This is a genomic window from Christiangramia sediminicola (assembly GCF_031344135.1).
Lineage (GTDB): Bacteria > Bacteroidota > Bacteroidia > Flavobacteriales > Flavobacteriaceae > Christiangramia > Christiangramia sediminicola.
The window spans coordinates 346029-403699 of the sequence record NZ_JAVJIU010000004.1 but is presented as its reverse complement, the minus strand read 5'-3'; the positions used below and the strand labels follow the sequence as shown (position 1 = coordinate 403699).

58 protein-coding genes (2 of these 58 cut by a window edge) are annotated in these 57671 nt (G+C 38.0%); 14 read left to right on the top strand and 44 right to left on the bottom strand.

Annotated features, from left to right (window positions below; translation table 11 throughout):
- The 3 genes from RE431_RS12345 to RE431_RS12335 all read left to right on the top strand — a co-directional run.
- On the top strand, positions 1-1146 hold the 3' portion of the coding sequence (locus tag RE431_RS12345; RefSeq protein ID WP_309562549.1) for a serine hydrolase domain-containing protein. Its footprint begins 3 nt before the window's first position; only the last 1146 of its 1149 coding nucleotides appear in the window; its start codon lies off the left edge, out of view; the stop codon is at positions 1144-1146.
- Complete coding sequence (locus tag RE431_RS12340) at positions 1136-1849, top strand: 3'-5' exonuclease (protein WP_309562291.1); 714 nt, start codon at positions 1136-1138, stop codon at positions 1847-1849. The genes RE431_RS12345 and RE431_RS12340 overlap by 11 nt, the downstream gene beginning before the upstream one ends.
- 97 nt (positions 1850-1946) lie before the next feature.
- Positions 1947-2306 carry a DUF6616 family protein gene (locus RE431_RS12335; protein WP_309562290.1) on the top strand — a complete coding sequence of 120 codons (360 nt, stop codon included), beginning with the start codon at positions 1947-1949 and terminating at the stop codon, positions 2304-2306.
- Between the two features lie 52 nt (positions 2307-2358).
- Here RE431_RS12335 and RE431_RS12330 read toward each other — a convergent pair whose 3' ends face one another.
- The 7 genes from RE431_RS12330 to trhO form a co-directional block, all read right to left on the bottom strand.
- On the bottom strand, positions 2359-5568 hold the full coding sequence (locus RE431_RS12330) for a M4 family metallopeptidase (RefSeq protein ID WP_309562289.1): 3210 nt from the start codon (positions 5566-5568) through the stop codon (positions 2359-2361).
- Positions 5569-5831: 263 nt separating this feature from the next.
- A complete protein-coding gene (locus RE431_RS12325; protein ID WP_309562288.1) occupies positions 5832-6491 on the bottom strand; it encodes a CoA transferase subunit B in 660 nt (219 codons plus the stop codon).
- A 2-nt stretch (positions 6492-6493) separates the two neighbouring features.
- Complete coding sequence (locus RE431_RS12320; RefSeq protein ID WP_309562287.1) at positions 6494-7195, bottom strand: CoA transferase subunit A; 702 nt, start codon at positions 7193-7195, stop codon at positions 6494-6496.
- A 107-nt stretch (positions 7196-7302) separates the two neighbouring features.
- The gene (locus RE431_RS12315; protein ID WP_309562286.1) at positions 7303-9615 is read right to left on the bottom strand and encodes a penicillin-binding protein 1A; all 2313 of its coding nucleotides are present in this window, start codon (positions 9613-9615) and stop codon (positions 7303-7305) included.
- A 14-nt stretch (positions 9616-9629) separates the two neighbouring features.
- Positions 9630-10118 carry a gliding motility lipoprotein GldH gene (locus RE431_RS12310; RefSeq protein WP_309562285.1) on the bottom strand — a complete coding sequence of 163 codons (489 nt, stop codon included), beginning with the start codon at positions 10116-10118 and terminating at the stop codon, positions 9630-9632.
- The gene (locus tag RE431_RS12305) at positions 10111-11292 is read right to left on the bottom strand and encodes a PSP1 domain-containing protein (RefSeq protein ID WP_309562284.1); all 1182 of its coding nucleotides are present in this window, start codon (positions 11290-11292) and stop codon (positions 10111-10113) included. Before RE431_RS12305 ends, RE431_RS12310 begins: the two co-directional genes overlap by 8 nt.
- A gap of 209 nt (positions 11293-11501) precedes the next feature.
- Complete coding sequence (gene trhO / locus RE431_RS12300) at positions 11502-12533, bottom strand: oxygen-dependent tRNA uridine(34) hydroxylase TrhO (RefSeq protein WP_309562283.1); 1032 nt, start codon at positions 12531-12533, stop codon at positions 11502-11504.
- Between the two features lie 198 nt (positions 12534-12731).
- Between trhO and recA the strand changes: the two genes are divergently transcribed.
- The 4 genes from recA (at position 12732) to RE431_RS12280 (ending at position 16345) form a co-directional block, all read left to right on the top strand.
- Positions 12732-13745: a recombinase RecA gene (gene recA / locus RE431_RS12295; protein ID WP_309562282.1), complete on the top strand. Its 1014-nt coding sequence runs from the start codon at positions 12732-12734 to the stop codon at positions 13743-13745.
- Positions 13746-13830: 85 nt separating this feature from the next.
- Positions 13831-14277, top strand: coding sequence for a hypothetical protein (locus tag RE431_RS12290; protein WP_309562281.1), 447 nt, complete (start codon positions 13831-13833; stop codon positions 14275-14277).
- Positions 14278-14300: 23 nt separating this feature from the next.
- A complete protein-coding gene (locus RE431_RS12285) occupies positions 14301-14846 on the top strand; it encodes an RNA polymerase sigma factor (protein ID WP_309562280.1) in 546 nt (181 codons plus the stop codon).
- Positions 14843-16345, top strand: coding sequence for a hypothetical protein (locus tag RE431_RS12280; protein WP_309562279.1), 1503 nt, complete (start codon positions 14843-14845; stop codon positions 16343-16345). Before RE431_RS12285 ends, RE431_RS12280 begins: the two co-directional genes overlap by 4 nt.
- Here the strand turns inward: RE431_RS12280 and RE431_RS12275 are convergent.
- Positions 16342-17085 carry a lysophospholipid acyltransferase family protein gene (locus tag RE431_RS12275; protein ID WP_309562278.1) on the bottom strand — a complete coding sequence of 248 codons (744 nt, stop codon included), beginning with the start codon at positions 17083-17085 and terminating at the stop codon, positions 16342-16344. The genes RE431_RS12280 and RE431_RS12275 overlap by 4 nt on opposite strands.
- 75 nt (positions 17086-17160) lie before the next feature.
- On the opposite strand from RE431_RS12275, the gene trpS reads away from it, so the two are divergent.
- Positions 17161-18129: a tryptophan--tRNA ligase gene (gene trpS / locus RE431_RS12270; protein WP_309562277.1), complete on the top strand. Its 969-nt coding sequence runs from the start codon at positions 17161-17163 to the stop codon at positions 18127-18129.
- Here the strand turns inward: trpS and dprA are convergent.
- Positions 18126-19226 carry a DNA-processing protein DprA gene (gene dprA, locus RE431_RS12265; RefSeq protein WP_309562276.1) on the bottom strand — a complete coding sequence of 367 codons (1101 nt, stop codon included), beginning with the start codon at positions 19224-19226 and terminating at the stop codon, positions 18126-18128. The two genes, trpS and dprA, sit on opposite strands and share 4 nt — an antisense overlap.
- A 99-nt stretch (positions 19227-19325) precedes the next feature.
- Here dprA and RE431_RS12260 point away from each other — a divergent pair, with 99 nt between their 5' ends.
- The gene (locus RE431_RS12260; protein ID WP_309562275.1) at positions 19326-20255 is read left to right on the top strand and encodes an HU domain-containing protein; all 930 of its coding nucleotides are present in this window, start codon (positions 19326-19328) and stop codon (positions 20253-20255) included.
- A 61-nt stretch (positions 20256-20316) separates the two neighbouring features.
- Positions 20317-20826: an acyl-CoA thioesterase gene (locus tag RE431_RS12255; RefSeq protein ID WP_309562274.1), complete on the top strand. Its 510-nt coding sequence runs from the start codon at positions 20317-20319 to the stop codon at positions 20824-20826.
- Here RE431_RS12255 and RE431_RS12250 read toward each other — a convergent pair whose 3' ends face one another.
- The 21 genes from RE431_RS12250 to RE431_RS12150 all read right to left on the bottom strand — a co-directional run bounded on the left by RE431_RS12250 (position 20827) and on the right by RE431_RS12150 (position 40055).
- A complete protein-coding gene (locus tag RE431_RS12250; RefSeq protein WP_309562273.1) occupies positions 20827-21447 on the bottom strand; it encodes an outer membrane beta-barrel protein in 621 nt (206 codons plus the stop codon).
- A complete protein-coding gene (locus tag RE431_RS12245) occupies positions 21431-22075 on the bottom strand; it encodes a hypothetical protein (protein ID WP_309562272.1) in 645 nt (214 codons plus the stop codon). Before RE431_RS12245 ends, RE431_RS12250 begins: the two co-directional genes overlap by 17 nt.
- 101 nt (positions 22076-22176) lie before the next feature.
- On the bottom strand, positions 22177-23400 hold the full coding sequence (locus RE431_RS12240) for a murein hydrolase activator EnvC family protein (protein ID WP_309562271.1): 1224 nt from the start codon (positions 23398-23400) through the stop codon (positions 22177-22179).
- The gene (gene lolB1, locus RE431_RS12235; protein WP_309562270.1) at positions 23397-24167 is read right to left on the bottom strand and encodes a lipoprotein insertase outer membrane protein LolB1; all 771 of its coding nucleotides are present in this window, start codon (positions 24165-24167) and stop codon (positions 23397-23399) included. The genes RE431_RS12240 and lolB1 overlap by 4 nt, the downstream gene beginning before the upstream one ends.
- Positions 24167-25531, bottom strand: coding sequence for a tetratricopeptide repeat protein (locus RE431_RS12230; RefSeq protein WP_309562269.1), 1365 nt, complete (start codon positions 25529-25531; stop codon positions 24167-24169). Before RE431_RS12230 ends, lolB1 begins: the two co-directional genes overlap by 1 nt.
- Before the next feature lie 9 nt (positions 25532-25540).
- A complete protein-coding gene (locus RE431_RS12225; protein WP_309562268.1) occupies positions 25541-26551 on the bottom strand; it encodes a sugar nucleotidyltransferase in 1011 nt (336 codons plus the stop codon).
- A gap of 21 nt (positions 26552-26572) precedes the next feature.
- Positions 26573-27007, bottom strand: a complete 435-nt coding sequence (gene dut, locus RE431_RS12220; RefSeq protein ID WP_309562267.1) for a dUTP diphosphatase — start codon at positions 27005-27007, stop codon at positions 26573-26575.
- 3 nt (positions 27008-27010) lie between these two features.
- Entirely contained in the window at positions 27011-28453 is a 1443-nt protein-coding gene (locus RE431_RS12215) for an oligosaccharide flippase family protein (protein ID WP_309562266.1), read from the bottom strand.
- Between the two features lie 60 nt (positions 28454-28513).
- Positions 28514-28957, bottom strand: a complete 444-nt coding sequence (locus tag RE431_RS12210) for a hypothetical protein (protein WP_309562265.1) — start codon at positions 28955-28957, stop codon at positions 28514-28516.
- 113 nt (positions 28958-29070) lie between these two features.
- Positions 29071-29931, bottom strand: coding sequence for an ATP synthase F1 subunit gamma (gene atpG / locus RE431_RS12205; protein ID WP_309562264.1), 861 nt, complete (start codon positions 29929-29931; stop codon positions 29071-29073).
- A 46-nt stretch (positions 29932-29977) separates the two neighbouring features.
- On the bottom strand, positions 29978-31558 hold the full coding sequence (gene atpA / locus RE431_RS12200) for a F0F1 ATP synthase subunit alpha (RefSeq protein WP_309562263.1): 1581 nt from the start codon (positions 31556-31558) through the stop codon (positions 29978-29980).
- Between the two features lie 44 nt (positions 31559-31602).
- Complete coding sequence (gene atpH / locus RE431_RS12195) at positions 31603-32157, bottom strand: ATP synthase F1 subunit delta (RefSeq protein ID WP_309562262.1); 555 nt, start codon at positions 32155-32157, stop codon at positions 31603-31605.
- A gap of 3 nt (positions 32158-32160) precedes the next feature.
- Positions 32161-32655 (bottom strand): F0F1 ATP synthase subunit B, encoded by a 495-nt coding sequence (locus RE431_RS12190; RefSeq protein ID WP_309562261.1) that lies wholly within the window; start codon positions 32653-32655, stop codon positions 32161-32163.
- Between the two features lie 84 nt (positions 32656-32739).
- Complete coding sequence (atpE, locus tag RE431_RS12185; protein WP_011711113.1) at positions 32740-32961, bottom strand: ATP synthase F0 subunit C; 222 nt, start codon at positions 32959-32961, stop codon at positions 32740-32742.
- Positions 32962-32985: 24 nt separating this feature from the next.
- On the bottom strand, positions 32986-34089 hold the full coding sequence (gene atpB / locus RE431_RS12180) for a F0F1 ATP synthase subunit A (protein WP_309562260.1): 1104 nt from the start codon (positions 34087-34089) through the stop codon (positions 32986-32988).
- Positions 34090-34223: 134 nt separating this feature from the next.
- Entirely contained in the window at positions 34224-34607 is a 384-nt protein-coding gene (locus tag RE431_RS12175; protein WP_309562259.1) for a hypothetical protein, read from the bottom strand.
- Entirely contained in the window at positions 34608-34823 is a 216-nt protein-coding gene (locus RE431_RS12170) for an AtpZ/AtpI family protein (RefSeq protein ID WP_309562258.1), read from the bottom strand. It lies immediately after the preceding gene.
- Positions 34804-35202: a bactofilin family protein gene (locus tag RE431_RS12165; protein ID WP_309562257.1), complete on the bottom strand. Its 399-nt coding sequence runs from the start codon at positions 35200-35202 to the stop codon at positions 34804-34806. Before RE431_RS12165 ends, RE431_RS12170 begins: the two co-directional genes overlap by 20 nt.
- 12 nt (positions 35203-35214) lie before the next feature.
- Positions 35215-37755 (bottom strand): type IX secretion system periplasmic lipoprotein PorW/SprE, encoded by a 2541-nt coding sequence (porW, locus tag RE431_RS12160; protein WP_309562256.1) that lies wholly within the window; start codon positions 37753-37755, stop codon positions 35215-35217.
- Between the two features lie 94 nt (positions 37756-37849).
- Positions 37850-38560: an ABC transporter ATP-binding protein gene (locus RE431_RS12155; protein WP_309562255.1), complete on the bottom strand. Its 711-nt coding sequence runs from the start codon at positions 38558-38560 to the stop codon at positions 37850-37852.
- A 10-nt stretch (positions 38561-38570) separates the two neighbouring features.
- Entirely contained in the window at positions 38571-40055 is a 1485-nt protein-coding gene (locus RE431_RS12150) for a DUF5687 family protein (RefSeq protein WP_309562254.1), read from the bottom strand.
- A 96-nt stretch (positions 40056-40151) separates the two neighbouring features.
- Here RE431_RS12150 and RE431_RS12145 point away from each other — a divergent pair, with 96 nt between their 5' ends.
- Positions 40152-41201 carry a 2Fe-2S iron-sulfur cluster-binding protein gene (locus tag RE431_RS12145; protein WP_309562253.1) on the top strand — a complete coding sequence of 350 codons (1050 nt, stop codon included), beginning with the start codon at positions 40152-40154 and terminating at the stop codon, positions 41199-41201.
- Positions 41202-41204: 3 nt separating this feature from the next.
- On the opposite strand, the gene RE431_RS12140 is transcribed toward RE431_RS12145, so the two are convergent.
- From RE431_RS12140 to RE431_RS12130, 3 genes are all read right to left on the bottom strand, one after another.
- Entirely contained in the window at positions 41205-42272 is a 1068-nt protein-coding gene (locus tag RE431_RS12140; RefSeq protein ID WP_309562252.1) for a glycosyltransferase family 9 protein, read from the bottom strand.
- 5 nt (positions 42273-42277) lie between these two features.
- On the bottom strand, positions 42278-42886 hold the full coding sequence (locus RE431_RS12135; RefSeq protein WP_309562251.1) for a DUF4254 domain-containing protein: 609 nt from the start codon (positions 42884-42886) through the stop codon (positions 42278-42280).
- Between the two features lie 119 nt (positions 42887-43005).
- A complete protein-coding gene (locus RE431_RS12130) occupies positions 43006-43929 on the bottom strand; it encodes a DUF6427 family protein (RefSeq protein WP_309562250.1) in 924 nt (307 codons plus the stop codon).
- A 43-nt stretch (positions 43930-43972) separates the two neighbouring features.
- Here RE431_RS12130 and RE431_RS12125 point away from each other — a divergent pair, with 43 nt between their 5' ends.
- The gene (locus RE431_RS12125) at positions 43973-44203 is read left to right on the top strand and encodes a DUF6341 family protein (protein ID WP_309562249.1); all 231 of its coding nucleotides are present in this window, start codon (positions 43973-43975) and stop codon (positions 44201-44203) included.
- Here RE431_RS12125 and purD read toward each other — a convergent pair.
- A complete protein-coding gene (gene purD / locus RE431_RS12120; RefSeq protein WP_309562248.1) occupies positions 44195-45466 on the bottom strand; it encodes a phosphoribosylamine--glycine ligase in 1272 nt (423 codons plus the stop codon). The genes RE431_RS12125 and purD overlap by 9 nt on opposite strands.
- Before the next feature lie 84 nt (positions 45467-45550).
- Between purD and RE431_RS12115 the strand changes: the two genes are divergently transcribed.
- Entirely contained in the window at positions 45551-46861 is a 1311-nt protein-coding gene (locus RE431_RS12115) for a phenylacetate--CoA ligase family protein (protein WP_309562247.1), read from the top strand.
- Here the strand turns inward: RE431_RS12115 and RE431_RS12110 are convergent.
- The 7 genes from RE431_RS12110 to RE431_RS12080 are packed head-to-tail and all read right to left on the bottom strand — an operon-like array spanning position 46842 to position 54101.
- A complete protein-coding gene (locus tag RE431_RS12110; protein ID WP_309562246.1) occupies positions 46842-47627 on the bottom strand; it encodes a glycosyltransferase family 2 protein in 786 nt (261 codons plus the stop codon). The two genes, RE431_RS12115 and RE431_RS12110, sit on opposite strands and share 20 nt — an antisense overlap.
- 1 nt (position 47628) lies before the next feature.
- On the bottom strand, positions 47629-48618 hold the full coding sequence (locus RE431_RS12105) for a UDP-glucuronic acid decarboxylase family protein (protein WP_309562245.1): 990 nt from the start codon (positions 48616-48618) through the stop codon (positions 47629-47631).
- Positions 48619-48630: 12 nt separating this feature from the next.
- Entirely contained in the window at positions 48631-49485 is an 855-nt protein-coding gene (gene rfbD, locus RE431_RS12100; RefSeq protein WP_309562244.1) for a dTDP-4-dehydrorhamnose reductase, read from the bottom strand.
- The gene (gene rfbC / locus RE431_RS12095; protein ID WP_309562243.1) at positions 49482-50027 is read right to left on the bottom strand and encodes a dTDP-4-dehydrorhamnose 3,5-epimerase; all 546 of its coding nucleotides are present in this window, start codon (positions 50025-50027) and stop codon (positions 49482-49484) included. Before rfbC ends, rfbD begins: the two co-directional genes overlap by 4 nt.
- Positions 50028-50036: 9 nt before the next feature.
- Entirely contained in the window at positions 50037-51725 is a 1689-nt protein-coding gene (locus tag RE431_RS12090; protein ID WP_309562242.1) for a DUF6909 family protein, read from the bottom strand.
- A 9-nt stretch (positions 51726-51734) separates the two neighbouring features.
- Entirely contained in the window at positions 51735-53228 is a 1494-nt protein-coding gene (locus RE431_RS12085) for a GH3 auxin-responsive promoter family protein (RefSeq protein WP_309562241.1), read from the bottom strand.
- 3 nt (positions 53229-53231) lie between these two features.
- Positions 53232-54101: a murein hydrolase activator EnvC family protein gene (locus RE431_RS12080; protein WP_309562240.1), complete on the bottom strand. Its 870-nt coding sequence runs from the start codon at positions 54099-54101 to the stop codon at positions 53232-53234.
- Between the two features lie 157 nt (positions 54102-54258).
- On the opposite strand from RE431_RS12080, the gene RE431_RS12075 reads away from it, so the two are divergent.
- On the top strand, positions 54259-54468 hold the full coding sequence (locus tag RE431_RS12075; protein WP_309562239.1) for a twin-arginine translocase TatA/TatE family subunit: 210 nt from the start codon (positions 54259-54261) through the stop codon (positions 54466-54468).
- 55 nt (positions 54469-54523) lie between these two features.
- Here RE431_RS12075 and RE431_RS12070 read toward each other — a convergent pair whose 3' ends face one another.
- The 3 genes in view from RE431_RS12070 to RE431_RS12060 are tightly spaced (at most 50 nt apart) and all read right to left on the bottom strand, a layout consistent with a single transcriptional unit that may run on beyond the window.
- Positions 54524-55510, bottom strand: coding sequence for a DUF4837 family protein (locus RE431_RS12070; protein WP_309562238.1), 987 nt, complete (start codon positions 55508-55510; stop codon positions 54524-54526).
- Positions 55511-55534: 24 nt separating this feature from the next.
- Positions 55535-57121 (bottom strand): lytic transglycosylase domain-containing protein, encoded by a 1587-nt coding sequence (locus tag RE431_RS12065; RefSeq protein ID WP_309562237.1) that lies wholly within the window; start codon positions 57119-57121, stop codon positions 55535-55537.
- Positions 57122-57171: 50 nt separating this feature from the next.
- Positions 57172-57671: the 3' portion of a phosphoglycerate kinase gene (locus tag RE431_RS12060; RefSeq protein ID WP_309562236.1), read on the bottom strand. The gene runs 685 nt beyond the window's last position; only the last 500 of its 1185 coding nucleotides appear in the window; its start codon lies beyond the right edge, outside the window — the gene reads right to left on this strand; its stop codon occupies positions 57172-57174.

Below are 57671 nucleotides of genomic sequence, written 5' to 3'. Positions count from 1 at the left end.
AAAAAGTTATTCAAAGTCATAGCCTTCATAATAAGTTTCCTCCTATTATTTTCCCTGATATTGTATGCTGCCGGATATGGTTATATTTTTAAAGGAATAAGTACCACCTATCTTACCGGACACAAAACTGCCTTCATTGATGATCATCCCTACTTTGATAATCATATTATCGAGAATTCAGATACAGTCCAGGAGTGGGCGTTAGCTCAGGATTACAATTCAACGAATCCAACGAAAAAACTGGACAGCCTGAATAAGGAACTGGAAACCGCAGCATTCCTGATCATTAAAAATGATTCTATCTGGTTCGAGAAATATTATAATGGCTATTCAAATAGTTCCAGAACGAACAGCTTTTCAATGGCAAAGAGCATAGTCACAGCTTTAATGTTTAAAGCGATCCAGGATGGTTTTTTGGAAAATACAGAACAACCGGTTTCAGACTTTTTCCCACAGTTTGACGATAGATTGAGTATTGGAGATCTTTCTTCTATGTCTTCAGGACTTAATTGGGATGAGAATTACTACAATCCGTTTGCTTCTACCGCACGTGCCTATTTTGATGATGATATAAGAGAACAGATCCTGGAACTTAAAGTTGTAGAAGAACCAGGCAGCGAATTCAAGTACCTCAGCGGAAATTCACAATTACTGGGAATGGTCATAGAAAAGGCTACCAGTAAGACATTGAGCAATTATCTAAGTGAAAGTTTCTGGAAACCTCTAGGAATGAATGCTGATGCCTTATGGCAAATAGATAGTAAAGAGTCGGCGATGGAAAAGGCTTATTGTTGTATTTCAAGCAACGCCAGGAATTTCGGAAAGCTTGGTAAACTTTTCATCAATTATGGAAAATGGAACGGGAAGCAGCTATTGGATTCTGCCTTTATAGAGCGAGCTTCAAAAGCAAGATTTGAAGAAACGCCTTATTACGGATACGGTTTCTGGTTAAGCGATCACCTTGATAAAGAGATCTTTTATATGCGTGGGATTTTAGGCCAATACGTTATAATGATCCCGGAAGATGATCTTGTGATCGTTAGGCTGGGTAGAAAATTAATAAGAAGCCAGGATGGTGATAAACATTACAAAGACTTTTATATGTATATTGATGAAGCTTATAAAATGTTAGACAATGCTTCATAAACTGAACCTGGAAAATGTGCTTTTTCTGGATATAGAAACGGTGCCTGAATTCAGAGATTTTTCTGAATTGGATGATGAAAAAAAGATCCTATGGGAAGAGAAATCAAAATATCAGCGAAAAGACGAATATACCGCCGAAGAATTTTATGAACGCGCCGGTATCTGGAGTGAATTTGGAAAGATCGTATGCATCTCAGTAGGATTTTTCAGTTATAGAAATGGAAGTAGAAATTTCAGATTGACCAGTTTTAAAGGAGAAGAAGAAAAATTACTTCGCGATTTCACAGCCTTGCTGGAAGAATATTTCTTTCAGCCTTATCATTTGCTTTGCGCACATAACGGAAAGGAGTTTGATTTCCCGTATATCGCCAGGAGAATGCTTATTCACAACATGAGATTACCTTCCAAGCTCAATCTCTTCGGAAAAAAACCATGGGAAGTACCACATCTGGACACTTTAGAATTATGGAAATTTGGAGATTTTAAGCATTATACTTCGCTTAAATTACTTACTCACGTACTGGGAATTCCTTCCCCAAAAGAAGATATAGATGGATCTATGGTTAGAGAAGTATTTTATGAAAAAGGCGAAATAGACCGCATAGTTCAATATTGCGAAAGAGATGTGTTGGCAATCGCACAAGTGATCTTAAGATTAAGACAGGAAAACCTCTTAAGCGAATCTGAAATCGTTTCGATATAAATTATTCTTAAAATACTGTTATTCAGAAGTGAAGACCTCTTGTTTGGCTACCTAATTCCGTAACTTTAATAGATACAAAACCAATAAATTCTTAGTTATGTATTTATATATTGAAATGTGGAACGTAACCACCAAATGGATGAAACTGGGTCATGAAGAACGTAGAAAACTAATGGATGACATGCATTCTCGTATCAAGAACATGAAGGCCAGTGGCGTTGAAAATCTTGGCTGGGCGAGGAATGATGAACACACTCCTTACAGAAGTGATTACAGGTATATGACCGTCTGGAAAATGCCATCGGTTGAAGAAGTGAAAGTTTTGGAAAGCAATCTGGCCAAAGTTGGCTGGTACGAGTATTTCTCTCAGGCAAATTCAAGGGGAGAAATGATTACGCAAACAGACGCGATAGACTTCCTGGTAAATATAGAAGAGACGTCTACTTCGATGTCATGATAAATAAAAAAGCCGGATCTAAAATCCGGCTTTTTCTTGGGGCAATTCAATCTTAAAGTTTGATAAACTTCTTAACGAATTCCTTCTGGCTGTCACTAAACCTTACGATGTAAGTACCGCTAGTTAATTTCGCAACGTTGAGCACCTGGTTATTAAGTTTTCCGCTGGATACTTCATATCCAACTGAATTGAAAATCTTATAATCAAGTTTTCTTCCATCAGGAACATTTACATTCAAACGATTACCGCTTACCACAGGGTTTGGATATAAGCTAGCATCAAAGATGTTTGGCTCGTTACCCATTGGGCTGGCATCTGGTTTGAAGGTTTGGGCAATAGCCGCACTGGACTGCCCAACATTTACTGTATAATCTTCAACTTCTCCATAAGAGAAAGTCTCACACGCAGTTTGCGCTGAATTGTACTTCATGGAAACTCTCATACGAGTAGGTCCCGCACTCGCCGTTGTTGGCACTGTGAAAGAAGCAGATAGAGTCCCACTGCTGGAAGACGAACCGCTTACCACTAATTCAGAAGTTTCAAAACTTCCATCCTTGTCGTAATCTATCCATACTTTCCAGTATTCAGTATAAGACGAACTGGCAAATCCTGTACTAATATAGATCGTATTAGATCCATAAGGAAGACTGGCGCTTAAAGCTGTGAAATCCTGATATCCACCATTATTTCCAGTTACATTGTTCAATTCATTTAGTTGTACAAGATCTATCCACTCATAACTTGAGTCGTTACCTTTAGAACTGCAATAAGAAATTGAAGTACTTTGAGTAGTAACAGATATTGTGTTCGATTTAGCGGAAACATTATCTGCATCATCCCTTGCTTCTACATAGAAGTCATAAGATGTAGCTGAAGAAAGTCCGTTTACGGTATAACTTGTTGAACTTGTTGAAGTATAGAAGTTTCCGTCTTTATAAATATCATAAGCTGCAACTCCAACATTATCTGAAGAAGCATTCCATGAAAGTGATGTTGAGGTTTGTGTAGTTCCGCTAGCAGCCAGATTTGATGGCGCTGTTGGCGCTTCAGTATCTGGAGATCCATCACCAATATTTACCGTATAATCTTCAACTTCTCCATAAGAGAAAGCTTCACATTGCGTTGGAATCCCATTGTATTTCATAGAGACTCTCATACGAGTAGCTCCACTTGCTGCTGAAGCAGGAACTGTAAAAGTACCTGAAACTGGAGTAGTTTTAGAAGCAGCTTTGCTCCATACCAATTCTCCTGAATCTCCAAAATCACCATTCTGGTTATAATCTATCCAAACTGCATAACCTTCACTATAAGTAGTTCCAGTCCAGGTTGGAGTAACGGTAATGGTTACTGAATTACCTTTTGAAAGGTCTGTTGAAACAGAAGTGAAATTTGTATAACCGCTAGATGCTGAAGATGCATTGTCTATATCTTCTAACTGAACTCTTCCAATATATTCATCTGCAACGCTGTTTCCTTGAGAAGAACAGTAACTAATATCTCCATAGGCTGCTCCTACTCCAACTGCATAGAATGCATTCGTTGTAGCGATCACTTCAGGAGAATCTGCTCCGTAAAGATCTGTGGCTGCCTGGATCCCAAAAGTTCTTGCATTGGCAAATGTAGAATTTGCAGAAAGATAAACACTTTCCAGTCTGTAAGCGATCTTAGCCGCTTTATCTATACTTATCTCGTTTACGTCATAAGAATCTCCAATATCATTGGTTCCAGATTTTCCCACTGCAAGAATATAGAACCAGTGATTTAAAACTCCACTGTTGGTATGAACACCACAGTAGTCATTTTGGTCTGTAGGTGTACAGTTCACATTCTTCCAGTAAGTACCTCCATACGTATCTGGCTGACCTTCGGCCTTAGGATTACTCATAGATCTTAAAGACTGGCTTCCTGATCTTCTCTCAATATCTTCTCCTATTAACCAGGTAGATTTTGATGGTGCTGCATAGTATTCTATACATGCTCCCCAGATATCTGAAAATCCTTCGTTCATAGCTCCGGACTCCTTTTGGTAGGCAAGATTTGCAGTATTCGTACAAACAGCGTGTCCTATTTCGTGAGCGGCAACATCTAGAGAGGTTAAAATATCGAAATAAGTACCACTACCGTCACCATAGGTCATGACACTACCATTCCAATATGCATTGTCATAGGCATTATCATAATGTACATAACTTTGAATGGCTGCTCCCTGGTTGTCATAACTGTTTCGATTATGAACGTTTAGGAAATAATCATAGGTTTGTTCTGCACCCCAATGAGCATCTAATGCACCATTATCTTTGGCCGCATTATCATGTTCGGCTGCAGTCCAGTTATTATCATTATCAGTGAAATTCACTGCATTACTATAATTGGTCCCGGTGTTCATATCATAAGTTCTGATCCCGTTTCCACGAGTAACATCGTTCAGGATATAAGAAGAACCGCTTAATGAAGTCTGAATACTTTTAGAGCCGCTGTATCTTGTGGCAGCAGTTCCCGTAGCGAACATTGCATCTTCAAGATTCGCCTTTTTTGATGCAGTGGATGCTTCAGTTTCAGCATGACTGAATTTCCCGATATGCTTAATGGTTGCATCATATAACAATGCTTTACCATTTTTCGCATCTATATAGATATTTCCTCTACTTACAGGATCTGTTGCATAAATATCAAATTTGTAAGCCAGACGAACTTCTTCTTTAAAGCTTTTTTCATTTACAGCTTCAAATTTCATAGTTGGTAGTAAAACCAACTCGCCTTTTGGTTTTTCATATCCAATTTTAGAAGCACTTTGTGGATCCTGCCATAAATAGGATTTCGCACCTATATGCTTTACAGCTTTTTGAAAGGCAACACTTTCAGAAATTGTAGATTTAATATCTACATCTTCGATCTTATAATATTCACCGCTCATAGACGAAAGATCTCCTCCTTCAGAGTGAATAGTGTAAGTCGCAAATTCAACTTTTATTCCGTCATAGAATAATTGGTACTTGTCATGGGTAAAGCCCTGAGCATCTCTTTCAGTTTTGATCTTTCTGAATTTTGAGCGATCGTTAAGTTGTAGTTGCTCTTTGAAGAGTTTCCTGTACTCACTAGCTTTAGAATTCGACTGTTCTTTAAATACGATCAGGGTTGGCTTCCCTTTTTCGTCATTAAATTTTTGTTTTACATCCTTGTCCGAATCCTGAGCCTGGACCTGGAAGGCGCCAAGGGAAAGGCCTGCGAACAATAATGAATTAAAGAGTAATTTTTTTCTCAATGTGGTAGGGTTTTATTTGGTTATTAATGCCCCCGAAAGTAAGAAAATATTACTAAAATGAAGTTAAAATATGTCTTTTAACGGTTAATTCAATTCTTTTGTCGATAATAATTCAAAGGATTAACTTGAACTTTACAACCTGAATAAGTAATAATTTTCAGGATTGAGTTATTGTGAAGGTGGTTTTATCTATTCTGAAATCAGTCCAAAACTAGCCAATAATTGGAAATAAAAAAGCCGGACTTAATATCCGGCTTGTACTCTTAATTCAATTGCATCTCGGGTATCTCCCCTTCTACAATCAGTTTTCCTTCTGTGGCATTTTGAATCTCTTCAACACTTACACCAGGTGCTCTTTCCAGTAATTTGAAACCATCGTCAGTTACTTGAAGAACTGCAAGATTGGTTACAATCTTCGTAACACAGCCAACACCGGTTAGAGGAAGAGAACATCTTTTCAGAAGTTTTGAATCTCCTGCCTTATTCGTGTGCATCATTGCCACGATAATATTTTCGGCTGAGGCAACAAGGTCCATAGCGCCTCCCATACCTTTTACCATTTTACCTGGAATCTTCCAGTTGGCGATATCACCGTTTTCAGCAACCTCCATGGCCCCAAGAATGGTAAGATCTACATGCTGACCTCTAATCATTCCAAAACTTATTGCTGAATCGAAGAAACTAGCTCCTGGCAGGGCAGTAATAGTTTGTTTTCCTGCATTGATAAGATCTGCATCTTCTTCTCCTTCAAAAGGAAATGGTCCCATTCCCAGAATTCCGTTTTCACTTTGAAATTCAACCTGAATATCATCACGAACAAAATTGGCAACTAGTGTTGGAATTCCAATTCCAAGATTTACATAATATCCGTCCTTTACTTCCTTAGCGATTCTTTGCGCTATTCCGTTTTTATCTAATGCCATAATTATGCTTTTTGTCTTACGGTACGTTGTTCAATTCTTTTCTCATAATCTTTCCCCTGGAATATTCTTTGTACAAAAATTCCCGGAATATGAATTTGATTAGGATCAAGTTCACCTGGTTCCACCAATTCTTCAACCTCAGCCACTGTGATCTTTGCAGATCCACACATGGTAGGATTAAAATTTCTGGCCGTTCCTTTGAAAATAAGATTCCCGGCTTTATCACCTTTCCATGCCTTAACAAAAGCAAAGTCCGCTTTAAATGCTTCTTCGAGCACGTACATTTTACCGTCAAATTCCCTGGTTTCCTTTCCCTGAGCAACCTCAGTTCCATAACCCGCAGGCGTATAAATTGCTGGAAACCCTTGTTGAGCAGCCTGACATCTGGCGGCTAATGTCCCTTGTGGAATCAATTCAACCTCAAGTTCACCGCTAAGCATTTGCTTTTCGAAAATGGCATTTTCTCCAACGTATGAAGAAACCATTTTATCTATCTGTTTTTTATGAAGTAATTGCCCGAGTCCGAAATCGTCTACTCCGGCATTATTTGAGATACAGGTAAGATTTTTCACGTTAAGTCGAACAAGTTCAGAAATCGCATTTTCCGGGATTCCGCATAATCCGAAACCGCCAAGCATAAATGTCATTCCGTCCTTAACACCTTTTACCGCGTCCTGTACATTATCAACCGTTTTTATGATCATTTTTTGAGAATTTTACCCGAAAATACGAAAATAAAAAGGTGGTCACAACGAAAGGTGGTCGTGAATTGAATTATGTGAAAATTTTACGGGCTTTTTTTGCTGAAAATCTAAAAATCGAGTTCATCTGGAACAGAATCATTATTATTCTGATCAGCTTTATAGGTTTTACAGTTCACTTCGATACTAAGATTTTCTGGCCTCTCAAATCCTTCTTTTGAAACCTTTAGATCTTCGTTCTTGTAAACATCTTTCATGTACATACCCCAAACCGGCAGCGCCATGGTAGCACCCTGACCGTAAGTAATACCAGGAAAATGAACTGCGCGATCCTCTGCTCCAACCCAAACTCCGGTAGCTAGATTAGGTACCATTCCTATGAACCAACCGTCACTCTGGTTTTGAGTAGTTCCGGTTTTTCCAGCAATCGGATTCTTAAAATCATAAGGATATCCAGTCACTGCTCTCTTATAATCAATTCTTTCTCCTGCCCAGGTTCCTCTAAGTCTAACTCCAGAACCAGATTGAGTAACACCCTCAAGAAGATTTGTAGTTACATAAGCCGCTTCTTTGCTTAACACATCTCTGGTTTCCGGTACATGTTGATAAAGAACCGTTCCGTTCTTATCTTCAATTCTATTCACCACCACAGGTTTTACATAAACTCCCTGATTTGCGAAAGTACTGAAAGCAGAAACCATTTCGAAAAGACTTAGATCTGCAACACCAAGCGCAATAGATGGGACTTTTGGAATATTAGAAACATCTACACCTAATTTTTCAGCTAAATCTATAACGGGACCTGGTCCGGTTTTGTCGATTAGCCTTGCCGTTACCGTATTTACAGATTGTGCAAGTGCATCCTTTAAAGTTAGCATACCTTCATAATCCCCATTTCCAGCATTCTTAGGTGACCAGTCATTCTGATTTCCATGCTTACCAGCTTCAATGGTGAATCTTGACTTAGGAAGAGTATCACAAGGTGAAAACTTCAACTGATCGATAGCAGTTGCGTAAACAAAAGGTTTAAAAGTTGATCCAACTTGTCTTTTACCCTGCTTTACGTGGTCATATTTAAAGTGTTTGAAATTTGTTCCTCCAACCCAGGCTTTAACCTCACCGGTTTGCGGAACCATAGACATCATACCTGCCTGTAAAAATGATTTGTAGTACAGTATGGAATCCCGCGGAGTCATTACAGTATCGATAGTTCCTTTCCAGCTAAAAACTCGCATTTCGGCATCTTCTGTAAATGACTTTCTAATTTCTTCTTCAGATTTATCCTGAGCTTTCATCTTTCTCCAGCGTTCTGAACGTTTCATCGCACTTTCAACGATGCCTTCAATTTCACTTTTATCAATATCTCTAAAAGGTGCGGTTGAATTGCTCTCATTTTGACGATCAAATTCTTTCTGAAGATGTGATATATGCTTGGTAACGGCATTTTCAGCATATTCCTGCATTTTTGAATCTATGCTAGTATATACCTTGAGACCATCTCTAAATAAATTATATTCGCTACCATCTGGTTTTGGATTTTCATCAATCCATTCACTCATAAATTTCTGAAGATAAGCCCTGAAATAGGTAGCCATTCCTTCATCGTGACCTTCCGGAGTGAATTCTATCTTCATTTCAGTTTTCTGAAGAGAATCCATTTCCTGTTCAGAAATAAATCCGTTTCTATTCATTTGCTGCAACACCTGATTTCTTCTGGAAAGTACCAGTTCCGGTCTTCTCATTGGATTGTACAAGGCCGAGTTTTTAAGCATTCCAACCAGAACCGCAGATTCTTCAATTTTCAAATCTCGAGGCTCCTTATCAAAATAGATCTTTGAAGCAGAACGTATTCCTACGGCCTGGTAAACAAAGTCGTATTTGTTAAAGTACATGGTAATAATCTCTTCCTTGGTGTACTGTCTTTCAAGACGCGTTGCAATCACCCATTCCTTAACTTTCTGAAATACCCTTTCAAAATCGTTCTGGGCAACATCTGCAGTAAATAATTGCTTCGCTAACTGCTGTGTGATTGTACTCGCTCCTCCTCTTTGACCCAAATAAACCGCTGCTCTAACCGTACCTTTTGCATCTATCCCCGCATGTTGATAGAATCGCTCGTCTTCAGTCGCAACCAATGCCTGAACCAGGTGATCTGGCAGGTCTTCATATTTAATCGGAGTTCTGTTTTCGCTGTAGTATTTTCCCAGGGTTTCACCATCTGAAGAGAAAATTTCTGTTGCCAGGTTGGTTTCAGGGTTTTCAAGTTCTTCAAAGGTTGGCATTTTTCCAAATGCTCCCCATCCTGCAAGAAGGAAAATGAAGATTCCTGCGAGGATACCTACTCCAAAAAGGGTCCAGAATCCAAGAATATACTTACGATTGCTTTGAGCAGGTTTTTCAGTTTTTTTTGGTGTGCGGGCCATTTATATCACAAAAATTAATTGTCTCTTTTTTCAATACGGAATCCAACATCGGTTATTCCTTCTAACTCCTGAATACCATCAACTTCTCCATTCTTTCGCATAGCCTGCTGAATACTAACTTCATATTGGCCAGGCTCATCGAATTTCACATTTTCCTTGTACCAGAGCTTACTCTCCTTTACATCTCCAAAACCAGTTCCCAGCCATTCGCCGTTTGGCTTCGTCATTTCATATTCGAGGGTATCACTAATCACTTTTCCCTGCGGAAATTTGATCTCGGTAATGAGAAACAGGTTGCTATATTGATATTCGTTGTTATTTCTAACATTTATAAACAAGTCGTAAACTTTGGTTGAATCTATATTATTCAGTTCAAAATTTACCAGCGAGTCTCTATGCCAGCCTCGCAAAGATTCATACTCATCATAAACCCTTTTTCGGTCACAAGATGAAAGAAATATGATTGTAAAAATCAGAAAAGAAACAGATAAAGCACTACGCATTTTTAGACTTTGAAGTATTCCCTTTATGTTTTTTTCGTTTTTTATTCTTGTTTCTTCGCTTACGATGCTGCTGTTTAGGTTTGTCGAATCTCGTAAGACTATCTTCCCCAATCCCATTGTTGAAGCTTTTCTTTTCATTAGATTCTAATTGAAGATCCAGAGCGTATTCCTCTAAACTTCCAACAGGTTCATCTTTTTTATTCTTAGCTATTATCTTATTGGCCTGTTCTGGCGTTAAAGTATGCCAGTTCATCCATTCACCTTCATAAGCGTACCAAAGAAGACCTTTGAAAATATCAATTTTCTGACATACCGCTGTACCTTTCTTGGTCTTTAACTTAACGTCAGTTTTTGGAAAAGATTTTAATGCTTCCAGATAAGTATCTAATTCGTAATTAAGGCAGCATTTTAATTTACCGCATTGTCCCGCTAATTTCTGAGGATTCAATGATAATTGCTGGTATCTCGCCGCTGATGTACTTACCGATCTAAAATCTGTTAACCAGGTTGAACAGCAAAGTTCACGACCGCAGGAACCAATTCCGCCTAAACGGGCAGCTTCCTGTCTTAGCCCGATTTGCTTCATCTCAATACGAGTATTGAATTCGCGCGCAAATTCTTTGATCAACTGTCTGAAATCTACACGATCTTCAGCAGTATAATAGAAAGTACATTTTGAGGCGTCTCCCTGGAATTCAATATCACTAATTTTCATGCTCAGTTTGAGCCTGATCGCAATCTGTCTTGAACGCTGCTTGATCTTTTCTTCTCTATCCCGAGCTTCCTGCCAGACATCAATATCTTTCTGGGATGCCTTTCTATAGACTTTTAAAACCTCACCTGAATTTGGATCTTCCTTCTTCTTTTTCATCTGAACTCTCACTAGTTCACCGGTAAGACTTACAATTCCAACATCGTGCCCCGGGCTGGCTTCTGTAGCCACCACATCACCGATACTTAAACTTAAGTTCTCTGAATTTTTAAAGAAGTGTTTACGGCCGTTCTTGAAACGCACCTCAACAAAATCGAAAGGTTCTGCACCTCCCGGAAGGGACATATTAGAAAGCCAGTCAAAAACTGTTAGTTTATTACAACCATCAGTTCCACAGGTTCCATTGTTCTTACATCCTTTCGGCTGACCGTCTTTCCCGGTCGAGCAACTGCTGCAAGCCATATATTATATATATTGAGGAAGTCGCTTTTGTGCATTTATAAACATCATTCTGTCCTGCCCTTAAGGCAATTATTGCAGAATCTCCTTCATCTTCACTGGCATTCTTTCAGCCCACTGCACATTTTTAAAGCACCTCCTTGAGGTTCATAAAAAATTTTCAACAGTAAATATACCAATATTAATTGGCACCACCATTTTAGAAAAGAAACCTATTGCTTAAATCGTAAAACCTCAGACCTTCCTTTTTTGAAGATCTTATTGCTTGCACCTTTTCCCTTTCGAAGCGCTTTTTGTTCTTCGTAGGGTAATGCCGCGATCTCTTTACAGTTATCTGAACAGCAATCATTCATTTTTACAGCGCATTCTTCACACTGAATGAATAGTAAATGACATGCTTCGTTAGCACAATTTACATGAGTATCACAAGGTTTTCCACATTGATGGCAATTTGCGATCACATCTTCTGAAATACGCTCTGAACGACGATGATCAAAAACGAAATTCTTTCCAATAAACTTATTGTCAAGTTTTTGATTATCAACCTGGCGGGTGTATTCAATAATTCCACCTTCCAGCTGATAAACGTTCTTGAATCCACGATGTTTATAATAGGCACTGGCTTTTTCACAACGAATTCCACCAGTACAATACATCACGAGATTCTTATCTTCCTTATGCTCCTTGAGATCTTCTTCAATAATAGGTAATGAATCACGAAAAGTATCCACATCTGGAGTGATCGCCCCCTGGAAATGACCAATTTCACTTTCGTAATGATTTCTCATATCAACTAGAACCGTATTAGGATCACTGATCAATTCGTTGAATCTGGCAGCATCAACGTGCATTCCTTTATTGGTTACATCAAAAGTGTCGTCATTTAAACCATCTGCCACGATTTTATTCCTAACCTTCACTTTCAATTTCAGGAAAGATTTGATATCATGTTCAATGGCAATATTCAAACGAACATTTTCAAGAAAATAGATCTCATCCAGAAATGCCTTAAATTCATTAAAACGAGTTGCAGGAACAGATAACTGTGCGTTAATACCTTCGTGGGCAACATAGATTCTACCAAGAACATCCATCTGGTCCCAGGCAATAAATAAGTGATTCCTGAATAATTCGGGATTTCCGATCTTTGCGTAAGCATAGAAAGAGAGCGTAAGCCTGTCTTCTCCGGCTTCTTCTAAAAGAGCTTCTCTTTCTTTAGCGCTCAATTTATTGTACAGTTGCATGCTATACTAATATTTTAAGTGTTAAAGAAAATTTTTGCAAAGATACATTTTTCAATTAATAGGCCATAAATAGAGAAGAGATAAATAGTTGTCCAAATTTTTGGAATTATTCCATAAAACAACCTTAAGTTTTATTGTATTGCAACAAAACTTATCTTATTTTAGCAGACCTTAATTTCACAATTATAAAATACATTCATGAGCAACGATAAAGAAAAAGACGCGAAACTAAAGGCATTAAAACTCACCCTTGACAAAATGGATAAAACCTATGGTAAGGGAACGGTTATGAAAATGAGCGACCAGGCTGTAGCAGACGTAGATGCAATTTCTACAGGTTCTTTAGGTCTTGATCTTGCCTTAGGAGTTGGAGGATATCCAAGAGGAAGAGTGATTGAAATTTATGGTCCGGAATCTTCGGGTAAAACAACTCTTACCTTGCATGCAATTGCCGAGGCTCAGAAAAAAGGAGGTATCGCTGCATTTATCGATGCTGAACACGCCTTCGATAGATTTTATGCAGAAAAACTGGATGTAGATATTGATAACCTCATCATTTCTCAACCAGACAACGGTGAGCAGGCTCTTGAAATTACAGATAACCTTATTCGCTCTGGTGCAATTGATATTATTGTAATTGACTCGGTTGCTGCACTTACTCCGAAGAGTGAGATCGAAGGAGAAATGGGAGATTCTAAAATGGGTCTTCACGCAAGGTTGATGTCTCAGGCGCTAAGAAAGCTTACTTCTTCCATTAGTAAAACTAACTGTACGGTGATTTTCATTAACCAGTTAAGAGAGAAGATCGGGGTAATGTTCGGAAATCCGGAGACTACGACCGGTGGTAACGCTCTTAAATTTTACGCTTCCGTAAGACTTGATATTAGAAGATCCACACAAATAAAAGATAGTTCTAACAATGTAATGGGTAATAAAACCCGTGTAAAAGTTGTCAAGAACAAAGTTGCTCCACCATTTAAAACTGCTGAATTTGACATTATGTACGGTGAAGGAGTTTCTAAAATTGGTGAGATCATAGATATTGGTGTGGATTACGAGATCGTTAAAAAGAGTGGATCATGGTTTAGCTACGAGGACACTAAATTGGGTCAGGGAAGAGATGCAGTTAAAATTCTGCTGAAAGATAATCCAGATCTAATGGAAGAACTGGAAGAAAAGATAAAGAACGCGATCAAGATCGCTAAAGAATAACATCATAATCCCCGAAAGGGGATTTTTTTTGCTTTTCACGCAACCCTTTTAACAGTTCTGCATCTAAGAGAAAAGCAGAATCAGTATGAAAAGATTGTTTGTATTAGCCCTAAGCATTATCGTAAGCTCTTGCTCATTAGATAATGACACTCCTAATACTTATTATGAATTAGCGGAGATCGTTGGGAACGATCTTCCAGAAGAGCTGGTCTTTGGAGAGACCTATAATGTGGAAGTAGACTATTTACTACCATCTGAATGTAATATATTTCAGGCCCTTGACGCAAGAAGAGGCGGAAATACTCCCAATGAAAGAAGAGATATCTATATATCTGTTGTAACTTCGGTAGTGACGAATGATGGATGTGATCCAGATATTCCCGGAGGTGCAGGTTCCAGTAAATTTTCTATTACAATAGATCAAAATGAACCTTATACGTTTTATTTTTGGACTGGTGTTTCTGGAACAGACCCGGTTTATAATGAAGTTATCATCCCTGTAGTCGAATCGGAAACACCAACTGAAAGCTAATTTATAATTAACAAATACAATTTGTGGGTTTAAAAGACCTGATTTACCGGTGCAAGAAGCATGAGAGAGATGCACAGGAAGAGCTTTACCGACTTTACTCGGCTAAGCTTTTTGGTCTATGTCTTAAGTATTCCGACAATTATCAGCAAGCGCAGGATAATTTACAGGATGGCTTTGTCACTATATTTGAAAAAATAGATCAGTATAAAGACCAGGGATCTTTTGAAGGATGGATGAAGCGGATCTTGATTAATACCGCCCTTCAGAAACACAGAAAACAAAAAGTTTACGGAATTACGAATGAAGAATATCTGCAAGAAGAGGAAGTAGAAGTTGAAACAGACGACCTATCGGTAGATTTTTTATTGAAATGCGTACAGGAATTACCAGACAGATACAGACAGGTTTTCAACATGTATGTGATGGATGGTTATTCGCACAGAGAAATATCGGAAATGCTTAAGATTTCCGAAGGAACTTCAAAATCAAATCTGGCAAGAGCCAGAATGGCTTTGAGGGAAAAAATTGAAAAAAAAGAAAGTATTAGAAATTCGGCTCAATCGTCATGAAGGAAAAGAAAAACATAGACCGGATTTTTCAGGAGAAGTTCAAGGACTTCGAAATGGAACCTCGCGAAAAAGCCTGGGAAAACATTTCGGCCAGACTGGACAAGAAAGATAAAAAGGGACCACTTATTATTCCATTATGGTTTAAGATAGGTGGTGTTGCTGCAGTTCTAGCGATCATCTTGGCCAGCCTGCTATTTACGAATGTACAGAACCCTACTAACGGTGAGCCGTCAGTTGTTTTTGATGAACCTGAGAATTCCACTGATAAGGAAGATTCAATTAAGAACTCTTCTAATGAAGTTTCTGGAGATAAAAACAATTCAGACCAGATCGCATCAGAAAATGAAATCAAGGAAAATTCTGAAAGCGATAAGATGAATTCCAGCTCAAACAACAATTCAAGAGCAAATACTGCAATTGCGGCCGAGAATACTGCAAATAAATCCAATAATAATCCGAATACAATAAAGAGAAATACGGTAAATCCTGAGAACTCGAAAAAGAAAACAAACGCCATTGTTTCTAATGAATTATCAGATAAAAAAGCCATTGAAAATGATACAGACTCTCCTGAGATAATTAATGATTCAGACCAATCTGGAAAAACTGCAATCGCATCCCAGACAGATTCAGAAAAGGCGGCTAAAGATACTATTCCGCAAGAATCCATTTTAAAGGAGGAGAATGCATTAGCTGAAGTTGAAAAGGAAAAAAATCGTGGTGAAGAGGAAGAAACCGAGATCGCGGAAGCAGATACTAAAAAGTTGAGGCTATCTACCTTTGCAGCTCCTGTAATGTATAAGAACTTAGGTAGCGGGAATGAGCTTTCAAACCAACTGGCAAGTAATTCTACATCTTCAGAAGTTACCTTGTCTTATGGTGTGAAGATCGCTTATAAAATCTCAAACAAGCTGAAGATAAGGACCGGTATTAGTAAAATCGATATCAATAAAAATACTCAAGATATTCTGTATTCCCCTTCAGCAATGTCCGCAGGTTTTGAAAACATAAGCCCTGTAGAGGACAATATTGAAATTAGAAGTAATAACAATACTCCTTCGCCTTCGGGTACCGGACCAGCACCTCTGCCGAACTTTGGTGGAGAAAACAATAACAATAGCTTAACGAATTCTATAGCTACACCAGGTGAACTTAATCAGCAATTTGGTTATATTGAAGTGCCTGTTGAAATTGAATATGCCCTGATCGATAAAAAATTCGGCTTGAATATTATAGGAGGTGGAAGTAGTCTTTTTCTTGACAATAATAGGGTTCAACTGGTTTCCGGAGAAATGAAAACCGATCTTGGTGAAGCAACCAATATAAACAGCACGAGTTTTAGTACAAATATTGGGGTTGGAATGGATTACAAGCTAACTGATAAATTCAGTATTAGCGTGGAGCCAATTTTCAAATACCAGATCAATACTTTTGACAGGGTAAATAATGTTCAACCGGTAAACTTCGGTGTTTATTCTGGATTGAGTTTTAGATTCTAGTCCAGCGACGGATTGGTTAATTCCTGATAGATCACCTGGTACGTGCGATCTCGAAGTTTTTTTCTTTCGGTAGGTTCAAGGCCTTCCGTGCAAATAAAGTTATGGATCTTAACTCTTAACTTACCCGGTCCACCCGTAAAGAATTTATAAGAGAATCTTTTCTTTGTATCATGAAAAGTAATGGGTACGATGGGTATCTGGTGTTCAAGTGCCAACCTAAATGCTCCATCTTTAAACTGATCCAGAATTATAGACTGATCATCTGGCACTCCTCCTTCAGGAAAAATACAAACACTATTCTCCTGTTTTAATCTGCGCTGAGCTTCTTCAAAAGCAGCCATTCTACTCTTCTGGTTTTGACGATCTACCAGGATACAAGTTCTTCGGTAGAAAAAGCCGAAAACTGGGATTTTACCTAATTCCTTCTTTCCAATAAATACAAAGGGTTGTTTTATCACGGCTAACATTAACATAATGTCCAGCATAGATGCGTGATTTGCCACCAGCATATAGCTTTTATGCTTTTCAGGAATTTGATCGGCTTCAGTTTGAACTGAAAACCCCATTCCAAAAAGAATGATCCTTGCCCAGATACGGGCGCAGATAAAGAATTGAGGATAAAACTTTTCCGATGAAGTAAATACGATTAGAAAAGGGAGCATTATGAGTATAGGGATGACCATCAAAATGTAGAACCAGATTCGCCATATTAGGATCAGTACCGATTTAATAAAACTCATAGACTTCAAAAGTAGTAAAATGAACCGAGCGAATTCTATAAAAAAATTACCTTTGCATCAAAATTCAAGAAGTCAATGTCCAGAATACTTACAGGAGTACAGAGTACGGGAACCCCACATCTTGGGAACCTTTTAGGCGCAATTATGCCGGCAATTGAAATGGCCAATCAACCAGATAACGATTCCTTTATTTTTATTGCAGACATGCATTCCCTAACTCAAATTAAAGATGCAGAAACACTTAGGCAAAACACCTATTCTGTTGCGGCAACCTGGCTCGCCTGTGGACTGGATATTGAACGCAGTGTATTCTACCGCCAAAGTGATATCCCTCAGGTCACTGAGTTATCGTGGTATTTAAGCTGTTTCTTTCCTTACCAGCGCTTAACCCTGGCTCATTCTTTTAAAGATAAGGCAGACAGGCTGGAAGATGTAAACAGCGGGTTATTCTCTTATCCTATGCTTATGGCTGCAGATATACTTTTATATGATGCGGAAATAGTCCCTGTAGGAAAAGATCAATTACAACATATTGAAATGACCAGAGATGTGGCTTCAAGATTCCATGCAAAAATGGGAGAAGTATTCGTTATGCCTGAAGCCAAAGTCCAGGAAGACACTATGTACATCCCCGGAACCGATGGAGCTAAAATGAGTAAATCTAAAGGCAATACCATCAACATATTCCAGACAGATAAAAAGTTACGTAAGCAGATCATGAGTATCGATACAGATAGTACACCGCTCGAAGATCCTAAAGACCCTGATACCTGTAATGTTTTTGCGCTATATAAGATCATGGCATCAGAAGAACAGATCTCAGAAATGAGAAACAATTATGAAGGTGGCGGATATGGTTATGGTCATGCCAAACAAGCTCTTTTTGAACTTGTAAAAGAAAAATTCCAGGAACCAAGAGAAAAGTATGAATATTACATCAATAATCTCGAAGAGGTTGATAAAGCCTTAGAAATTGGTTCTGAAAAGGCAAAGCTTGTCGCTAATGATGTATTAAAGAAAGTTAGAGCAAAAGCAGGTTACTAAATAACCTCAAACAATTTTCCGGGTAAGGGTCTAATCGCGCCTTTTAGCTCCATATTCAGTAAAAGAGACGCGGTCTTGAAAGTTGGAAGATTACAATTAAGGGATAAGGTGTCTAATTCAGATTTTCCCTGGACTTTCAGGAATTCGTATAATTTCTGTTCATCATTTTCAAGCTCAACAAACAATTGCTTCTGAACAGATCTTTCTTCCTGCTCGACTTCCCAGTTTAGAATATAAGCCAGATCTGCAGATGAGGTTAAAACATGTGCATTCTGAGATTTTATTAAGTTATTACAACCAATACTGAACTTATCTGTTGGTCTACCCGGAACCGCAAAAACTTCCCGGTCATAGGAATTAGCGATATCTGCAGTTACCAGGGCACCACCTTTTTCGGCACTTTCTATTACAATGGTTGCTTCACTTAAACCAGCGATGATACGGTTGCGCTTCAGAAAATTATTTCGGTCAAAATTATCGGTGCTCCAGAAATCAGTATAAAAACCACCATTATCCTCGATATCGCTCATATATTTTTTATGCGATTTTGGATAAATCTGATTTAGTCCATGAGCAAGACAGCCAATGGTTTGAAGTCCGTTCCTGACCGCAGCCTTCTGAGCCGTAATATCTACACCATAGGCAAAACCTGAAATGATCACTGGATCTAGAATCGCAAGGTCTTCAATAAGCTTTTCACAAAATGCGATTCCATGAGAAGTAATTTGCCTCGTGCCCACTATACTAATGATCTTCTTTTTACTTAGATCAATATTCCCGCGAGAAAAAAGCAGAATTGGTCCATCAAGGCAGTGTTTCAATTTCTCTGGGTAAGAATTTTCCTGAAAGTAATCTACCGTGATATTATTTTTTTCAATAAACAACAGTTCTTTCTCGGCATTTTTCAGATGATTAGGATCAAACAATTCCTGAATTCTCACCTTGCCAACACCATCGATCTTCAGCAGATTTGCTTTCTTTTCTTTAAAGATTTCCCTTGCCGTACCAAATTGCCTGATAAGCTTTTTCGCCGTTGTATCTCCCAGATTTGGAATATGTTGCAATGCAAGCGTATAAATAAAGTCTTCAGAATTCATCCAGGTCAATTTGATTAAAATTACAGAAAAAAACATTTGTTAATAAAATTTCTTTGGGTAACTTTATAGCACTGCCAATAACCTATATTTTTGCGACCAATGAATATTTCCAATCACATCCAGGACCTGCTTTATAGATACGAATGCGTGGTGCTTCCGGGCTTCGGCGCTTTCCTTTCACAAAAGCAGTCAGCTTATATAGATAGCGAATCAAACGAATTCTATCCACCAAACAAGGTGATTTCCTTTAACAGGCAGTTGATCAAAAATGATGGTTTACTTGCAAATTATATAGCAGAGGTTGAATCTGTAAAGTATAATTCGGCAAACAACATGATCAAGGAATTTGTGTATGATCTGGAAAATTCATTGCAAAATGAAGCTAAGGCAGAATTAGCGAATATTGGGAAATTCTATCTGGACAGCGAAGACAAACTTCAGTTTGAGCCATTTTCAGACATCAATTTCCTTACTCAGTCGTTTGGATTATCTTCTTATAAGACAATTGCTGTTCAAAGAGAAGTATACAAAAAACAGGTTGAGGAAATTGAAGAAAAAGCACCGTTGTTATTTACTCCTGAAAAGAGAAGATCTTCACTTCTTAAATATGCTGCAATCGGACTTATTGCTATTGGTATTTCCAGCTTCGCAGGTTTAAATATTTACAGCAGTCAGGTTTCCAAGCATAATATTGCTGAGCAACAGGAAGCTGAAAATCAACTGCAACAGCAAATTCAGCAGGCTACTTTTGTGATTGATAATCCACTTCCGGCCGTGACTTTTGAAGTTGAAAAACAATCTGGAGATTACCATATCGTTGCAGGTGCATTTAGAGTTGAAGAAAATGCTCACAAAAAGGTTCATGAGCTGAAAGATGCTGGATTTAAAGCCAGGTATATTGGTGCCAACAAATACGGATTGCACCAGGTTGTTTATTCAAGTCATCAAACCAGAAGAGAAGCAATAAATAAACTTTACGAAGTAAAAAGAACAAATGAAGGTGCCTGGCTATTAGTTCAGGAACTGTAATTTAATACTTTGTTAACGGCTTACTCTCACCTATCCTCCTTATTTTTGCAAAAAAATTGACATGGAGGCTAAATCACCAAGCGAATCACGTACTACGTTAACCGATCTTGTTTTACCAAGTGAAACCAATCCGCTAAACAATTTGTTTGGAGGTGAATTACTTGCGCGTATGGATCGTGCTGCGAGCATCGCTGCGAGAAGACATAGCCGTAGAATTGTAGTGACCGCATCTGTTAATCATGTTGCTTTTAATAAAGCTATTCCGCTAGGAAGTGTTGTAACTGTAGAGGCAGTTGTTTCCAGGGCATTTAAGAGCTCTATGGAGATATACATAGATGTTTGGGTAGAAGATCGTGAAAGTGGTCGCAGAACAAAGGCAAATGAAGCTATTTACACATTCGTTGCTGTTGATGAAACCGGAACTCCAATTCAAATTCCAGCATTAAAACCTGAAACCGATCTTGAAAAAGAACGTTTTGATGCAGCTTTAAGAAGAAAACAGTTGAGTTTAGTACTTGCAGGAAAGATGAAGCCCAAGGAAGCTACAGAGCTAAAAGCTTTATTTGAGTAATTAGAAACCTAATTGAATTCCAAGAGAAATAGGAATTCTGGTAGAATTATCAAAATAATCTTCAAAATCGGGAGTAGTTTCAATCCTTAATTTATCATTTCTTATTGCAGCGGCCAGGTAAAAACTCCAGTTTTCATCGAACGTATAACCGAGTTTGGGCTTAGCATATAAAAAGAATGCATCATCGTGAAATTTTCTTCCGAAAGAAGCTTTGTTGGAGTATCTGGCATGTCCAAAGCCCCCAGTGAGATTCAAAAATAATAGGTTGCTAAAGTAGTACTTATAGCCAAGATGAAGAGAAGAGGAAATTATTTTTGTTTCCTGAACTCCCGCAAGATCTTCAGGTTTTGTAGCGGTTGCCTTTAAAAGATCAAATTGAAAACCAATTAGCAAGTTTTTGGTTATCATAAAATCTAGGCCTAACTCACCACCAAAACTCAAATCATAGGCATCTGAAATGAAACCGTCTCCAGTAGAGAAATTTCTATTTACTCCCGCATATACAAGAAATCTATTATATTTTTCAGTTTTTGTGGATATGGAATCCGGCTTTTCCTGTGCTGACAATCTTGAAAATCCTAGAAGAGAAAATAACAGGATGAGCTTAATATTCAACCACATATTCATTCATAGTTTGGTCAATTACGAAATTAATCTCTTGGATGTTATCTGAAAGATGAAGTGGTTCACCAATGCTATAACGTAATTTTATCTCGGTATTCAATAATGTTGTTAAACTTATTACTTTCTCGGTATTTTCTCCAAAAGAACCAAGCCAGGTTTGTTCTTCAGATTCTTCGTATTCCATATTGTATCCTCGAACGGTCCTCCAACCAGGCAGATCACTTACTAACGGAGTAAAAGTTACATATGTATATTCAAAAAAAACCTGCTCTTCAGAACCTGAGGTATTTTGAAAATTCACACTAAATCTTCTGGGAGTACGAATTTGTATCTCCCCAAAATCGAACAGAGGTCCAGCATTGTTCAAAATTGTTTGAACAAGTTCTAGAGAGAAATTCGATTCTTCTGATATATTAGAAATACGTAAGTACATGACCTTGTTTTCCGGCTGGAGAGTTAGAAAATCAAATTGCCCCTGCCCATTGGTAATATCTTCGGCAATAGTTTGAAAATTACTAGTCTTAAATCCAGGAATCTCTATTCCAAGATTTACTTTAGCGTCAGATAAAGCAATATTATTTTCATCTACAAGTTCACCTTTAAACTGGGCTCTTCTATTATCCATGATTTCCACTTCACAACTCAATGAAATTAAATTTAGCAGAAGAAATAGATATTTTTTCATACTTATTAGATGAAAGATTTGTTTAATGGTTGCGTATGAAGTTACATCCTGTAAATCCAGTCTGCAGGATCCATTTTCTGATCGTTTTTATAAAGCAGGAAGTGTAGCGTTGTTTTTCCAGTAGTTCTGCTGGTAGCAACCTTCCCGATTTCCTGTTCTGTAGTTACCCTATCCCCTCTTTTAACATAAACCTCCTCAAGGTTATTATAGATGGTAATAAAATCTCCGTGTCTAACCATTACGGCCTGGTTGGCTCCTTTAACCGCCTGAACTTCACTTACAGTTCCGTTGAAAACTGCCCGGGCTTTACCGTCCTTATCTGTATCTATTCGAACTCCGTTATTATTAACCATTACTGATTTTACCACCGGATGAGGCTGTTGTCCAAATCGCATGGTCACAACACCAGATTGTACTGGCCAAGGTAATTTTCCTTTATTGTTATTGAAATCTGCTGCAAGAGCTTTAGCAGCCGGCGTTAATTCATAAGCACTTCTTGAACTTGAACCGCTTTCTTTATTCGCTTTGGCAATAGACTCGCGTATCATTTTATCAATTGCCCGGTCTATTTCATCGATCTCGTTCTGCTTGGATCTTATCTGTGTAGCGAATTCACCTTCCCTTTTTCGAATGGTCGCCATTAAGGTTTGCTGAGATTTCCTGTTTTTTTCAAGATCAGCCCTTGTTTTCCTGTTTTCAGCAATTAATTTTTCTTTCTCTTCCTTCTGTTCAACCAATCTCGCATTAAGCTGCTGAAGTTCAGCTGTATTCGCCTTGATCTCTTCTCCCTGTTGCTTACGATAATTGGTATACTGCTTCATGTACTGAAGGCGCTTGTATGCCTGTAGAAAGTTTTGAGAAGAAAGCAAAAACATCACCCTGCTCTGTTGGGATTTACTTTTATAAGACTTCTCGATCATTCTCGCATAGTCTTCTTTCAGCTTTTCCAGTTCTTTACGTAACTGACCAATCTTATTGGTATTGGTACTTATTTCTCGCGTAAGTAAGTTTGCCTGCTGATTGGTAAGCTTAATAAGATCTTCGGTACTTTTTATCTGCTGATTAAGATCTTCAACTTGACCTAGAACCGAGCGCTGCTTTTTCTGATTTGAAATCCTAAGTTCATTGATCCGGCTAATTTCATTACGCAATTCTATCCTCCTTTTTTCAAGGTCTTCACGATTGCTTTGTGCATAGGCAAAATTGAGGCCGACGCTGAGAAATAGAATAAATAAAAGGGATCTTGAAAACTTAAGTTGAATCATTTTAAGCTGATTTCTTCGTAACCTGATGGGATATCAAATGGGAAGCTAACTTCCTCGTTAAAACTAATAGATCTGTAGGTAAGGTCAATATTTGTACTTGATCCACCTTCATTTGCGATGATCTTAATATTATCAGGAAATATTAAACCATCCACATTCTGATAATCTGAATATGTCACGGTGAGACTTCGATTATCCTGTTCCTGCGCTAATTGTTGAGCTTCCGCTTTAAAGTTAGCTGGATTTAGTAGAAACATTTTTTTGATAGAAGTGCCATCGTCTTTTACAAATTGAAAACCTCTTGGTGATTGAAGAAAATTATATTCCTCATCGCGAAGGTCATATATTGCCTGTCCTATCAACAAATTCTGAAGTTTCTGAAAATCCAACGGTGTTCCCAGAAAATCACTTACCAGGCTGAAATCCCCATCAAAATAGGTCTGACCTACTTTTTCATAGTAACTCACGCTTGTTGGAGTGATGTAGGCTTTTGCCACTGGAAATCCTAAAATACTAGCGCTCATCCAGATCGCTTTATCCTTTTCCAGTCTGAAACTAAGGTTTACAGATTGAGTCTTTTCATCATCCTGATATACAGCACGTAGTTTCCCGGACGCTGTTTTGAATTGAGTTTCTGAAGTGTAATGTTTTTTGATCACTGAAACTGCTTCAGCATCTTTTGTGGTGATCTTTCCGGCAGATCTACTGCTTCCACAGGAAACAATAAAAACCGAGATCAGGATCAGGGCAAATATTCTATTTAACATCAGTTAATCTCTTTTTTTAAATTTTCTGCCTTACGGCGATACTCTTCAGCTTTATCTGCATTTTTCATACCATGGTAACTTATGGCAAGCTGTGAGTAAAAATCGATTTCCATCATGGTATCATCGATCAGGTAATCCAGACCATCTTTTAAACTTTCCTCTGCATCTTCAAACTGAGAAAGCTTATTCATAGCCACTCCCTGGAAAAGGTAAAGCATGGGTTGCGATGGAAAACTTTCCAGGGCTTCTCCACTCAGTTCCCGCGCTAGTTCAAACTTTCCGAATTCCAACTGCAAAAGAAGTGTATTCTTTGTTAATTCAAAGTTCTCAGGGTTCTCTTTTAATCCTAATTCGAAAAACTTTAACGCATCTTCCCGGTTATTTCTTTTTAGGTAATAACTTCCTAATTGTTCAAAAAGTTTTGGAGCATCTTCCCATTCAGAAAGTTTTCCGGCTACTTCAATTAGATCATCTTCGTATTCCGGGTTTTCCTGAACGAAATTTAAAAAGTCATTCAAAACCTTGAATTTTGATTCCGCATCTATTTCTTCACTTTCAAAAACAATTTTCATTGAAGCCACAGCGGCTTCTGTATCGCCTTTATTCAGATAAAACTTATAAAGAGCCAGATGTGCCAGTGTAGAGCCTGGATTTGTAGCTAAAAGCTCCTCTGCGATCTTAAACGCCTCTTCTTCTTCACCGTTTTCGCTGTAGATATAAATAAGATTGAGATAATTCTGTTCTACTTCAGGATTGTCTGTAATTCCTTGCTGCAAGTTCTGGATCTGTGCTCCAGTATTATTAGTTCTGGCGAAGATCTGTCGTCTTAGAGAGTTTCGATAAGAATTTGCACCGAGTTTTTCATCTAACTCGTCCAGCAAACCTAAGGCCTTATCATAGTCTTCATTCAGTAAATAGAGATTGGCAAGGTCTTCCTTATAAGATTCATCAAATAGAATAAGCTTTTTCAAAGTTGCGATGGCGCCCTCAAAATCCTCAGTCATTCCATAGGTCTGGAATAGAAATACCAGAATAGATTCCTTTTCTGGTTCCAGTTCGCTGGCTTTTTTAAAATTAGAAATTGCCTGGTCAAACTTTTCCAGTTCACGGTAATTTTTTCCAAGTTCGAAATAGACTACCGATTTTTCGGTATCAAGGGCAAGACATTTTTCTAAAGCCGTGATCGCTTTTTCATAATTTTCAATGCCTTTTTGTTTAAGAGCTGCAAAGAATAACTCTTGGAACTCATCACTTACATTACCAAGATCATCCTGGTTAACATCCTGAAACGGCTGCGGAATCTCCTGCGATCTTGCAGGAAATGCTAGCAAAGCCATTATTAGGATGATAAACAGGTTTTTCATTTTAATTCTTTATTCTAATACAGAATAGTCACCAATGCTAATTTGGGTGAAATCTCCATCAAATCTAGCATGGTTACCAATCATGGCATTATCAAGTTTTGCATTTTTCACATCTGCAAAAGTCTGGATAAGGCTATTTTTAATCGTTGAATTTTCAATCTTAGTTCCGTCACCAATTGAAACATTCGGACCAATTTTCGCATTGATCAATTCCACGTTCTCACCAATGTAACAAGGTTCTGTAATTTCAGAATCTTTGATCTTAACTGAATCTGAGATTAGCTTCTCACCGTCCTGGTGAAGAAAATTCAGCATTCTTCCATTAGTTTCTACAGTAACATTCTTATTACCGCAGTCCATCCATTCATCAACCTTTCCAGGAACAAATCTTAGACCGTTCTTACGCATGGCTTCAATCCCATCATTGATCTGGTATTCCCCACCACGGGTTAACTTTGCATCAAGAACGTTCTGAAGTTCATTCTTCAACACTTCAACATCTTTGAAGTAATAGATACCGATAACTGCTAGATCTGAAACAAATTCTTCTGGCTTTTCAACAAGATCTGTAATCTCGTTATTCTGGTTCAATTTAATTACTCCATAAGCCGAAGGGTTCTCCACTTTCTTCACCCACATCACAGCATCTGCCGATTTATCAAGATTGAAATCTGCCTTGAAAAGGGTATCAGCATACGCAACTACCGCAGGACCTGTAAGTGATTCCTTGGCACACATGATCGCATGACCGGTTCCAAGAGGTTTATCCTGATAATAGATCGTTCCTTTAGCCCCAAGACTGTTTGCGATCTTCATCAGGTCTTGCTCTACCTTTTCTCCAAAATCTTCACCTATGATAAATGCAACTTCATCAATCTTTTCATCAAGAACCTTTGCAATATCTTCCACCAAACGATGTACGATTGGTTTCCCCGCTATAGGAATTAACGGTTTTGGCACAGTTAAAGTATGTGGACGAAGTCGTGAACCACGACCTGCCATTGGTACAATAATTTTCATTTTTACTTTTTAAATTAATTCTTATTTGTGTCCTGTACTTCCAAATCCTCCGGCTCCACGTGAAGTTTCACCAAGGATATCTACTTCGTTCCAGGAAATATGTTCATGTTTCGCAATGACCATTTGAGCGATTCGCTCTCCATTGTTCACTACAAATTCTTCATTAGACAAATTTACAAGTATCACCCCTATTTCTCCCCGATAATCAGCATCAATTGTGCCGGGAGCATTAAGTACTGTGATTCCTTTTTTAGCTGCTAAACCACTACGAGGTCTTACCTGAGCTTCAAAACCCAGAGGTAACTCCATGAAAAGACCTGTTTTAATTATAGCTCTTTCCAACGGCTTTAGGGTTATAGGCTCTTCAATATTTGCTCGAAGATCCATCCCTGCAGAAAAATCTGTTTCGTAATGCGGCAATTTATGGGCCGACTTGTTTATAATTTTAATCTCCATTATTTAAGATTGTATGATTTTGAGAATTTGTTCTTTTTCTGAAAAATAAACTATTCCGATAAAAAGTAATAGTAACGGTATTCCCACAAAATAATTTCCGGGAAAAACATAAAACGAAAGCGCTGAAATGATCACCGAGAGCATTAAATATCCACCAATCCGCTTGATATCGTAAGGTACAGGATAGTACTTTTTTCCGAGGAAATAAGAAACGAGCATCATGCTGCCGTAAGCCACTAGAGTTGCCCACGCGGCCGCTATAAAACCCAATACAGGAATTAGCACCATATTTAAAGCAATAGTTATAATGGCTCCAAGAATTGAAATATACATTCCTGTGCGCGTTCTATCAGTAAGTTTATACCAGACTGAAAGGTTATGATATATTCCAAGAAACAGGTTCGCTAACAAGATAATAGGAACGATACTGATGGCCATCCAATATTCCGGATCTCTAATTACAAGACTCTTGAAAAAATCTATAAAGCAAACCAGAACCAGGAAAATAAGGCTGCCGGAAATAACGAAATACTTAAGAATATCGGCATAGGTTTCCCGAGCATTCTCCTTTTCTGCATGGTTAAAGAAAAATGGTTCTGCTCCCATCTTGAATGCCTGCACAAAAATGGTCATGAAAACCGCCAGTTTATAGCATCCTGAATATGCTCCCATGATCTCGTCTGAGATCATATCCTTAATTAATAACTTATCCAGGTTTTCATTAATGACAAATGCGATACCGGCAACCATTATGGGCCAGCCATACTTCCACATCTGTTTAAAAATGCCAAAATCGAAACTGATCTTCGTTTTAAAAAAATAGGGCAGTAATAGTAAAAATGTGACTGCACTGGCCGCCAAGTTGGCGATGAATATATATCCAACAATATCCTTAGGCCCGTAATTATCTAAAATTAGCTGTGGTGCGAATTGCGGATAGTCTCTCACAAACCAGAGAAAATACAGATTTAGAAGAACTACAATAAGAATATTGATCACCTTGATCCCGGCAAATTTAATTGGTCTTCCGGTTGCTCTTAAATAAGCAAATGGAACAACAACCAAAGTGTCCAGAACTATAACACTGAAAAGTAACTGGAAATAAAACGGATCCAGATCCAACAAAGCGATTAATTGATCCTGGAAAAGGAAAACACCAACCGCGAATAAAATAGTGCTTACTGTAAGAGCTATGAACGCAGTAGAAAACACATTAGATTTTTCCTTCGCCTTGCTAAAGAATCTGAAAAAAGAGGTTTCCATTCCGTATGTAAGCAGAACATTAAAAAATGCTGCCCATACATAAAATACAGTATTCACTGAATATTCTTCTGCAGGTAAGATATCTGTATGCAACGGCACCAGAACAAAATTCATCAGTCTGGGAAATACCGTTGCAAAACCGTAAATAAGAGTGTCTTGAAAAAATCTTTTTAAAGTACTCAACAGGAGCAGGTTGGTTTATTACAAATATCTGAATAAATCAGGATTATAAAAGCTTTCGCTTTATTCCTTTTCCACAATTCCTGTTAGCTTGTAGTATCTCATCTTATCATTTTGAGTGAAAACAAGAATGGCTTCATCTTCATCTATAGAAAACGGGCTTTCCTCTGGTAATTGTGGTGGTTTGTTTCCATATTCCTTTTTAGGATCTTCATCCATTACCATATCACCGCTTCCCATGCGGAAATTTGCCACATAAAGATTCGGCTTTTCTTCACTTTTTTTAAGAGGAGATTTCATTCCGTGAAAATACACAGCATCCATAGTGATTCTCTCATCCTGAATTACAGCTACCGGAATATTCAATTGAATTCCATCTGAATTATAGGTATAAAAGACTTCATTGAACTGCGCAGGCGCCCGTTCCTGAAGATCTTTATTGCTTCCGCAAGAAGCAAAAACGGTTAATATAAATATTCCCGCCATTAAGTGTATTACATTTTTCATATCGTCTGTTTTTTAGATTTGAAGTTATAAAAACAAAACCCATACCAAATAAAAAAGCCCTCTAAAAAGAAGGCTTTTTTGTTCGTTGTTCTGAATTTACTTCAGACTTACTTTTATCCGTTAAGAGCTTCTGCACCTCCAACAATCTCAAGGATCTCATTGGTAATCGAAGCCTGTCTAGCTTTGTTGTATGATAATTTAAGATCATCTCTAAGCTCCTTAGCGTTGTCTGTAGCCTTATGCATCGCAGTCATACGCGCACCATGCTCTGCCGCAAAAGAGTCTCTTAGCGCTTTAAATAGCTGCATTTTAAGAGATTTAGGGATTAGATCTTTAACGATCTCAAGTTTTGAAGGTTCAAAAATGTAATCCAGTTGCTTATTATCTTCGCTTTCAAATTTTTGAATAGGAAGTAATTGCTCATCCATTACATATTGAGTAGCCGCGTTCTTGAACTGGTTGTATACAACTTCAATTTTGTCATATTTTCCGTCAAGGAACAATTGCATTAACTCTTCTGCAATTTCAGATACATTTTCAAAGCTAAGATCATCGAAGATCGCGTTATCGTTCTTGTAAACATTAAAGCTCTTCTTAAGAATATCATTTCCCTTTTTTCCAAGAGTTAAAAGATCTACATCTTTTCCCTGATATTCTTCCTGAATCTTAGTTTTTACCTTCTTGATGATGTTGGTGTTAAAAGCCCCGGCCAAACCTTTGTTAGAGGAAATAGCAACGATAAGAACTTTATTCACCTCACGCTCTTCAGCAAATTTGCTCCCAGAGTCATCATCCAGAGTAGCACTTAAATCCTGTAGCAACTGAGTCAGCTTTTCGGAATAAGGTCTCATAGATGTAATTGCATCCTGAGCCTTGCTCAATTTTGCAGCCGACACCATTTTCATGGCGCTGGTGATCTGCATCGTTGAGGAAACCGAAGTGATCCTGCTACGTAATTCTTTTAAGTTTGCCATTTGTTATAATTATAAATTCAAAATCTAGTAATCCTGAATTTTAAATTTAGTTCTTGTATTTAGACGAAAGTTCTTTAGCAGCCTGAGTTAATGTATCAATTACTTCATCAGTTAATTTTCCTGCTTTAAGAGTATCTAGCGTATCTCTGTGCTTAGCATCAAGATATTCTATATAATCTCTTTCAAACTCTCTTACCTTCTCTACAGGCACATCTCTCAATAAGTTTTTAGAACCTGCGTAAATGATCGCGATCTGGTTTTCTACCGGGTAAGGATCGTTTTGTCCCTGTTTAAGGATTTCCACGTTACGCTTACCTTTTGAGATCACGTTCATTGTAGCTGCATCAAGGTCAGATCCAAACTTCGCAAACGCTTCAAGTTCGCGATACTGAGCCTGGTCAAGTTTTAATGTACCAGCAACTTTCTTCATAGACTTGATCTGAGCCGAACCACCCACACGAGATACAGAGATACCCACATCAATCGCTGGACGAACACCAGAGTTAAATAAATCTGAAGTTAAGAAGATCTGACCATCGGTAATCGAAATTACGTTGGTTGGAATATAAGCTGAAACGTCACCGGCCTGAGTTTCGATAATTGGAAGAGCGGTAAGTGACCCGCCACCTTTTACCTTGTCCTTAAGAACATCAGGAAGGTCGTTCATTTGCTTTGCAATCGTATCATCAGCAATTACCTTAGCCGAACGCTCAAGAAGTCTTGAGTGAAGGAAGAACACATCCCCAGGATATGCTTCACGTCCCGGTGGACGACGAAGTAAAAGGGACACCTCACGATATGCAACCGCCTGCTTAGAAAGATCATCATAAACAATCAATGCAGGACGACCTGTATCTCTAAAGTACTCACCAATCGCTGCACCTGCGAAAGGAGCATAAACCTGCATTGGAGCAGGATCTGATGCGTTTGCCGCAACAATAGTGGTGTAAGCTAAAGCACCTTTATCTTCTAATGTTTTAGCGATAGCTGCAACCGTAGAAGCTTTCTGACCAATAGCTACATATATACAATATACTGGCTCACCAGCATCGTAAAATTCTTTCTGGTTAAGAATGGTATCGATACAAACAGTGGTTTTACCTGTTTGACGGTCACCAATCACCAACTCACGCTGACCTCTTCCTACCGGTACCATCGCATCGATAGATTTAATACCAGTTTGAAGTGGCTCAGTTACCGGCTGACGATAGATAACTCCAGGAGCTTTACGCTCTAGTGGCATTTCAAAAGTCTCACCTTCAATTGCACCTTTACCATCAATTGGAGCTCCAAGTGTATCAACCACACGGCCAACAATACCTTCACCAACATTGATAGAAGCGATTCGCTGAGTTCTTTTTACAGTAGAACCTTCTTTGATCTCTTTTGCAGGACCTAAAAGTACTACCCCAATATTGTCTTCTTCAAGGTTAAGAACGATCCCTTCCAGACCGCTTTCAAACTGAACCAATTCTCCGTACTGAGCATTAGCCAATCCGTAAACGTTAGCAATACCGTCACCTACGGTTAGAACGGTACCTACTTCGTCTAGAGAGGCCTTGGATTCAAAACCTGATAATTGTTGTTTTAATATTGCTGATACTTCAGCAGGATTTACTTCTGCCATAATTATTCAAGATAAAATGGAACGCTAATGCGTACCGGTTTTAATTAAATTTTTGAAACGTATGTGTTGTCTTTTAATTCTCTTTTTAGTCTTGTAAGATTTCTTGAAACACTTGCATCATACTGCAAATCTCCCACTCTTAAAACAAAACCACCGATGATGCTATCATCTACGATGCTTTTAAGACTGGCTTCTGAACCTGTTAATTCTTTCACCTTGGCAAGAATTACAGTTTCAAGTTCTTTATCTAGAGGTACCGCAGTTGTAACAACAGCCTGCCGTACATTGTTCATTTCATTAAATAAAATGATATACTGTCTTGCAACAATATGTAGAATCGAAATTCTTCCATTCTCCAACAGAATATCAATTGCACCTTTGGTAACTGCATCAAGATCCTTGAAAATTTCAAGTAAAGCGCTTTTCTTGATACTATCTTTTACTACAGGACTGGTAAGCATATTTTCAAGATCCCTGCTGTTTAATACAGTTCTTGAGATAGAGATCATATCCTTATTTACAGCTTCCGCCGAATTCTTATCCTTTGCTAAAGAAAGGATCGCCTTTGCGTAACGTTGTGCGGCTCTGGTTCCTCTCATAACTTAGTTTAGCTTAGCATCACCAATCATCTTTTCGATCATCTGGTGTTGTTCATTTTTGTCTGAAAGCTCTTTGCGAACGATCTTTTCAGCGATTTCTACTGAAAGTTCCGCAACTTGATTTTTCAATTCAGCCATTGCAGATTGCTTTTCAAGCTCAATGCTTCTTTTAGCGTCTGCAACGATCTTATCAGCTTTTACTTTAGCTTCTTCAGAAGCATCGGTAATCACTTTTTCTTTTAACTCACGGGCTTCTTTAAGAATTGCATCTCTTTCTGCACGAGCTTCTTTCATCAGTTGCTCATTATCAGATTTTAGATTCTGCATTTCCTTACGTGCATTTTCAGCTGAAGCCAACGCATCGTTTATAGACTGTTCCCTGTTTCTTACTGAATTAAGAATAGGTTTCCAGGCGAATTTCGCCATAAGGAAAAGCAATACTAAAAACACGATGGTTTGCCAGAAGAACAAGCCAATTTCGGGAGTTATTAAATCCATAGTTTTAAAAAATAATAGTTAGAAACATCATTTAAAGAAGTCCTTTCGCAACCAACCGTTGCGAAAGGGACTCTTTGAAATTAATTATCTTAATACACCTAATAAAGAGGCAACTACTCCAAAAAGAGCAACACCTTCTACAAGTGCAGCAGCGATAATCATAGCTGTCTGGATTTTTCCAGAAGCTTCTGGCTGACGTGCGATAGCATCCATGGCAGAACCACCGATTTTACCAACACCTACTCCGGCTCCAAGAACCGCTAGTCCAGCTCCTAAAGCTGCAAGACCTACATACAATAATTCCATAGTTGAAAAAATTAAAAATTAAAATTAATGATGTTCATGTTCCTCAACTGCCATCCCGATAAACAGGGCAGACAGAATCGTAAAAATAAACGCTTGAAGGAATGCTACTAACAATTCCAATACTGTTATAAATAAGGCAAACGGAACCGAAACTCCGGCAATACCTGCATTTTCTAAAATAAAGATCAACCCGATCAAACTCAGGATGATGATGTGACCCGCAGTGATGTTCGCAAATAAACGAATCATAAGTGCTGCCGGCTTAATAAGCAATCCAAGTCCTTCCACAACTGCAAGGATTGGTTTTACCCATGTAGGAATTCCTGGCATCCAGAAGGTATGCTTATAGAAATCCTTATTTCCGTTAAAGATCATGATCAACATTGTGAAAAGACCTAAGGAAACTGTGACCGCGATATTCCCAGTTACGTTTGCCGCACCAGGTAAAAGACCCATTAAGTTCGTGATCCAGATAAAGAAGAACACGGTTAATAGGAATGGCATAAATTTCATATACTTTTTCTCCCCGATTTGAGGAATCGCAATATCATCTCTTACGAAAAGCACTAAAGTCTCAAGTACATTATTGAAACCTTTCGGAGCATGTTCGTTCTTCTTGTGGTGTCTAGCTAAACCAACTGAAAAGAAAAGGATCATAAGAATCACAGTAAGAAACATTGCTGCAACGTTTTTTGTGATAGAAAGATCCCATGGTTTAGATGCGTTTACTGGATGATGCTCAGCATCAAATTCAACAGCATCTGCACCTGCATCCAATTTGTAAATATCTTCGTGTAAATTAACAAAGCGCATTCCATCTTTTTCCACTACATGATGCCCTTCAGTATCATGATGAAATTCGCTAGACATGAAAGTTACCAGCCCACCATCTGTATAAAGGATCACCGGCAACGGAAGTGTAACTGAACCATCCCCTTCTCCAAAGAAATGCCAACCGTGAGAATCACCAATATGATGCATGATCATCTCGGTTGCGTTAAACTTTTCTTCAGCTTCCTGAAGTGACGTTTCCTCCTTCTCATGTTCCTGAGCAAAAGAAAATAATGGGGAAATAGTAAATGCTATCGCAAAGTACAAGCTAATCACTAAAGATTTCCGTGCTGTCATAGTACCTGTTCTACTTAAAATTATGGGCTCTAAATTTCCGTGCAAAGGTATACTTTTAATTTTTATCTGAAAGCCCGCCGTATATTTTTTTAGGTGTTTCGGCAATTTTAACGATTTTACTGAAAGACAGCTCGTTATTTAATATTTATGAGCTTTACAGCATAAATAGTTTCGAAAATCAGATATAAAAAATATGGGATAAAAAATGCAACCAGATCCAGAAATGGATTGGGAACATCGTTAAGCATCATAGGCAAAAGGAAGAGCACTGCTGCAAGCATCTTCAGAAGACTGCAGGCCATAAAAGCAAAACCAGTTTTATCACTAAAAGATCTGTTCACAAAAACCAGAGATAAATAAATTAGAAAGGTTGCCAGGATATGAAACGAATAGATCGCGATCGTTGAATAGTAAAATTCAATCTCCAGTAAATAATTGACCACGGTAAATTGAATGATAAGAAGTAAGATCGAAAACGGGATAAAAGTTTTAAGGAAAGGAATTAGTTTGTCTTGCATTTATTCGTCTTCATTCAGATTTTTAACCGACCTATATACCTGGTAAAGAGCTATAAAAACTCCCAGTAAAGAAAGTGAAATGGTATAAGCCGAGTATTTATTTGGAAATTTGCCGTCCAGCCAGATTCCTAGAAAAACTCCAACTGCGATAATAATGCCCATTTGAAAAGCAATATTTACGAAGCCAAGGTATTTGTTACGCTGATCTTTTTTCATTTTCTTTTGGTAGCGGCTTAACTCCTCCACTCATTTCGCAGGTTGCGTTGAAAACAGCGCCTGGTTCTACCGCAAGTTTACCGGCTACAACTTCACCTTCAATATTTGCAGGACTTCTAAGGCTCAAAGTTCCTTTTACGAACAGTTTACCTTTAAAATTTCCTTCGATATCTGCATTTTCACATTCCAGAGTACCATTGATCAAACCTCCATTACTAATTACCACTTTGCCCGGGGTCTTTAAACTTCCCTCAAGAGTACCTTCTATTCGAAAGCATCCTTTTCCGGAAATTTCGCCGGTAATAAGGGTGCCGGCAGCAATTCTATTTTGTTCGTTTTGATTTGATGTAGGTTTGGTCTTTTTGGTCTCAGAAAACATATGTAGCAGGGTTTAATAGTTGTCCATGTAATTTCTTAAATTTTTCTTAATTTGTACAATTCTATAATTTTCTGCGGACATTACAAAAGCTTCCCCTGCAATTTTATATTTTTTATTTTCTCGTAATAATTCCTGATAACCCAAAGCCTTGGATTTACTGGTTAATCCATGAACTACAATAAAACTTCGGTCAATATCATAAATGTCGACTGAAACATTTAAGTCATTGTAGTCTAATTCTGATAGAGATTTTTTAATAGTTTTAACGATTTCCTCATTTTTCTCTACCTCATCATTACTTATGGGATAGATCAATTTGTAATTATTCTGAAGACTATCTTTTACAAATTCTAATGTCTTTAAGTCAGGGATCGTTCTATTGATGATATCCTGCGCACTCTGACCTTCTTTGGTTTGAGGATAAGTAACCGCAACATAGTTTAGTGCCTGCTCATAAGCATCTACTCCCATTAATCTTGCCGTAGCCCTGGCTTTCAGCAATTCAAATTTTGGAACCATAGGATCTCCTGTAAACTGCTGCACATACTCATTAGATTTACTGATCACTTCCTCAAATTCCTGAGCCTCATATTGACGGAACAAATTATTGTAAAGCACTTCAGGACTATTTTCATCCCTTTGTATGCTTTCAGGATTATTGATAAAAGCAGCATACCTGGAATCAGCATAATTCTGAAGAATATCATTCCTCATTCGTTGTTGCTCATCCAATCTATTCTGAGCACCGTAAATTTTATACAGGTTATATTTCGCCGGTAAAATTAAACGTTGCTGGGGATCGTTACCTAGCAAGAATTCCAGTCTTTTTGCTGCCAAATCATATTCAGCATAATTCTCATTATAAATAACCCCCAACTGGTAATAAGCCAGATTCTGCTGTGTGGCCAGACTATCTAATACCAACTGTTCTGTTGGAATCTGGTTTATATAGGTCATAGGGTCGTAAAGAGGATCGTTATCCAGATTGATGTCCATCAACCTTTCCTGGGCATTCGTGGAGCTTTGATTCAATGCTGTCGAACCCCATCTCCAATTATCAGCCAGTTCCCTGCTTCCCCAAACTCTTAAGAATTCCTGAGCTCCTTTTGAAACTCTTAATAGATTGTAAAAGTAAAAGGTATTGCCAGAATTATTAGGCCCGGCAGGAGGCACATTGGCAGACGGAAAATTATTCGAGGCGCCAATACTTGCAGTATAAACCGGCAACTCGCCAGCTTCAATATTCTTTAGAGCCTTTTCTTTTAGTGCATCTGTATATTCTGTAAAATAAGTGATCCTGTCATCTTCTGAAAGAGCCGTTAACCTTAAGATGCTATCAGTTTCTTCAGCGATCTGTTCGTACTTGATCACATCATCAAGATTAGTTCTTTTCTTTTTGATGGTTCTGTATTCCAGAAGATCTGGTGACATATAGGTAAGTGTACTATCGAAGTATTTTCCAGCATTTTGATATTCGGCACGGTCAAAATTGATGTTCGCCAAGATTTCGTAATTAATAGACTTCAGATAAATATCACTCGATGGCGCCCTAAGAGATTTGTTATAATATTCCAGGGCAGTTTCTGTAGAATCAATTCTGGAATAATATTCTCCAAGCTGAAAATAGATCTTATCAAGATAGGGCCTATTCTCTCTATCTTCTTCCAATTCGGTTAAAAGATCAAGTAAATATTGATTGTTTCCAGAGTTGAAATCAAAATTTCTCGCTTTCTGGACCTGTGCGTTTACGTAGTAGATTCGCGGCGATTTTCTATGCAGCTCTATCACCCTGTCAAAAGCTGCATTCGCTGTGGCAGTTTCTCCCAGTCTGTTATGAAGCTGACCAAGAATATAGTAATATCTACCTTCTTCCGCTTTTACATCGGTAAATTCTGCTGCATTATTTAAAGGTGAAACAGCGCTGTCTTCATATTTTAGATTGATATAAGCCTGTGCTAAACTTGCATTAGCATCGGCAATATCCTGATCTTCCAGTCGATCTGAATCCAAAATCTTCTTTAGATTTTTTATCGCCAGCTTTTCATTCCCGATCCTAATATTCGTTTTTTCACGCCAGATCCTGGCATTATTGATATTATCACTCGCCGGATAACGATAAAGGATATAATTGAACGCATCTAGAGCGGGAATAAATCTCTGGTCAAAATATCTTGCTTTCCCCAGAAGTAGGTAAGCCTCATCCATTTGGGGATTTCTTTCCTTACCGCTTATCTGCATGGAATGTTTTTGAATAGCTTTTACCGCCTTCTCTTCTGCCCTTCCAAAATTCTGGTTACGAACACTATCTGGAAGCAGGATCTTTTCATCCACATTCATTCTTTCAACAGGCAGAATGTCCCAGTAATTATCGGTATAGTTCTGATTGATCTCTTCACGTCCCTGTTCAAGAGCGATCTCTCCGTTATACAAGGTATTGTATTCAGCAGTTACCGCGTGATAATTCCTGTTAATGAAAGTGTCCTTCTTCCTGGAGCAGCTGAAAATGGCCACAGAAAGTATTAGAAAAAGTGTAATTCGAGTAAACGTATTCAAAATGAACCAATTGTGGGTATCATGAATAACTTTGATACAACTAGTTTAGTATGTAAAAGTAAACTTCTTTTTCTAAAGTCCAATAAGAGTCTGCCTAGCCTTCGGCAATTTCACGTGAAAAATATTCTTTAAGTTCGTTGAGCGTAGCTTCTGAAGTTTCCATATCACGAACAATCACTCCGCGATCCAGCACGACGATTCGCTCGCAAACCTCAGTAACATGGATAAGGTCATGACTTGAAATCAAAACCGTTGTACCACTTATATTAGAAAGTTCTTTCAGCAACTTTTTTAACCTTATCTGCGTTGTTGGATCGAGGTTGGCAAAAGGTTCATCAAGAATCACCACTTCCGGGTCTCCGATAAGGGCTGCTACAATTCCAACTTTCTTCTGGTTTCCCTTAGACAGATCGCGCAGGTATTTTTTTCTGCCTATGATCTCTCCGTTGAAGAAATCTTCAAATTGACTCAGAAATGAATCTATATCAGCTTTATTTCTATTACGAAGGTCGCCTATAAAGTAGAAGTATTCTTCTGGCGTAAGATAACCGATAAGGAAACTTTCATCTATAAAAGACGAAGTAAAAGGTTTCCATTCTTCACTCTGACTTACCGTGATCTCATTATTGAAAATATTCCCGGTTGTTGGCTGAATGAGGTCTAGAAGTAAACTAAAAAAGGTCGTTTTCCCTGCTCCGTTATTCCCAACAAGACCAAAATTCTGTCCCGATGGGATATCAAGATGCTCAATATCCAGTACTTTATTTCCGCTATATACTTTTGAAAGGTTGGTTGCTGTAATCATGGTAATTTTTTTAGTCTCCTTTTTGTTTGAATCCTTCAATGGTTACGTACTTTCTTTTTCGATATTGCTGAACAAGAAATGTAAGTATGGTTGATCTCAATATTAATCCTATGAGTCCTAAGCCTGCTATTAATGCGATGGCAGATTCATAATTGACAAATTTGTTCATTAGCCAGAAAAAGAATATTGGCAGTGTTAATAATGGTAAACTCACCAACCACTGACTAGCTCCGGTCCCCTGATAATTCATAAACGGACTTTTATCCAGATCTATGGCCTTTTTGTTGAAGGAACCTGCAAATAACAACATTGGAACATTTACGCCAATGTTATAGATCGCACAGGCAATATTGAGCAGTAAAATATTCCATCCAAAATAAATATAAGGCGTGGTTAGTATCGCTAAAACCCCTATACTAAAAGTAATGAGCATCATTTTTGACGCCAGGTATTGCCTTAAAGGTATATTCTGAGCCATGATCATAGGGTAGTATAACGCATCCCAGGAAGGAACAAACTGCCCGAAATTTATCATGAAAATACCCGTCATAAAGATTCCCACAAAAACAAAAAATGCCGGCATATCCTGGTAGGCATCGTTTGGGTAAAATATCATTCCGTAGCCTAAGATGATAAGTGAAAGATAGATAGTGGTCTTTGGTCTTTTATTTCTCCAGATAAGTTTAAGGTCCTGCTGAAGAAAAGGGGCAATACTTCCAAATCTTTTGGTCCAGCCGAATTCCTTCGTATTTACCGTTTTGGTTTTGCCTTTGAGTCCGGCGTCCAGATAAAATTTCCCTGAAAGATTTTTAAAGTTCCATAAATAAAGCAAAAGCAGTATTACAACTGGAGCTATTGCAAGAAATGGATGATTATACAAGTAATTGAAAACCTTGCCTACATAATCTGTAATCTGAAAAATATCCAGGTAATCTAAAAGAGCTAGAACAAGTCCAACAATTATTACCGGAATTAGAGCTTTCAGGTTTTCAGTAAAACGTTTTTTTATGATGAAGTTGAGATAATTGACACACAGGATCGTGGCATATATTGCGATCATCCATCCAATCATGTTACCCACGGGATAGTCTTCCTTTAGAATACAAAATAGTCCGAAAGGCACTAGTAATAGAAGAGGGAGAAAATTGTAAAAAGAGAAAAGTGACTTGACAAGAACAAAGTTCACAACCTTGGTTTTCTTAATAGGAATCACCATTAAAGGTTTGATATCTACTACCGGTAAGGTTTGCAATAAAAACCTGAAAAGGAGCTCGAACATCAGATAAACCAGGAAAAAGCTGTTCACTACTTTTAAAGGGTTTTTATCTGGATAAATCTCTTTTAACATCGGAAACATAGCTATTCCCAGGAAAAAGAACATCGCTGAAAAATATAAAGCCAAAAAAGCCATCAGGATTTTTAAACCTAAACTTTTTCCAAGACTGGCAGATCTTAGAAAGGATTTCCACTCCAGCCAGATAAATTTATTGAACATAAAAAACGCTATTTATTCCATTGGTATGGAAATTTAAACTTTTGTTACATTTCTAAAACAACCATACTTTGTATTTTTGCGCACAAATAAAAAATAATGAGTCAGTTCTATCCGCTAAAAATAAAGGAAATAATTCGCGAAACATCACAAGCGGTAAGTTTATCTTTTGAGATCCCTGCAAACCTGAAAGAGGTATTCAACTTTTCTTCAGGACAGTATATTACTATTAAAACCGAGATTGATGGTGAAGAATTAAGACGGGCATATTCTCTTTGTAGCGCTCCTAATTCTGAAGATTTCAAAGTAACGGTTAAGGAGGTTGAAGGCGGAAAATTTTCAGTAATCGCCAATAATAAATTAAAAGCTGGAGATGTTCTAGAGGTTCATCCACCAGAAGGAAAATTCACTTTTACACCTGGAGACAACCCAGGAAACTATGCTGCCTTTGCCGCAGGAAGTGGAATTACCCCTATCCTTTCTATCGTGAAATCTGTTCTTCGTGATGAACCTAATAGCAAGTTCGTGCTTACTTATGGTAACAAGACAGTAGACGACACTATTTTCTTTAAGGAACTGTTAGAATTACAATCTAAATTCCCGGACAGACTTTTTGTAGAGTTTATCTATAGTCGAACTCGCGAAGAGAATTCACATTTTGGAAGAATCGAAACCAGCACGGTTAACTATATCGTGAAAAATAAGTTCAAGGATCATCCATTTGACAGGTTCTATATATGTGGCCCTGAAGAAATGATCAATCACGTTTCTGAAGTTCTGAAAAATAACGGAGTTAGTGAAGATGAGATCTTATTTGAACTTTTTACCACAACTGCGGAAGAAAAGGAAATTGAAGGTAATACTGACGGACTAACGGCTGTTACGATAATGGTTGATGATGAAGAATTTTCATTTTCTATGGACAGAAAAGCTGTAGTTCTCGATGTTGCATTGGAAAATGACATCGACGTTCCATATTCCTGCCAGGGTGGAATTTGCAGTAGCTGTATGGCCAGAATTACTGAAGGTAAAGCCGAAATGAGTAAAAACCAGATCCTAACAGATGAAGAGATCGAAGAAGGTTTTATACTTACATGCCAGGCTCATCCAACCACTCCAACTTTAAAAGTAGATTTTGACGACGTTTAAGTCTTAAAGAATTTCCAGGATTTTTTGAATAACCTTTTCCGGAGGAATACTGCGCATCACATCTTCGTAGCCCTCCGGATATTTATTTCCGTAGACTGAAGTCGGGATCTTAGGATAAAGATCAAGATCTGGCAGAATACAGTTTTCCAACGGCTGATTAAAAGCTTTGAATCCGGTATAAGGATGGGTCACTCCCCAAAGGCTAATTACCGGAACGGCATAGATTGCTGCTAAATGCGCATTTCCACTATCCATAGAAAGCATTAGATCGAGATTCGAAATAAGGCTTAATTCTTCTGTAAACCTCAGCTTGCCAACGATGCTAACCGTGTTTGGATATTTTTCTTCCCAATTTTCCAGTTTTTCCTTTTCTGAATCTCCACCTCCAAAAAGGATGATCTTAATATTCCCTTTCGAAGAAAGATCAGCGATCACCTGTTCCATAAGATCTTCTGGATAACACTTGGACCTGTGCTGAGCAAAAGGAGCTATTCCCAGCCATTTTTGAGATTGTTTTCCAACAACATCATAAACCTTGCTAAGCAATTTTCTCTTTTCAGGAGCTTTGTATTCAGAAAGATCTATAGGAAAGCCTAAATCCTCAAAAACATCGGCATAGCGTTGATGCGAAGATTTAAGTTGTTTGAATGCTTTATTGTTTTCGCGGGTAAGCGCTTTCTTTTCTGATCGGCCTTTGTCAATTTGCTTAAAAGGCATTCCGTAGAAATAGAAAAGTGACCTCAACACGTTGGTTCTCAAAACATCGTGAAGATCTGCCACAGCATCTATTTCCTCATCCCGCAGGTCTGATGCCAATGTTCCCAGCCCCAGAACTCCGCTATGAATTCCATTTAGATCTGCTTCATAAATGGTCACGTTTGGAAGATGACTAAAAAGAGGTCTGAAAAACTGCTTGGTTAGCACCGTGATGTGCAAATGCGGATACTTGTGAACGAGAACGCTCAAAACAGGAACGGTCATGGCGACATCTCCCATGGCAGAAAAACGAATAGCTAGAATATGCTTTATTTTTCCGTTTTTGTTAGCTGAAGATTGCCCTGAGCTGTTCATACTAATTATTTATTTCCGCGAAGTACAGGATTTAGCTCATCATCATTGTACATCTTCATTTGCTTGTAAACCTTCATATATTTTTCACCTTCCGAAATAGCTTCCAGTAACTGATTAATGGCCGTAGAAAGATCTACTCTCTGTTCTAGTAATACGTCTAGTTTAGCTTTACACTTCATCTGGTGTTCCTGTGAAGCATCAGTTCTATCGGCTTCTTCAGCCATATGGTAGATTTTCAGGGCAAGAATAGACAATCTATCTATTGCCCATGCCGGACTTTCAGAATTGATCGTAGCATCTGTATTTGGCTGAACATCTTTGTACTTCTCTAAAAAATAACTGTCGATAAATTCCACCGTATCTGTACGATCCTGGTTTGAAGCATCAATCTGACGTTTTAAAGTAAGCGCGGCAACTGGGTCGATATTCTGATCACGAATAATATCTTCATAATGCCATTGAACGGTATCTATCCAGCATTTTCTATATAGCAAATGTTCCAATAGTTCTTTTTCAGCGTTATAAGGATTTTTAAATTCCTGATCTACACTGTCTTTCTCGTGATATTTCTCGATCACTTCCTGAAAAATACTATTAGCCTTATCTGAAAACATATGTTTTAATTTCTTCTGATTCTTGATTTAAACGACCTCAGAACAAATAAATTCTAAGGGAGTACAAAGATATTATTTTTAAAAAGAGTTTTAGCTGAAACCTATAGCAAACATTAATATCAGGCGAAAAAAGCTACGATAAATGGCATCAGAATCAGGGTGACCAGGATGATCTCTTTGAAGATCTTATCTTTTTTACTGTCGAAGTAGTTTGAAGCGATAATGCTCAATGGCACAAAAAAGAAAATAAGTTCACTACCATTTTTTGTTGGGGAGAATAGTGCAACTGCAGCTGAAACCACTAAACTAAATAAGATCATGCTTAACACCGGTCTTCTAGTAATACTTGCTTTTTGAATGGAAGAAAAATACTGAAATAAGGTCCAGATCAATAAGCCCAGAATGATACTTAACGGAATAAGAAGCTTCAGATCACCGTATTTTGAAAAGTCGAAATTACTTGCCTGGAACCAATTGATTAAAGTGTAAAATTCATCATAAACTACAAGGTGAAAGCAGACGGTTAATGAAACCACCGCAGCAAATGCTACGAACGGAATTAACCAGTTCTTGAAACTTGAGGCAAAATTCAGAATCGCAAAGAAAATGATCAGGAAAAATAATGCCGACCAGAAATGATAAAGAGTTGCGATGCTAATCCAGAAAGTTGCATCGAAAATCTTTTTCTGAACAAATTTGTGAGACCTAAGACTTACGATCCTTCTCATGGCGAATAGCACACAAAGATTTGCTATAATCGCCGATTCATTTTGCAACAAACTGCTAAATGAAATACAGAAAACAGTAAAAAGCAAGGTTTTATAGGCACTCCGCTTTGTTAATTCGTTCTTTTTAGCGATAAAATTAAGAATAAGAACACTAAGAACTAGAAGCAAAAAAACACCTGTTTTTTCAAAAAATTCCAGCCAGTCAAAACCATTTTCCCAATCTGTAAAACTTGCTCCAATATAAAATATCGTAAGCAACAAAATGATCACCGAAAGGTTAATGGGTTTTGATTTACTAAAAAAGCTTGTTAGCATTAGGGTTTTTTATATTTTTGTACTCACAAACAAAGTTTACACAATGAAAGATTTTTTTGAGGGAATAGCGTGGCTTTTTGAAAATATACTTTTCTATCCTCTAGATGCTTTAAGATCACTGGAACTTGATTCCTGGTTTCTTGCAAACATCTTTAACTGGATTTTCATGATCGTTGGTTTCCTGGCTTTCCTATACTGGATGAAGCAATTAAAAACATTCAACGACAGAAATGAAGAGAATAGAGAATCTACTTCTCACTCTTTCCTAGGATAGATCAAAACCTATATCCTTTCTAAAATACATCTTATCAAATTGTAGTTTATCTGCACTTTGATAAGATTTTTTTAGTGCCTTTTCGAAGTCATCCCCAAACGAAGTAAGAGCAATCACCCGGCCTCCATTTGTTACAATCTTATCGTCTTCTTTCCTTGTTCCAGCATGGAAAACGATAGAATCTTGAATTTCGTTTATTCCTGAAATAACTTTTCCTTTTTCATAAGATCCAGGATATCCGCCAGAAACCATCATTACAGTTGTCGCCGTTCTTGGATCAATTTCCAGGCTTGCTTTATCCAGTTCAGAATTCCAGGTCATTTCAAGCAATTCTAACAGGTCTGACTTAATTCTTGGTAGAACAACTTCAGTCTCCGGATCTCCCATCCTTACATTATATTCAATAACATAAGGCTCATTATCTACCTTAATCAATCCTATGAAAATGAATCCTTTGTAATCTATATCCTCTTCAGAAAGGCCATTCACCGTAGGCTTCACGATCCTTTCTTCAATTTTATTCATCAATGTTTCATCCGCAAATGGGACTGGAGATACCGCGCCCATTCCACCAGTATTTAATCCTGTGTCACCTTCACCGATTCTTTTATAATCTTTAGCTGTTGGAAGTATCTTATAGTTCTTCCCATCTGTTAGAACAAAAACGCTCAATTCAATACCATCCAGAAATTCTTCGATAACCACTTTCTGACTGGCTGCTCCAAATTTCCCGGATAGCATATTTTCAAGCTCTTTCTTCGCTTCATCTAGATCGTCAATGATCAAAACTCCCTTTCCGGCTGCAAGTCCGTCGGCTTTCAAAACATAAGGAGGTTGTAAAGTTTCAAGAAATTTTTTCCCTGCGCCAAGACTTTCAAAGCTAAAGCTTTCATAAGCCGCCGTTGGAATATTATGCATCGCCATAAATTCTTTGGCCCTTTCCTTACTTCCTTCCAGCAAAGCGCCTCGGCTTGATGGCCCGATTATCTGAATATTTTTGAGCCTGTCATCTTTAGCAAAGTAATCTACAATTCCCTTTACCAAAGGATCTTCAGGCCCAACAACGATCATCTGAATATCTTTTTCAAGAGCGGTCTTGGCAACCTCTGCAAAATCGATAGGATTTATTGCAAGGTTTTCAGCAATCTCAGAAGTCCCGGCATTACCCGGCGCAACATACAATTTACCGCATTTACTGCTTTGAGCGATCATGTAAGCAAATGTATGCTCTCTCCCTCCGGAGCCAAGGATTAGAATATTCATGTAGTTGTGTTTTAAATATTGCTTCAAAAATAATTGTTTGTAAATTGAAGCACCAATAAATTCGTTAAAAAAGCTACTCTGCCCTTGGATTGGTTCAAACTTTCTTTACAGCTTAATAAATTCCCAATAAAAAGGGCTCAGCATACTCTGGAAGAAATCCAGAATATTCCTGAGGTAGATTATGCAAAATATCAGCGCAAGCGGAAGAATGCGATCATAGATTATCATATTCAACACAACGATTTTTATCGCGAATTCTTCAAATGGGAAGGTTTTGACGACTGGCAGCATGTCCCTATCATGAAAAAGTCTGATCTTCAGCACCCGTTAAAAGATCGTTTAAGTTCAACCTATAATTCAAAAACGGCCTACGTAGGAAAGACTTCCGGGAGTAGCGGGACACCATTCATTTTCGCCAAGAACAGGTTTGCTCATGCCTTGAGCTGGGCAGGATTTCAGGATAGATATCGCTGGTATGGGATAGACTTAAATAAATCGCTTCAGGCAAGATTCTATGGGATTCCTTTAGATTTCTACGGAAATATTCAGGAACGTCTAAAAGACAGGATCAGCTTAAGAAGAAGATTCAATATTTTTGATCTGAGCGAGAAGAAAATGGAAGATTTTCTTGAACGTTTTAAAAAAGCAGATTTTAATTATTTAAATGGCTATACCAGTGCTATTGTGCTTTTTGCCAGGTTTTTGAAGGAAAAAAATTTAATCCTAAAAGAACTTTGCCCAAGCCTTAAAATATGCATCGTCACCTCTGAACGACTCTTTGAAAAGGACAAGGAGCTTATCCAGAAATCATTGGGAGTGCCTGTAATTAATGAATATGGTGCCAGTGAAGTAGGTCTTATAGCTTTTGAAGATTCAGAAAATAACTGGATCGTAAATTCGGAAGATCTGTATGTGGAGATCCTTGACGAAAATGACAATATTCTGCCTTATGGCGAAGAAGGACGTGTGGTAATAACTTCGTTCTACAATAAAGCTCATCCAATGATCCGTTATGATATTGGCGATATTGGCTGTCTTTCGAAAAACAGTACGCTTAAGAAACCAATTCTTGAAAAACTGATTGGAAGAACTAATGATATAGCAAGATTGCCGGATGGAAAAGTTGTGCCCGGACTAACTTTTTATTACGTTACCAAAACGATCATTGAGGATAACGGTCACATCAAGGAATTTGTAATTATTCAAACAAAATTGGATGAATTTAATATTGAGTATGTTAGCAAAAATGAGTTTTCAAATGAACAACGAGCTAAAATTCTTGAAGCGATCGCTACCTATGTTGGAAAAAATCTAAAGATCAATTTTGAAAGAAAGGATATTTTAAAACGAAGTCAGAGTGGAAAATTGAAGCAATTCACCTCTCTGCTGGAATAGTTTTTACCTGCTTAGATTTAACAAAGAACTGCTCTCGAAGAAAGATCATCATCTTCCAAATACTTTTGAAAAACCCGAAATTAAGAATGTTATGATATACCTTGAAGTTATATTTTAGCATCTCTAATTTGTTGGTTGAGATGGAGTTTTTCCTAATTCTGTATACCGCTAAAGATTCCTGAATTCCTTCTATTGGCCCGCCTTCATCGATTACTTTTAACCATAATGCCCAATCCTGGCGTTTGGAAATCTGCGGACAATAAACTTTTCCAAGAATATCCACATTATAAATTCCTGTTAGGTTTCCCACGTAATTGGCCTTGAGCAATTTTTCATAATGCAGAATCGGCAATGCCTGAACTTTCTTGTTTAAATGATTTCCCTTTTCATCGATAAGATCATAACTGGAAAAACAGGCGGCAACATTTGGTTTGGAGAGCACCATAAGCTGTTTTGAGAGCTTTTCTGGCTTCCAAAGGTCATCTGCATCAAGAAATGCAATATATACTCCGGAAGCTGCTTTAATACCTTTATTTCGGCTATGATGAGTTCCTGAATTTGTAGAATTGGTGAGTAATTGAATTCTATGATCCCCAGCCGAAAATGATTTGACGATTTCAGCAGTGGCATCGGTTGAAGCATCATCTATCACCAAAAGTTCCCAGTTCTGGTGAGACTGGTTAATTACAGACTGTATAGATTCAGTTATATAAGCCTCCGAATTAAATGCAGGCATTATAACTGATACCAGTCCCCTATTATCCATTTTACCGTCTAATGTGTTTTGAGAAATCTTTATGCTCTCTCTTTTCTAATTCAGTTTGACTTAAATTTCGAAAGTAATCATACGTGATCTGCATTCCTTCTGCCCTGGAAACTTTAGGCTCCCAGCCTAAAACTTCTTTAGCCCGAGTTATATCAGGCTGCCTTTGCATTGGATCGTCTTTTGGAAGCTGTTCAAATATAATTTTCTGATCTGTTCCCGTAAGTTTAATAATCTCCTTTGCAAAATCCAAAATGCTTATTTCATCGGGATTTCCAATGTTTACCGGTTGAGAATAATCACTTAAAAGAAGTCTGTAAATACCTTCCACCTGGTCATCTACAAAACAGAATGATCTAGTTTGTGAACCATCGCCAAAAACAGTAATATCTTCACCACGTAACGCCTGACCTATAAATGCCGGAATTACCCGACCGTCATTAAGTCGCATTCTTGGACCATAAGTATTAAATATTCTTGCAATTCTTGTTTCCAAACCGTGGAAATTATGGTATGCCATGGTTATGGATTCCTGAAAACGTTTAGCTTCATCATAAACACCTCGAGGTCCTATAGCATTTACGTTTCCGTAATATTCTTCATCCTGAGGATGAACTAAAGGATCTCCGTAAACTTCAGAAGTTGATGCAATAAGGATTCTGGCATCCTTTTCCTTAGCCAGTCCAAGACAATGAAGTGTTCCAATAGAACCAACTTTCAATGTTTGAATAGGAATCTTAAGATAATCTATAGGGCTTGCGGGAGAGGCAAAATGTAAAATATAATCCAGGTCGCCGGCTACATGAACAAATTTGGTGATATCATGATGATGAAATTCAAAATTCTGAACCTTCATAAGGTGTTCAATATTCTTAAGATCACCAGTAATGAGATTATCCATCCCTATCACTTCGTAACCTTCCTTTAAAAACCGGTCACAAAGATGCGATCCTAAGAAGCCCGCAGCTCCTGTAATTAATATTCTATTCGCCATTTTTATTATAGATTATTGATCTATAGCATCTAAAAGATCGTGAAGACTCTGCTTCCAGTCTTTTACAGGCCTGAAAGTTTTAGTGATCTTTTGCTTAGAAAGTACACTGTATTCAGGTCTTACAGCCAAGGTCTTAAAAAATCCTGTCTTATTCAACGTTACCTGATCCATTTTTCCAGAATAGGTCAAAATTTCTCTGGCAAAATCATACCAGGTGGCCTCTCCTTCATTGCTAAAATGATACAATCCGAATTCTTTACTTTCTGATGAAATCAAATCCAATACAAATTCAGCCAGGTCATTAGCGTTTGTAGGAGTTCCTGTTTGTGAAGTAGTTATATTCAATTCGGCTTTGTCTTCAGCCTTTCTGAGTATGGTTCGAAAAAAATTATGCCCAAATTCAGAATATAACCAGGATGTTCTGAAAATGAAATAATCATTCATTTTCTCCTGAATTGCTTTTTCACCTTTCAGCTTTGAAGTGCCATAAACGTTGATAGGATCAACTTCATCAGACTCTTTATAAGGCTTTTCAGCCTTTCCGTTAAAAACATAATCTGTTGAAAAATGAAAGAGAACCGTGTTATTTGATGCACAGATCTCAGCTAAATTTCCAGCTGCCTCAGCATTTACCTGGTAAGCTTTTTCAGATTCATTTTCAGCCTGTTCCACATTGGTATAGGCAGCAGTATTTATACAGAAATCGATATGCCGCTGATCAAAAAACTTCTTCACCTGAGTTTTGGAGGTGATATCAAGTTCTTTTGAGGAGCAAAACAAGAATTTAAAATCAGGATATTTTTCGGCCTGTTTTTGAAAACATAGTCCTAACTGACCATTTGCACCGGTAACTAAAACTGTTTTCATCCAAAACTTTCTTTGAATGTTGGCAGTTTTCTATCCTTGTCTGATAAGATCATATCTCTTTCAGGAAAATTCCAATCGATATTTAGGTCTGGATCGTTATAAATGATGCCGGCTTCAGATCCAGGAGTGTAATACTGATCGCATTTATAGGCGAAAACAGATTTTTCTGAAAGAGTGAGAAATCCATGGCCAAATCCTTTAGGAATGTATAACTGATGAAGATTTTCATCATCAAGAATAGTTGAATATACCTTTTTAAAAGTAGGCGAATCAGGCCTTAGATCCACCACAACATCCAAAACTTTCCCATAGATCACACGAACGATCTTTGTCTGGGCAAATTCTCCCTTTTGATAATGCATTCCCCGCACCACGCCATATTGAGAAACGGACTGGTTGTCCTGAACGAATTCCTCATCGATCCCAGAAAGTTCAGCAAATCTTTCACGCTGATAGGTTTCAAGGAATATTCCTCTATGGTCTTCAAATATTGTAGGTTTAATAAGAAAACAATCTTTTAAAGGCGTTTCTTCTACCTGCATAATTTAGGATTATGAATTAAAAATCTGTTCCAGAATCTTCTCTGTGATTAGATATGTTGGTTTCACACCAGAAGTTCCAAGACCTCCGGAAGCAAGTGTACTACCAGTCTCCAGTGGGTTATCTGATGCATAGTAAGCATATCTTACCTTCACTTCTTCATCAATGCTTCCTCTTAACCTTGAAGCCGCCTGAATAGCCTTTTGATAATGTGCTCCCTCCATCTCCAGACCACAAACATTCCAGGTTGAATCGTGGAAGAATCTCAAAATATCTTTATTCTGAAGTGAGGTTCCTAACACCGTGATCATCGCTCCGTCAACAACCTTGATCCCATGACCGTCCAGATCAGATTTTTTTAATTGATTCTCAAATGGATAATTATCTGCTGTTCCTTCGAAAAGGTGAGCATCAGGAATCATAATATCTCCCTTTCCACCTTCCAGAATACCGGCTTTACCCATGATAGATATGGATTTTACATTCATTTTTACCTCGTTCTCTTGGTAACTAAAAGGTTTCAATAATTCATCCATGGTTTCATAAGCCTGCTCTCCAAAAGCATAATCCATTACAATGATCACCGGCTTTTCTTCAGTTTTCAGTTCGCTGAATTTCGTTCCACTAAAACCATCTTCAAGCTTTGCCGTATCAAAGATCTGAACATCTATATTGGTTCCACTCTTATCCTCGATAAAGAACATCCCTTTATCCAGCGCGGTTTTCGTCACTTTATTTCTTAAAGATCCATTTCCGCTATCAGAAAGCTCTTCATAGATATCCAGTGCCTTTTTCTTCTTCAATTCAGTTTTCAGGGCACAAGGCGTGTACAAAGTGTTCATCACGCTATGCATGTTGGCGCTTATAATATGAATTGGCCTGTCCATTAGCTTATTTTCAATAAGCTTCAGTTTGATATCATTAGACCAGATCTCTCCGTGAATATGATGTCCAAGACGTTCCCTAAGAACGGGACTAAAAGTGATGATCCTTTTTTCATTTTTAACGGCCTCACGAATCGCCATTTTTCCTAAAGACCAGATAACTCTTAGAAAACGATCTGGATTTTCAGGAGTTGAAAATTTAGGATATAGCCTGCTAATTTCATGGAAAGTTCTTCCAAGAATACTGGCAGTATGTGTTAAGGCAACCTCTCTTTGCGCCTGGGTAAGCTCTTCGCTTTGAGTAACGGCAACTTCCAGTTTTTCCCAATCTCGGTTTACGCTTCCTTCTTCATCAATCAAAACTCTCTTCATGATCTTGTGAGATTCGATGAAAAGAAAGGTAAGGTGAGTAAGAATATCATAGATTTCAGATCTACCTCTGGTGATCTCAATATTCATTTGCTCCTCATCGATCCTGTAACAGTTTCTCCTTCTTTTTGGAGGAACTATAGGCTTGAAATGTGAATTTCCATAACCTTCATCACTAGTGAGATTGATGAATCTACATTCCTCAATTCCCTGTGGTAACCTGTCAATCACATATAAAAGTCCTTCAAGTTCGGCTTTGTCATTAGCGATAGAACCGTAAATTTCAGGTCTTAGAGTTAAAAGTGATTCTCTTAAAGTTTCTCCTGAAACACCCATTGGCTTGTAAAAACCTCGATTAAAAAGGTGTCTCATGGTAATATACATGCGTTCAATCGCACCTGAACTTTCCTGCGCTCTTGTTCTGCCTTGCAATTTCAATATAGACATAGTAGTTTTTTAAATAATCTCATTTAGTTTGTCCGCAATTTTACGGTCGTTAGACAGTCTCGGAAGTTTATTCTGACCTCCAAGCTTTCCTATGGACTTCATATATTCCTGAAAAGCGTTCTGCGGAACTTTAGTGATCTTAAGCCTTTGAAGAATATTCCCTTCTAAAAGATCAAGATAATAGGAATTTTGCTTCTGTAAAGACCTATCGATAATTTCAGCAAATTTATTCAAATCTTCCGGTTCCTGCTCAAATTCTATAAACCATTCGTGGTAAGGCAACTCATCACCTTCCGGATTTATTTGCGGAGCGACCGTAAATTCACTTATTGCTGCGCCAGTTTCAGCTACGGCTTGTTGCATTGCTTCTTCTACTTCCTTGGCAATCACATGCTCGCCAAAAGCTGAAATAAAATGTTTTATTCTTCCGGAAACCATTACCCGGTAAGGTTTTGTAGAGGTAAACTGGATAGTATCGCCAATATTATAACCCCACAATCCGGCGCTGGAAGAAATGATCATCACATAATTAACGCCAATCTCAACATCTTTAAGCAGTAATCTTTCGGGGTTTTCATCAAAGAATTCTTCAGTTTTAATAAACTCGTAAAACATTCCAGAATCTAATTGAAGAAGCATTCCTTTTTCATCCTGTTTATCCTGAAACGCGAAAAACCCTTCTGAAGCTGGATATAATTCGATACTGTCAACCTTTCTACCAATCAAATTTTCAAATTTTGATCGGTATGGTTCGTAATTGACTCCGCCATAAATGAAAAGATCAAAATTCGGGAAAATGTCTCCTACTTTTTTTCCTGTCTTATCGATCAGACGTTCAAAATACATCTGAACCCATGATGGAATCCCGCTAATCACAGACATATCTTCCTTTACAGTCTCGTCTACTATAGCATCTACTTTGTCTTCCCAATCTTCAATGCAGTTGGTTTCCCAGCTGGGCATCCTGTTTTTCTGAAGATATCCAGGCACGTAATGCGCCACAATTCCTGAAAGTCGGCCAAGCTTAACTCCATTTTTCTCATCAAGTTCGGGACTTCCCTGTAGAAATATCATTTTTCCATCAACGAACCTGGACTTCCCTGTATCATTGATATAGCATAAGATTGCATTACGGGCGGCATTTATATGCGTTGGCATAGATTCCTTTGTAAGAGGAATGTACTTAGCACCACTGGTAGTGCCTGATGTTTTTGCATAGTACAGCGGCTTTCCTGGCCAAAGAATATCTTCCTGCCCGGCTACCATCAAGTCAACATAAGATTTTAGTTCTTCATAATCCCGAATTGGCACATTCTGAATAAAACCTGAATGCGTTTTGATATTCTCAAAATTATGCTCCTTTCCAAACTTCGTATGCTTTGCTTTTTCAATTAAATCCTGAAAAACCTTTTGTTGTGTTTCATGAGGATCAGACGCCCATTTATCTATTTTTTTTCTAATATGGGAAGCGAAAATTCTGGCTGCAAAAGATTTTATAGACATAGATTAATTGAAATCGATATATTCTGAAGGATCCTCCGGATTTCCTTCATTCCATAGTTCGAAGTGAAGATGTGGACCTGTAGTTAATTCTCCTGTATTTCCGGCTGTAGCAATAACTTCTCCGCCACGAACCATATCGCCCTGAGATTTTGTAAGCGAAGCATTATGCTTATAAACCGAAAGCAGACCGTAACTATGTTCAACCAATATCACATAACCTGTTTCTGCAGTCCATTCGGCAAAGATCACTCTACCATCTGCTACAGACTTAATTGGCGAATTTCGGGTAGTCACTATATCTACTGCGAAATGTTTATCTTCTATGTTATAAGGTTCAGAGATCGAACCTTTAACAGGCGGAAAAAGAGAAAAATTGATGTTATCTGTAGCTGTAGGAAGGATATTGTATTTATCCTCCTGTGCTACTTCTTCTCGTAAAAGAGAATCGGCCTTGATCCTGTTTATTTCTTCGTATTCAATATCTGTAATTGGCTGACTGAGCAGAGAATCCCTGTCCAGCTGATCAAGATCTAATTCTCCGGTAAGCGCATTTTTTATTGAAAGTAAATATTGGTCATTCAAACGAATAACATTTTGTAAGGAATCAGAAGTATAAGCGAGATTTGCCGCTTTTTCTTTTAGCTGAGCTGAAGAATAGCCTGGAATATATTCTCTAAGCGGAGTAAAGGCGATTAGGATCGTCGTCGCAGCAATTAAAAAGATTGCAGATAATCCAACAGCCACAAATACATTTAATCTTGTTAATCGGAAGGAAAAACGCTCTTCAAAAGTGTCTTCATTCAGAACAACCATTCTATACTTATGAAGAAGTTTTTTGGCAAACTTCTTTTTTTCTCTCTTATTTTGAGCCATAGCCGTTATTAAGTATTACAAAGATAAATTAAATAATTTCCTGCCATATAACTGTGAAAGACATATTAAAGATACTTGCGTGGGTTAGCAATTTATTGTCTTATTAACGTTTAGATTGCTGAATTCTTGTTAAGTTTGTAGAACTAAATTAAAAGACATGAACGCATTTATTTTGCCTTTGGCTATAGGAGCACCGCAAATAATTTTAATTGTAGTGGTGATATTGTTGCTTTTTGGAGGAAGAAAGATCCCTGAACTAATGAGAGGTCTTGGTAGTGGAATTAAAGAATTTAAAGACGCTTCCAAAGATGATGAAAAAGGAGCAAATCCAGATGAAAGTAAAAAAGTACCGGAAGAGAATAAATAATCTCCGCACCTATAAAGCATAAAAAAACCCAACTTTTCAGTTGGGTTTTTTTTGTTTAGTCAATCTTCGCTGATTGCAATATCGCATCGAGTTCAAAGATATTATCGCGTTTTCCTCTGGATGGTGAGAATACAAAACCTTCCAGTACTACGAATCTATTATTCTTTTCATCCTTAATGGCATAATTCACGAAAGGACCAGCCATAAAATCGTTCTGAACCTCCCATGTTCCACGTGTTTCATAAGCAAACTTACCATCGATTTTTGTTTCAAAAAGATAAGGCGCGTAAGCCTTCTCAGTGATCATATACGATCCTTCAAGTCTTCCGGGGATCTGAGCTTCTCCAATAGAATCTCTCATCTTAATGATGTTCGCAATAACGCTTGAGTCATTTTCGATCTTATTGATAGGCACTTCATATACCAGAATCTCCATACTTCCTTTCGGGATCTCTTTTCTTATCCAAGAAAATTGATCCTCCTCTTTGGCGTATCTATAAGCTGATGGGAATTTCAAATTCACACCAAATTTTTCACTTAAAGCATCATCCTTGTTGAGTGATTTTCTAATTCGTCGCTGTTTCTCGGTAAGCTCTGTTTTCTTAAGCAACTTGATTATAGAATCAGATTCTTTATTGATCACATCTATAATATCGTTAGAACTACCTCCCTGTACAACAATACCAGTTTGAGGTCGGGCAAACTCATCTTCAATAAGATCCATTCCCTTGTTACCGCCTTCTTCTATTTTTAAGAATATACGGCTGTTTCTAACGAAGCCTGTGAAAGTTTCTGGTGGTATTTGACTTAAACTGAATAAAGGCTCCTCCTGAGGCAGCCCATCAACCGGAGCTGCTAAGTTGGTTCTTATCGCCTCTCCTACTGAACCCTCCCAGAGTTCGTTATCTATGACAATAGTTAGTTGATTGATATTCCCTGAAGAATCAGATAGAATCCGATCGCTTTTTTGCGAGGTTTTATCCTCGTTCTTACAGGAAATTAAAAGGAAAATACTGGCTAGCAGGATTAGGCTACGTTTCATTTTTTCGGTTTTGATTTAACGCCCTTAACCTTTGGAGAGTTTTAATTTCATTCCCGGTTTAAGGCTATTAGTGTTCATATCATTCCATGACCTCAAATTCTGTACCGTAACGCCCGGAAATTTTTTAGAGATGCTCCAAAGGGAGTCTCCCTGTCTAACGGTATAAAATCTGGGATTAGAACTTTTGCTGGAATTCGAAGAACCAGAACCTGAAGCAACTTCAACCGGTTTTCTTGGATATATCGTTAGATACTGCCCTACTCGAAGATTATTGCTTCTCATATTGTTCCAACGCTTTATACTACTTATACCAACGCCATATTTCTCTGCGATCTTCCCCAGGTAATCTCCACTTCTCACTCTATATCTGATACGATCTTCAGTCTCTACATATTTAGGAAGTTCCTTTTTCTCCTCTTCCAATTGATTTTTAGCAAAATCATAGATCGCATTTTCGTTGGAAACAAATTTTCCTGTAGCTGGCTTCGGAAGCCTTAAACTATATCTTTCATCTTCTACGAATGGAATGATATCCAACTTATAACTAGGATTCAGAAACTGAAGCATTTCTTTCTCCACGCCTGTAACCTTAGTAATTTGATCAAAGGATAATAACTGTTTAACATGAATAGTATCTGTTTCAAAATAAACTACGTCCGGATTTGAGGGCTGAAATTTATGCTCATCGGCGTATTCAAATAGATAAAGCGTAGCTAAAAACGCCGGAACATATCCTGCTGTTTCACGTGGAAGAAATCTTCTTAGGTGCCAGTAATCGGTAGAACCACCGCTTCTTCTAATAGCCTTTGATACGTTTCCTGGTCCAGAATTATAAGATGCCAATACCAGATCCCAATCACCGAAAACCTTATAAAGACTGGCAAGATATTGTGCTGCAGCTTCAGTAGATCTTTCAGGATCCATACGTTCATCTACGTAGGAACTAACATCCAGACCGTGCATTTTACCCGTGGTAAACATAAACTGCCATAATCCAGTTGCTCCTACTCTGGACTTAGCTCTTGGATTCAAAGCAGATTCAACGATAGCAAGATATTTGATCTCTAAAGGAATATCATATTTATCAAGTTCCTGTTCGAACATCGGGAAGTAATAGCGACTCAGCGCCATCAAACGCTCCATTCCCTGCTTATTCCTTTTTAAATAAGATTTTATGACACTTTCCAGAATTGGATTGTACTCAACATTAAATGGAGTTCTCGCATTAAGTTTTGCAAGTCGGGCTTTTAGTGTATCTGTTGGAAGTTCTTTATAAACAACATCTTCATAATCCTGCTCCCGAATACTCTTCTGCATGGATTCATATAGATCTGAATTTGTAAGTTCAGTCTTCCAAAGGGAGTCAATGGTTTTAGCTTTTGGAAGATCAGCAAGTTTTACCTTTGAAGAATCCCTTATAACTGCAGAAATTGGCAGTTTATCCCTGAATTCAGGATCTGGTTCTGCCAGTTTTATCTCTGTATCATCACTCTTTTGAAATATCTGAACTCGGAAATTGGCCTTTTCAACTCTTTCTTTATTCTTCTTCTCCTGACCCAGCGCAGAGACTCCCACGAGGATTAATAACATCAATAATTTTCGTATCAGCATATATTCAATTTACATTAATCAACGAAAAATTTATCAAACTTCGTACCTCTTTAATTTTTGATCGCTTCAATTCCTGGTAAGGATTTTCCTTCTAACATCTCTAACATCGCGCCACCACCGGTAGAAACGTAACTAACCTGGTCTTCCAGTCCGAATTTTTTAACAGCTGCAACAGAATCTCCACCTCCCACAAGTGAGAAAGCACCTTCTTTGGTAGCTTCAGCAATCGCTTCTCCTAATTGAATAGTTCCCTTGGCGAAAGTATCCATTTCAAATACTCCTAAAGGTCCATTCCAGAGAATGATCTTAGAATCTTTAATTACACTAGAGAAATTTCTGATGGTTTCCGGACCAACATCCAGCCCCATCCATCCGTCAGGAATATTATCAACACTTTCAGTTTGAGTGCTTGCCTGCTCAGAAAAACTGTCTGCTATCACAGAATCTACCGGAAGATGAACTTCCACTCCTTTTTCTTTCGCTTTCTTTAAGATCTCTAAGGCAAGTTCCTGTTTGTCATCTTCAACAAGAGAGTTTCCAATGTGGCCTC

Excerpts from the sequence above, each read along its gene's own strand:
- RE431_RS12340 (WP_309562291.1), top strand. The coding sequence starts at position 1,136 with ATGCTTCATAAACTGAACCTGGAAAATGTGCTTTTTCTGGATATAGAA.
- RE431_RS12335 (WP_309562290.1), top strand. The coding sequence starts at position 1,947 with ATGTATTTATATATTGAAATGTGGAACGTAACCACCAAATGGATGAAA.
- RE431_RS12325 (WP_309562288.1), bottom strand. The coding sequence starts at position 6,491 with ATGGCATTAGATAAAAACGGAATAGCGCAAAGAATCGCTAAGGAAGTA.
- RE431_RS12320 (WP_309562287.1), bottom strand. The coding sequence starts at position 7,195 with ATGATCATAAAAACGGTTGATAATGTACAGGACGCGGTAAAAGGTGTT.
- RE431_RS12315 (WP_309562286.1), bottom strand. The coding sequence starts at position 9,615 with ATGGCCCGCACACCAAAAAAAACTGAAAAACCTGCTCAAAGCAATCGT.
- RE431_RS12310 (WP_309562285.1), bottom strand. The coding sequence starts at position 10,118 with ATGCGTAGTGCTTTATCTGTTTCTTTTCTGATTTTTACAATCATATTT.
- RE431_RS12305 (WP_309562284.1), bottom strand. The coding sequence starts at position 11,292 with ATGGCTTGCAGCAGTTGCTCGACCGGGAAAGACGGTCAGCCGAAAGGA.
- trhO (WP_309562283.1), bottom strand. The coding sequence starts at position 12,533 with ATGCAACTGTACAATAAATTGAGCGCTAAAGAAAGAGAAGCTCTTTTA.
- recA (WP_309562282.1), top strand. The coding sequence starts at position 12,732 with ATGAGCAACGATAAAGAAAAAGACGCGAAACTAAAGGCATTAAAACTC.
- RE431_RS12290 (WP_309562281.1), top strand. The coding sequence starts at position 13,831 with ATGAAAAGATTGTTTGTATTAGCCCTAAGCATTATCGTAAGCTCTTGC.
- RE431_RS12280 (WP_309562279.1), top strand. The coding sequence starts at position 14,843 with ATGAAGGAAAAGAAAAACATAGACCGGATTTTTCAGGAGAAGTTCAAG.
- RE431_RS12275 (WP_309562278.1), bottom strand. The coding sequence starts at position 17,085 with ATGAGTTTTATTAAATCGGTACTGATCCTAATATGGCGAATCTGGTTC.
- trpS (WP_309562277.1), top strand. The coding sequence starts at position 17,161 with ATGTCCAGAATACTTACAGGAGTACAGAGTACGGGAACCCCACATCTT.
- dprA (WP_309562276.1), bottom strand. The coding sequence starts at position 19,226 with ATGAATTCTGAAGACTTTATTTATACGCTTGCATTGCAACATATTCCA.
- RE431_RS12260 (WP_309562275.1), top strand. The coding sequence starts at position 19,326 with ATGAATATTTCCAATCACATCCAGGACCTGCTTTATAGATACGAATGC.
- RE431_RS12255 (WP_309562274.1), top strand. The coding sequence starts at position 20,317 with ATGGAGGCTAAATCACCAAGCGAATCACGTACTACGTTAACCGATCTT.
- RE431_RS12250 (WP_309562273.1), bottom strand. The coding sequence starts at position 21,447 with ATGTGGTTGAATATTAAGCTCATCCTGTTATTTTCTCTTCTAGGATTT.
- RE431_RS12245 (WP_309562272.1), bottom strand. The coding sequence starts at position 22,075 with ATGGATAATAGAAGAGCCCAGTTTAAAGGTGAACTTGTAGATGAAAAT.
- RE431_RS12240 (WP_309562271.1), bottom strand. The coding sequence starts at position 23,400 with ATGATTCAACTTAAGTTTTCAAGATCCCTTTTATTTATTCTATTTCTC.
- lolB1 (WP_309562270.1), bottom strand. The coding sequence starts at position 24,167 with ATGTTAAATAGAATATTTGCCCTGATCCTGATCTCGGTTTTTATTGTT.
- RE431_RS12230 (WP_309562269.1), bottom strand. The coding sequence starts at position 25,531 with ATGAAAAACCTGTTTATCATCCTAATAATGGCTTTGCTAGCATTTCCT.
- RE431_RS12225 (WP_309562268.1), bottom strand. The coding sequence starts at position 26,551 with ATGAAAATTATTGTACCAATGGCAGGTCGTGGTTCACGACTTCGTCCA.
- dut (WP_309562267.1), bottom strand. The coding sequence starts at position 27,007 with ATGGAGATTAAAATTATAAACAAGTCGGCCCATAAATTGCCGCATTAC.
- RE431_RS12210 (WP_309562265.1), bottom strand. The coding sequence starts at position 28,957 with ATGAAAAATGTAATACACTTAATGGCGGGAATATTTATATTAACCGTT.
- atpG (WP_309562264.1), bottom strand. The coding sequence starts at position 29,931 with ATGGCAAACTTAAAAGAATTACGTAGCAGGATCACTTCGGTTTCCTCA.
- atpA (WP_309562263.1), bottom strand. The coding sequence starts at position 31,558 with ATGGCAGAAGTAAATCCTGCTGAAGTATCAGCAATATTAAAACAACAA.
- atpH (WP_309562262.1), bottom strand. The coding sequence starts at position 32,157 with ATGAGAGGAACCAGAGCCGCACAACGTTACGCAAAGGCGATCCTTTCT.
- RE431_RS12190 (WP_309562261.1), bottom strand. The coding sequence starts at position 32,655 with ATGGATTTAATAACTCCCGAAATTGGCTTGTTCTTCTGGCAAACCATC.
- atpE (WP_011711113.1), bottom strand. The coding sequence starts at position 32,961 with ATGGAATTATTGTATGTAGGTCTTGCAGCTTTAGGAGCTGGACTAGCG.
- atpB (WP_309562260.1), bottom strand. The coding sequence starts at position 34,089 with ATGACAGCACGGAAATCTTTAGTGATTAGCTTGTACTTTGCGATAGCA.
- RE431_RS12175 (WP_309562259.1), bottom strand. The coding sequence starts at position 34,607 with ATGCAAGACAAACTAATTCCTTTCCTTAAAACTTTTATCCCGTTTTCG.
- RE431_RS12170 (WP_309562258.1), bottom strand. The coding sequence starts at position 34,823 with ATGAAAAAAGATCAGCGTAACAAATACCTTGGCTTCGTAAATATTGCT.
- RE431_RS12165 (WP_309562257.1), bottom strand. The coding sequence starts at position 35,202 with ATGTTTTCTGAGACCAAAAAGACCAAACCTACATCAAATCAAAACGAA.
- RE431_RS12155 (WP_309562255.1), bottom strand. The coding sequence starts at position 38,560 with ATGATTACAGCAACCAACCTTTCAAAAGTATATAGCGGAAATAAAGTA.
- RE431_RS12150 (WP_309562254.1), bottom strand. The coding sequence starts at position 40,055 with ATGTTCAATAAATTTATCTGGCTGGAGTGGAAATCCTTTCTAAGATCT.
- RE431_RS12145 (WP_309562253.1), top strand. The coding sequence starts at position 40,152 with ATGAGTCAGTTCTATCCGCTAAAAATAAAGGAAATAATTCGCGAAACA.
- RE431_RS12140 (WP_309562252.1), bottom strand. The coding sequence starts at position 42,272 with ATGAACAGCTCAGGGCAATCTTCAGCTAACAAAAACGGAAAAATAAAG.
- RE431_RS12135 (WP_309562251.1), bottom strand. The coding sequence starts at position 42,886 with ATGTTTTCAGATAAGGCTAATAGTATTTTTCAGGAAGTGATCGAGAAA.
- RE431_RS12130 (WP_309562250.1), bottom strand. The coding sequence starts at position 43,929 with ATGCTAACAAGCTTTTTTAGTAAATCAAAACCCATTAACCTTTCGGTG.
- RE431_RS12125 (WP_309562249.1), top strand. The coding sequence starts at position 43,973 with ATGAAAGATTTTTTTGAGGGAATAGCGTGGCTTTTTGAAAATATACTT.
- purD (WP_309562248.1), bottom strand. The coding sequence starts at position 45,466 with ATGAATATTCTAATCCTTGGCTCCGGAGGGAGAGAGCATACATTTGCT.
- RE431_RS12110 (WP_309562246.1), bottom strand. The coding sequence starts at position 47,627 with ATGGATAATAGGGGACTGGTATCAGTTATAATGCCTGCATTTAATTCG.
- RE431_RS12105 (WP_309562245.1), bottom strand. The coding sequence starts at position 48,618 with ATGGCGAATAGAATATTAATTACAGGAGCTGCGGGCTTCTTAGGATCG.
- rfbD (WP_309562244.1), bottom strand. The coding sequence starts at position 49,485 with ATGAAAACAGTTTTAGTTACCGGTGCAAATGGTCAGTTAGGACTATGT.
- rfbC (WP_309562243.1), bottom strand. The coding sequence starts at position 50,027 with ATGCAGGTAGAAGAAACGCCTTTAAAAGATTGTTTTCTTATTAAACCT.
- RE431_RS12090 (WP_309562242.1), bottom strand. The coding sequence starts at position 51,725 with ATGTCTATATTGAAATTGCAAGGCAGAACAAGAGCGCAGGAAAGTTCA.
- RE431_RS12085 (WP_309562241.1), bottom strand. The coding sequence starts at position 53,228 with ATGTCTATAAAATCTTTTGCAGCCAGAATTTTCGCTTCCCATATTAGA.
- RE431_RS12080 (WP_309562240.1), bottom strand. The coding sequence starts at position 54,101 with ATGGCTCAAAATAAGAGAGAAAAAAAGAAGTTTGCCAAAAAACTTCTT.
- RE431_RS12075 (WP_309562239.1), top strand. The coding sequence starts at position 54,259 with ATGAACGCATTTATTTTGCCTTTGGCTATAGGAGCACCGCAAATAATT.
- RE431_RS12070 (WP_309562238.1), bottom strand. The coding sequence starts at position 55,510 with ATGAAACGTAGCCTAATCCTGCTAGCCAGTATTTTCCTTTTAATTTCC.
- RE431_RS12065 (WP_309562237.1), bottom strand. The coding sequence starts at position 57,121 with ATGCTGATACGAAAATTATTGATGTTATTAATCCTCGTGGGAGTCTCT.